Origin of the sequence: uncultured Streptococcus sp. (assembly GCF_901875575.1) — a bacterium.
Taxonomy (GTDB): domain Bacteria; phylum Bacillota; class Bacilli; order Lactobacillales; family Streptococcaceae; genus Streptococcus.
The window spans coordinates 1-57,671 of sequence record NZ_CABFMF010000001.1; the positions used below are offsets into that span (position 1 = coordinate 1).

General features: G+C 39.4%; 45 protein-coding genes and 3 tRNA genes (1 of these 48 running past the window's edge). 42 read left to right on the top strand and 6 right to left on the bottom strand.

Translation table 11 applies throughout. The features are described from left to right. Positions 1-372: 372 nt before the first annotated feature. Together deoD and QZ114_RS00010 are read left to right on the top strand one after the other, a co-directional pair. Complete coding sequence (gene deoD, locus QZ114_RS00005; RefSeq protein WP_295498082.1) at positions 373-1,083, top strand: purine-nucleoside phosphorylase; 711 nt, start codon at positions 373-375, stop codon at positions 1,081-1,083. Between the two features lie 155 nt (positions 1,084-1,238). Next, positions 1,239-1,970, top strand: coding sequence for an NAD-dependent protein deacylase (locus QZ114_RS00010; RefSeq protein ID WP_295498085.1), 732 nt, complete (start codon positions 1,239-1,241; stop codon positions 1,968-1,970). Positions 1,971-2,197: 227 nt separating this feature from the next. Here the strand turns inward: QZ114_RS00010 and QZ114_RS00015 are convergent, their stop codons facing one another. The 3 genes from QZ114_RS00015 to coaA all read right to left on the bottom strand — a co-directional run bounded on the left by QZ114_RS00015 (position 2,198) and on the right by coaA (position 3,987). Next, the gene (locus tag QZ114_RS00015; RefSeq protein ID WP_295498089.1) at positions 2,198-2,710 is read right to left on the bottom strand and encodes a DNA topology modulation protein; all 513 of its coding nucleotides are present in this window, start codon (positions 2,708-2,710) and stop codon (positions 2,198-2,200) included. 52 nt (positions 2,711-2,762) lie between these two features. Beyond that, positions 2,763-2,999, bottom strand: coding sequence for a 30S ribosomal protein S20 (rpsT, locus tag QZ114_RS00020; RefSeq protein ID WP_001274000.1), 237 nt, complete (start codon positions 2,997-2,999; stop codon positions 2,763-2,765). Positions 3,000-3,066: 67 nt separating this feature from the next. Further along, positions 3,067-3,987, bottom strand: a complete 921-nt coding sequence (coaA, locus tag QZ114_RS00025) for a type I pantothenate kinase (protein WP_295498092.1) — start codon at positions 3,985-3,987, stop codon at positions 3,067-3,069. Positions 3,988-4,158: 171 nt separating this feature from the next. Here coaA and QZ114_RS00030 point away from each other — a divergent pair, with 171 nt between their 5' ends. The 8 genes from QZ114_RS00030 (at position 4,159) to QZ114_RS00065 (ending at position 11,912) form a co-directional block, all read left to right on the top strand. Then, positions 4,159-4,749, top strand: a complete 591-nt coding sequence (locus QZ114_RS00030; RefSeq protein ID WP_295498095.1) for a class I SAM-dependent methyltransferase — start codon at positions 4,159-4,161, stop codon at positions 4,747-4,749. Then, complete coding sequence (locus QZ114_RS00035) at positions 4,746-6,023, top strand: pyrimidine-nucleoside phosphorylase (protein ID WP_295498098.1); 1,278 nt, start codon at positions 4,746-4,748, stop codon at positions 6,021-6,023. The genes QZ114_RS00030 and QZ114_RS00035 overlap by 4 nt, the downstream gene beginning before the upstream one ends. A gap of 19 nt (positions 6,024-6,042) precedes the next feature. Next, complete coding sequence (gene deoC / locus QZ114_RS00040) at positions 6,043-6,705, top strand: deoxyribose-phosphate aldolase (RefSeq protein ID WP_295498103.1); 663 nt, start codon at positions 6,043-6,045, stop codon at positions 6,703-6,705. Next, the gene (locus QZ114_RS00045; RefSeq protein WP_261031454.1) at positions 6,692-7,081 is read left to right on the top strand and encodes a cytidine deaminase; all 390 of its coding nucleotides are present in this window, start codon (positions 6,692-6,694) and stop codon (positions 7,079-7,081) included. Before deoC ends, QZ114_RS00045 begins: the two co-directional genes overlap by 14 nt. 89 nt (positions 7,082-7,170) lie before the next feature. Then, a complete protein-coding gene (locus tag QZ114_RS00050) occupies positions 7,171-8,223 on the top strand; it encodes a BMP family protein (protein WP_295498110.1) in 1,053 nt (350 codons plus the stop codon). Positions 8,224-8,366: 143 nt separating this feature from the next. Then, positions 8,367-9,902, top strand: coding sequence for an ABC transporter ATP-binding protein (locus QZ114_RS00055; RefSeq protein WP_295498112.1), 1,536 nt, complete (start codon positions 8,367-8,369; stop codon positions 9,900-9,902). After that, positions 9,895-10,953, top strand: a complete 1,059-nt coding sequence (locus tag QZ114_RS00060; protein WP_023942990.1) for an ABC transporter permease — start codon at positions 9,895-9,897, stop codon at positions 10,951-10,953. The genes QZ114_RS00055 and QZ114_RS00060 overlap by 8 nt, the downstream gene beginning before the upstream one ends. 2 nt (positions 10,954-10,955) lie before the next feature. After that, a complete protein-coding gene (locus tag QZ114_RS00065; protein WP_295498118.1) occupies positions 10,956-11,912 on the top strand; it encodes an ABC transporter permease in 957 nt (318 codons plus the stop codon). Between the two features lie 37 nt (positions 11,913-11,949). On the opposite strand, the gene plsY is transcribed toward QZ114_RS00065, so the two are convergent. Further along, entirely contained in the window at positions 11,950-12,591 is a 642-nt protein-coding gene (gene plsY, locus QZ114_RS00070; RefSeq protein ID WP_295498121.1) for a glycerol-3-phosphate 1-O-acyltransferase PlsY, read from the bottom strand. Between the two features lie 135 nt (positions 12,592-12,726). Between plsY and parE the strand changes: the two genes are divergently transcribed. The 21 genes from parE (at position 12,727) to sufB (ending at position 34,353) form a co-directional block, all read left to right on the top strand. Beyond that, positions 12,727-14,670, top strand: a complete 1,944-nt coding sequence (parE, locus tag QZ114_RS00075) for a DNA topoisomerase IV subunit B (RefSeq protein ID WP_295498124.1) — start codon at positions 12,727-12,729, stop codon at positions 14,668-14,670. Between the two features lie 24 nt (positions 14,671-14,694). Continuing rightward, positions 14,695-15,936: an AAA family ATPase gene (locus QZ114_RS00080; protein ID WP_295498126.1), complete on the top strand. Its 1,242-nt coding sequence runs from the start codon at positions 14,695-14,697 to the stop codon at positions 15,934-15,936. After that, positions 15,933-16,628 (top strand): hypothetical protein, encoded by a 696-nt coding sequence (locus QZ114_RS00085; RefSeq protein ID WP_295498129.1) that lies wholly within the window; start codon positions 15,933-15,935, stop codon positions 16,626-16,628. The genes QZ114_RS00080 and QZ114_RS00085 overlap by 4 nt, the downstream gene beginning before the upstream one ends. Positions 16,629-16,892: 264 nt before the next feature. Next, positions 16,893-17,405 carry a hypothetical protein gene (locus tag QZ114_RS00090; RefSeq protein WP_295498204.1) on the top strand — a complete coding sequence of 171 codons (513 nt, stop codon included), beginning with the start codon at positions 16,893-16,895 and terminating at the stop codon, positions 17,403-17,405. Further along, positions 17,395-18,264 carry an aminoglycoside 6-adenylyltransferase gene (locus tag QZ114_RS00095; protein ID WP_295498132.1) on the top strand — a complete coding sequence of 290 codons (870 nt, stop codon included), beginning with the start codon at positions 17,395-17,397 and terminating at the stop codon, positions 18,262-18,264. The genes QZ114_RS00090 and QZ114_RS00095 overlap by 11 nt, the downstream gene beginning before the upstream one ends. Continuing rightward, a complete protein-coding gene (locus tag QZ114_RS00100; RefSeq protein WP_295498135.1) occupies positions 18,245-18,979 on the top strand; it encodes a CPBP family intramembrane glutamic endopeptidase in 735 nt (244 codons plus the stop codon). The genes QZ114_RS00095 and QZ114_RS00100 overlap by 20 nt, the downstream gene beginning before the upstream one ends. Positions 18,980-19,031: 52 nt before the next feature. After that, positions 19,032-21,503 (top strand): DNA topoisomerase IV subunit A, encoded by a 2,472-nt coding sequence (gene parC / locus QZ114_RS00105; RefSeq protein WP_295498138.1) that lies wholly within the window; start codon positions 19,032-19,034, stop codon positions 21,501-21,503. Between the two features lie 138 nt (positions 21,504-21,641). Continuing rightward, positions 21,642-22,664, top strand: coding sequence for a branched-chain amino acid aminotransferase (locus QZ114_RS00110; RefSeq protein WP_295498141.1), 1,023 nt, complete (start codon positions 21,642-21,644; stop codon positions 22,662-22,664). A 19-nt stretch (positions 22,665-22,683) separates the two neighbouring features. Continuing rightward, positions 22,684-24,651 carry a peptide ABC transporter substrate-binding protein gene (locus QZ114_RS00115; protein ID WP_295498144.1) on the top strand — a complete coding sequence of 656 codons (1,968 nt, stop codon included), beginning with the start codon at positions 22,684-22,686 and terminating at the stop codon, positions 24,649-24,651. Between the two features lie 98 nt (positions 24,652-24,749). Then, the gene (locus QZ114_RS00120) at positions 24,750-24,980 is read left to right on the top strand and encodes a DUF2969 domain-containing protein (RefSeq protein WP_295498147.1); all 231 of its coding nucleotides are present in this window, start codon (positions 24,750-24,752) and stop codon (positions 24,978-24,980) included. A gap of 49 nt (positions 24,981-25,029) precedes the next feature. Then, positions 25,030-25,110, top strand: a tRNA-Tyr gene (locus QZ114_RS00125). An 8-nt stretch (positions 25,111-25,118) separates the two neighbouring features. Further along, positions 25,119-25,190: transfer RNA gene (locus QZ114_RS00130), tRNA-Gln, on the top strand. Between the two features lie 160 nt (positions 25,191-25,350). Then, on the top strand, positions 25,351-26,553 hold the full coding sequence (rpsA, locus tag QZ114_RS00135; protein WP_295498150.1) for a 30S ribosomal protein S1: 1,203 nt from the start codon (positions 25,351-25,353) through the stop codon (positions 26,551-26,553). 84 nt (positions 26,554-26,637) lie between these two features. After that, the gene (locus QZ114_RS00140) at positions 26,638-27,135 is read left to right on the top strand and encodes a GAF domain-containing protein (protein ID WP_295498153.1); all 498 of its coding nucleotides are present in this window, start codon (positions 26,638-26,640) and stop codon (positions 27,133-27,135) included. Then, positions 27,135-28,790 carry a DNA polymerase III subunit gamma/tau gene (gene dnaX, locus QZ114_RS00145; RefSeq protein ID WP_295498156.1) on the top strand — a complete coding sequence of 552 codons (1,656 nt, stop codon included), beginning with the start codon at positions 27,135-27,137 and terminating at the stop codon, positions 28,788-28,790. The genes QZ114_RS00140 and dnaX overlap by 1 nt, the downstream gene beginning before the upstream one ends. 27 nt (positions 28,791-28,817) lie before the next feature. Continuing rightward, positions 28,818-29,012, top strand: a complete 195-nt coding sequence (locus tag QZ114_RS00150; protein ID WP_295498158.1) for a DUF3272 domain-containing protein — start codon at positions 28,818-28,820, stop codon at positions 29,010-29,012. A gap of 146 nt (positions 29,013-29,158) precedes the next feature. Further along, on the top strand, positions 29,159-29,929 hold the full coding sequence (gene sufC, locus QZ114_RS00155) for a Fe-S cluster assembly ATPase SufC (protein WP_000114488.1): 771 nt from the start codon (positions 29,159-29,161) through the stop codon (positions 29,927-29,929). A 27-nt stretch (positions 29,930-29,956) separates the two neighbouring features. After that, positions 29,957-31,219: a Fe-S cluster assembly protein SufD gene (gene sufD, locus QZ114_RS00160; RefSeq protein ID WP_295498162.1), complete on the top strand. Its 1,263-nt coding sequence runs from the start codon at positions 29,957-29,959 to the stop codon at positions 31,217-31,219. A gap of 10 nt (positions 31,220-31,229) precedes the next feature. Continuing rightward, entirely contained in the window at positions 31,230-32,456 is a 1,227-nt protein-coding gene (locus QZ114_RS00165; RefSeq protein ID WP_295498165.1) for a cysteine desulfurase, read from the top strand. Beyond that, positions 32,443-32,883 carry a Fe-S cluster assembly sulfur transfer protein SufU gene (gene sufU / locus QZ114_RS00170; protein ID WP_295498168.1) on the top strand — a complete coding sequence of 147 codons (441 nt, stop codon included), beginning with the start codon at positions 32,443-32,445 and terminating at the stop codon, positions 32,881-32,883. The genes QZ114_RS00165 and sufU overlap by 14 nt, the downstream gene beginning before the upstream one ends. Positions 32,884-32,940: 57 nt before the next feature. Next, complete coding sequence (gene sufB / locus QZ114_RS00175; protein ID WP_295498171.1) at positions 32,941-34,353, top strand: Fe-S cluster assembly protein SufB; 1,413 nt, start codon at positions 32,941-32,943, stop codon at positions 34,351-34,353. A 59-nt stretch (positions 34,354-34,412) separates the two neighbouring features. Here the strand turns inward: sufB and pbp3 are convergent, their stop codons facing one another. Beyond that, positions 34,413-35,654 (bottom strand): D-alanyl-D-alanine carboxypeptidase PBP3, encoded by a 1,242-nt coding sequence (gene pbp3 / locus QZ114_RS00180; protein WP_295498174.1) that lies wholly within the window; start codon positions 35,652-35,654, stop codon positions 34,413-34,415. 102 nt (positions 35,655-35,756) lie between these two features. Between pbp3 and QZ114_RS00185 the strand changes: the two genes are divergently transcribed. The 5 genes from QZ114_RS00185 (at position 35,757) to ffh (ending at position 40,553) form a co-directional block, all read left to right on the top strand. Continuing rightward, positions 35,757-36,866 carry an AI-2E family transporter gene (locus tag QZ114_RS00185; RefSeq protein ID WP_295498177.1) on the top strand — a complete coding sequence of 370 codons (1,110 nt, stop codon included), beginning with the start codon at positions 35,757-35,759 and terminating at the stop codon, positions 36,864-36,866. A 204-nt stretch (positions 36,867-37,070) separates the two neighbouring features. After that, complete coding sequence (gene tuf / locus QZ114_RS00190) at positions 37,071-38,267, top strand: elongation factor Tu (protein WP_295498180.1); 1,197 nt, start codon at positions 37,071-37,073, stop codon at positions 38,265-38,267. 144 nt (positions 38,268-38,411) lie between these two features. After that, positions 38,412-38,744: a putative DNA-binding protein gene (locus QZ114_RS00195; RefSeq protein ID WP_218757937.1), complete on the top strand. Its 333-nt coding sequence runs from the start codon at positions 38,412-38,414 to the stop codon at positions 38,742-38,744. Positions 38,745-38,746: 2 nt separating this feature from the next. After that, entirely contained in the window at positions 38,747-38,962 is a 216-nt protein-coding gene (locus QZ114_RS09805) for a 2-oxoglutarate:acceptor oxidoreductase (RefSeq protein ID WP_366926331.1), read from the top strand. Between the two features lie 19 nt (positions 38,963-38,981). After that, positions 38,982-40,553, top strand: coding sequence for a signal recognition particle protein (gene ffh, locus QZ114_RS00200; protein ID WP_295498186.1), 1,572 nt, complete (start codon positions 38,982-38,984; stop codon positions 40,551-40,553). Between the two features lie 208 nt (positions 40,554-40,761). Here the strand turns inward: ffh and QZ114_RS00205 are convergent. Continuing rightward, positions 40,762-40,849: transfer RNA gene (locus QZ114_RS00205), tRNA-Ser, on the bottom strand. Between the two features lie 161 nt (positions 40,850-41,010). On the opposite strand from QZ114_RS00205, the gene QZ114_RS00210 reads away from it, so the two are divergent. The 6 genes from QZ114_RS00210 to QZ114_RS00235 form a co-directional block, all read left to right on the top strand. Then, a complete protein-coding gene (locus QZ114_RS00210) occupies positions 41,011-41,751 on the top strand; it encodes a DeoR/GlpR family DNA-binding transcription regulator (RefSeq protein ID WP_295498189.1) in 741 nt (246 codons plus the stop codon). Continuing rightward, the gene (pfkB, locus tag QZ114_RS00215) at positions 41,748-42,659 is read left to right on the top strand and encodes a 1-phosphofructokinase (protein WP_295498192.1); all 912 of its coding nucleotides are present in this window, start codon (positions 41,748-41,750) and stop codon (positions 42,657-42,659) included. The genes QZ114_RS00210 and pfkB overlap by 4 nt, the downstream gene beginning before the upstream one ends. After that, the gene (locus QZ114_RS00220) at positions 42,656-44,608 is read left to right on the top strand and encodes a fructose-specific PTS transporter subunit EIIC (RefSeq protein ID WP_295498195.1); all 1,953 of its coding nucleotides are present in this window, start codon (positions 42,656-42,658) and stop codon (positions 44,606-44,608) included. The genes pfkB and QZ114_RS00220 overlap by 4 nt, the downstream gene beginning before the upstream one ends. Before the next feature lie 139 nt (positions 44,609-44,747). After that, positions 44,748-47,000, top strand: a complete 2,253-nt coding sequence (locus QZ114_RS00225; RefSeq protein ID WP_295498207.1) for a DNA translocase FtsK — start codon at positions 44,748-44,750, stop codon at positions 46,998-47,000. Between the two features lie 323 nt (positions 47,001-47,323). After that, entirely contained in the window at positions 47,324-53,632 is a 6,309-nt protein-coding gene (locus QZ114_RS00230; RefSeq protein WP_295498198.1) for a SpGH101 family endo-alpha-N-acetylgalactosaminidase, read from the top strand. A 146-nt stretch (positions 53,633-53,778) separates the two neighbouring features. Further along, on the top strand, positions 53,779-57,671 hold the start of the coding sequence (locus QZ114_RS00235; RefSeq protein WP_295498201.1) for an SIALI-17 repeat-containing surface protein. Its footprint extends 4,135 nt past the window's final position; 3,893 of the gene's 8,028 nt are visible here — the first part of the coding sequence; it begins with the start codon at positions 53,779-53,781; its stop codon lies beyond the right edge, outside the window.

Here is a 57,671-nt window from a genome sequence, read left to right on the forward strand (position 1 = left end):
CGGAAAATAGATAATCTGACTGAGAAATCAGGATTTCTCGTCAGATTCCTAATTTTCAGTCGTTTTCTTGTCGCTCTCTAATCTTCATAAAATAAAGAAAGGATGGGTTAACTGTATTCATTGAACTGAATACGGGCGGAGAACTGTGTAAAAAAGATAAACTGTCTAGCATCATCGATGCTACGTCAGTTTCCTATTTTTACTTTGTTCTCTGTCGCTATCCTGAATATAAAAACAGAAAGGTAGAGCGTGTGTTCTAATTTGAACACGAGCGGAAAACTCGGAAAATAGATAATCTGACTGAGAAATCAGGATTTCTCGTCAGATTCCTAATTTTCAGTCGTTTTCTTGTCGCTCTTTGTATCATAAATTATGTCTATCCATATTGCTGCTCAGCAGGGTGAAATTGCTGATAAAATTCTTCTTCCTGGGGATCCTCTTCGTGCTAAGTTTATTGCTGAGAATTTCCTAGAAGATGCTGTTTGTTTTAATGAAGTGCGTAACATGTTTGGTTACACTGGTACTTACAAGGGGCACCGTGTTTCTGTCATGGGGACTGGGATGGGGATGCCATCTATTTCGATTTATGCGCGTGAGTTAATTGTTGATTACGGTGTTAAGAAATTGATTCGTGTGGGAACTGCTGGTTCCTTAAACGAAGATGTCCATGTCCGTGAATTGGTTTTGGCTCAAGCAGCAGCTACTAATTCAAATATTATCCGCAATGACTGGCCACTCTATGATTTCCCACAAATTGCAAGTTTTGACTTGCTGGACAAGGCTTACCACATTGCAAAAGAATTTGGAATGACTACCCACGTTGGAAATGTCTTGTCATCAGATGTCTTTTACTCGAACTACTTTGAAAAAAATATCGAACTGGGTAAATGGGGGGTCAAGGCTGTGGAAATGGAAGCAGCAGCACTCTATTATTTGGCAGCTCAACATCAGGTTGATGCTCTTGCCATCATGACTATTTCTGACAGTTTGGTCAATCCAGATGAAGACACGACTGCAGAAGAACGTCAAAATACCTTTACCGATATGATGAAGGTTGGATTAGAGACCTTGATTGCTGACTAATTGTCGGATTAATTTAAAATAGGGTCATTTCTAAGTTTGATTCAAATGATTTAATCACAAATATTTAAGGAACAATAAAGATCAAGTTGAAAATCAGTCTCCTAGGAGCGATTGGTTTTCAACTTTTTTAGAAGATGAGATACAAGGAGAAGAGGATGGATAAAATAGAACAATTACAAGACCTAATTGATAGGAGTCAAAAAATTGTCTTTTTCGGAGGAGCAGGTGTCTCCACCGAGTCAAATATCCCTGATTTTCGTAGTTCAGATGGTGTTTATAATCTTAAATTGAAGCGCCATTTTACAGCAGAGCAGCTTGTATCTAGAACTATGTTTGAGCGTTATCCTGAAGAATTTTTTGATTTCTACAAGAAACATCTGATTTATCCAGAAGCAAGACCCAATGCAGCCCATATTTATCTTGCAGCTTTAGAAAAAATGGGTAAGCTGCGGGCTATTGTGACACAAAATATCGATAGTCTTCACGAAATGGCTGGTGCTAAAAAAGTTTTTAAACTGCATGGGAGTGCGGACCGAAATTACTGTCTTGGTTGTCATCGTTTTTATGATTTGGCTGCTTTTTTGGCTTTGAAGGGTTCAGTTCCGCATTGTTTGGACTGTGGTAAGGTGGTTAAGCCCGATGTAACACTCTATGAGGAATCACTTGATATGGCTGTTTTTAGCCACGCAGCTCGAGCCATTGAGCAAGCAGATTTGTTGATCATTGGTGGAACTTCCTTAGTTGTTTACCCTGCAGCTAGCCTAATCAATTATTTTTCAGGGTCAAATCTTGTCGTTATCAACAAGTCCAGCACTCCTCAAGACAGCCAAGCTGATTTAGTTATAGAAGGTAAGATTGGAGAAGTTTTTTCTAAATTGAGACAATAAAAAACTGAAAGAAGTAGGACTATACTTCCTTCAGTTTTTTTGTATCACGAACTCAGAAACTATGAACAAGATTCTCTTCATTTCTAGGGGAATTTTATTGTTGATTTATAAATTGCTCGAGTTATTTTTAATTGTTGAATAAAAGGAAAAAGGAAGACTTTCTGGATGAAAAACTTCCTTTTAGTCAATCAGTGCATGCTGATTTTAATGAAATGCTACTATATTGTTTACTTTTTTAAAGATAGCAAAAAACAATCAATCTCTGCTTGAGAATGGAGAATATGCATCTTTTCTGGATAAGTATTGTTTAAGTATTGGTATCTATCCTTAGCATTTTTTGTTCGACCATCCCAGAGAATCCATCTGATAAATTCCCAATTAAATTGTTCTTGACAACCAGCTGCCATACTTTCCCTGACCTTGCCTCGGTATGTGAGGTACCGTTTAAAGGCTCGAAAGAGACAGGTTAATGGCGAAAAATTGAGAAAGATGATTTGGTCAGCTTCCTGCATTCTTTCCTCGTAATAGCACCAAGAATAATTACCATCGATGACCCAAGCTTCATGCTTGGTGAGAAAGTTTTTCATCTCGGTCAACATCCATTCGCGGTCACTGTCTTGCCAACCAGGTTGAAATTGGAGTGTATCCATGTGAAGTTTTGGGATGGAGTAGTAGAGAGATAACTTTTCAGCTAGCGTTGACTTACCAGCACCAGAATATCCGATAATTGCGATTTTCATTTTCTACTCTTTCCTATTTGGAGATAAAAAAACAGCCTCTATGGACTGTTTCTTATTTAGCAAGTTTAGCTGAAAGACGAGCTTTATCGCGGCTTGCTTTGTTTTTGTGAATCAAACCTTTAGTTTCTGCTTTATCGATAGCTGAGCTAGCAGCACGGAAAAGTTCTTCAGATGGGTTTGCTTCGAAAGCTTTGATAGCAGTACGCATAGCTGATTTTTGAGCTGAGTTCTTTTCGTTTTGTTTAACGTTCAATTCAGCGCGTTTGATAGCTGATTTAATGTTTGCCAATGTTCTTACCTCCATATTTACTAACTATACTATTATATCTGAAAACTTAGGTTTTGACAAGGGGAAATTATTTTTTTAAGTAAATTTCATCGATTTCATGATTCTTTGTTTTATGAAGAATCACTTCAGCTCGATTTCTGGTTGGTTCAATATAATCTTGTAGATTAACAAGGTTGATGCTAGACCAGACTTGGTGGGCAAAGGATTCCACTTCCCCAATCGGCATTTGAGTAAAACGATAGTAGTAGCTATCGGGGTCGTTTTGGGCTAGGCTCAGCATTTTTAAGAAACGGTCAAGATACCAACTCTCAATATCATCAACTGCAGCATCAACATAGATGGAAAAGTCAAAGAAGTCAGTGATATAGAGACGTTCGTTTTGTGGATTTTGAAAGACATTAATCCCTTCAACAATGACAAAATCAGCAGCTTTGACATTTTGTTTTTCCTCAGGGACGATGTCGTAGACTTCATGAGAATAGACAGGAATATCCACATCTTGGCCATTTTTAATGCGATCCAAGAAGTTAAGGAGAGCTTCCATATCATAGCTTTCGGGAAATCCCTTGCGGTTTAGAATCCCTTGGTTAATCAAGATTTGGTTAGGATAGAGAAATCCGTCCGTAGTGACTAATTCAACTTTTGCATCAGTTAGTGTACGTGACAACAGAATTTGAAGCAGGCGGCTGGTTGTTGATTTTCCAACGGCAACACTACCTGAAACACCGATGATAAAAGGTTGGGATTTGCTTTCACGTTGCAGGAATATTCCTTTTGAAAAGGCTAAATCTTCCTTGGTACGCTTATAGATGTGGATGAGATGGACTAGGGGGAGATAGACATCGATAACATCTTGTAGACTAATCTGGTCATTAAAGCTTTTGATGGATTCTAATTCCTCTTCTGTCAAAGGAGGTGTTGTTTTTCGATGTAAAGATTGCCAAGTCTGGCGGCTGATTTTTTCAAAATGTAAAAATTCGTTGGTCATGTGTTTTTCTTTCGTGTTTGATATCTTAGTATAGCATATTTTGGACCTAAAAACATCCCCAATCTGTATGAAGAAGTCTCTTTCCTTGAAATCTTTTAGACAAACTCTATAGTAGTGTTGAATTACTTCAGAACGATTTAATAATTCGTAAAATTATGGTAAAATAGTTTCATGAGTAAAATGTATTATGCAGAAAATCCTGACGCTGCTCACGACATTCATGAGTTGAGAGTGGACTTGTTGGGAGAGAAAATGACCTTTTTGACGGATGCGGGTGTTTTTAGCAAGAAGATGGTTGACTTTGGAAGTCAACTCTTGCTCAAGTGTCTTGAGGTCAACCAAGGAGAAACTGTCCTAGATGTAGGCTGTGGTTACGGACCTTTGGGTTTGTCCTTAGCTAAGGCTTACGGAGTTCAGGCGACCATGGTCGATATTAATAATCGTGCCTTGGACTTGGCTAGGAAAAATGCTGAACGAAACAAGGTAGAAGCGACGATTTTTCAATCCAATATTTATGAACAAGTTAAAGGAAAATTTGACCATGTCATTTCCAATCCTCCTATTCGTGCAGGTAAGCAAGTGGTTCATGAAATCATTGAAAAAAGTAAAGACTTCTTAGGAATTGGTGGAGATTTGACAATTGTTATCCAGAAAAAACAAGGAGCTCCAAGTGCTAAGTCCAAGATGGAAGATGTGTTTGGCAATTGTGAAATCGTAAAAAAAGATAAGGGATACTATATCCTTAGAAGTGTGAACCAATGAGAGCAGTTGATTTAATTCAAAAGAAACGTGATGGTCAAGAACTGACTTCGGGTGAAATTGAATGGCTGGTAGAAGGCTATGTGTCAGGAACTGTTCCTGATTATCAGATGTCTGCCTTTGCTATGGCTGTTTATTTCAAAGGAATGACGACTCGAGAAATCTCTGACCTAACTATGAAGATGGTCAAGACAGGTCAAGAGTTTGATTTATCTGCTATTGATGGGGTTAAGGTTGACAAGCATTCTACCGGTGGTGTTGGTGATAAGGTAACCTTGATTTTGGCTCCTCTTGTTGCTAGCTTTGGTGTGCCTGTAGCCAAAATGAGTGGTCGTGGTCTCGGCCATACGGGTGGAACAATTGATAAGTTGGAGTCCGTTAAGGGCTATCAAGTAGAACGTAGTCAAGAAGATTTTATTCGTCAGGTTCAGGATATTGGAGTATCTGTCATTGGGCAATCAGATCAGCTTGTCAAAGCGGATAAGCTTCTCTACGCTCTCCGTGATGTAACCGCAACTGTTGACACGATTCCTTTGATTGCGAGTTCGGTGATGAGTAAGAAAATCGCGGCAGGGGCGGATGCTATCTTGCTAGATGTGACTGTTGGAGAGGGTGCCTTCATGAAGACGGTTGCTGAGGCGCGTGAATTGGCACAAACCATGGTAAATCTTGGGAAGGCAGTTGGTCGAAAGACGGTAGCAGTGATTACGGATATGAGCCAGCCCTTGGGACGAGCTATTGGAAATCGTCTGGAAATTCTTGAAGCACTGGAGATTTTACAAGGTCAAGGTCGTCAGGATATTACCCATTTTATCTGCGAATTGGCACAAATCATGCTTGGTTTGGCTAATGTGGACAAGACAGTGGAGGAAGTTCGCCAACATCTTGAAAATGGGCAAGCACTGGTTAAGTTTGAGGAGATGGTGAAAGCTCAAGGTGGAGACTTGGAAGATCTCTATCGGCCTGTCAATGTTGCCCATGTAGTGGATATTCCTGCCCAGGAAACGGGTGTTGTTTCAGCTCTTCCAGCTATGGAATTTGGCTTGTTTGCTATGAGATTGGGTGCAGGTCGAGCTGTTAAATCAGATGACTTGGATTATGAAACAGGAATTGTTTTTGAAAAGAAAGTTGGAGATTCCGTTCAAAAGGGAGAAATTGTTGCAAAAGTATACACAAATGGAAAAATTTCTCCTCAGCTAGTTACAGATTTTCAAAAATATGTTAAAATAAATGATAGCGTGCAAAGTTTAAGAGAAATTATAGAAATAATCTCATAAACCGCAGGAGAATCCGAATATGAAATTAAATAAATATATTGATCATACGCTTTTAAAACAAGATGCAACAGAAGAACAAATTGATTGTTTGTTGTCTGAGGCTAAAGCTTATGATTTTGCCAGTGTCTGCGTCAATCCGACCTGGGTTGAACATGCTAAAAAAGGTCTTGAAGGCACTGATGTTAAGGTCTGCACTGTGGTAGGTTTCCCTTTGGGAGCAACAACTTCAGCAGTGAAAGCTTTTGAAACAAAAGAAGCTATCCAAAATGGGGCTGATGAGATTGATATGGTGATCAATGTTGGAGCCCTCAAATCGGGTAATCTTGATTTGGTTGAATCTGATATTCGCGCAGTAGTGGAAGCAAGTGGTGACAAGTTAGTGAAAGTCATTATTGAAGCTTGCCTGCTGACCGAGCAAGAAAAAGTTGTGGCTTGCCAATTGGTCCAAAAAGCGGGAGCTGACTTCGTAAAAACTTCAACTGGCTTTTCAACTGGTGGTGCTACGATAGAAGATGTTCAATTAATGCGTGAAACAGTTGGACCTGATATGGGTGTCAAGGCTGCTGGTGGAGCTCGTTCTTATGCAGATGCTCTTGCCTTTGTGGAAGCAGGGGCGACACGTATCGGAACGTCAGCTGGGGTAGCAATTCTAAAAGGAGAATTGGCAAATGGCGACTACTGAGTTAATTGAACTAGCAATTGAAACCAGCAAGAAAGCCTATGTACCCTATTCTCATTTTCCAGTCGGAGCTGTTTTAGTTGCGAAAGATGGTAGTATTTATACTGGTGTCAATATCGAGAATGCTAGTTATTCTTTGACCAACTGTGGAGAACGTACAGCGATTTTTAAAGCAGTTTCTGAAGGTCAAAGAGAATTTTCAGAATTGATTGTCTATGGACAGACTGAAAAACCAATTTCACCATGTGGTGCTTGTCGCCAAGTGATGGCTGAATTTTTTGAACAAGATCTAAAAGTGACTTTAGTCGCAAAAGATAAATCGACGGTCGAGATGACGGTCGGGGAGTTACTTCCATACTCTTTTACAGACTTAAATTAGTCTGAGTCGCTCTCTGAGTGGCACGGTCCTTGTGGCCAATCAATCCATACTTGCAACATCGTTGCACATCTTATTTAGGAGGTTCAGTAATGAACAAGAAACAATGGCTAGGCCTTGGTCTAGTTGCAGTGGCAGCAGTTGGACTTGCTGCATGTGGTAACCGCTCTTCTCGTAACGCAGCTTCATCTTCTGACGTGAAGACAAAAGCAGCAATCGTCACTGATACTGGTGGTGTTGATGACAAATCATTCAACCAATCAGCTTGGGAAGGTTTGCAAGACTGGGGTAAAGAACACAATCTTTCAAAAGATAAAGGTTTTACTTACTTCCAATCAACAAGTGAGGCTGACTATGCTAACAACTTGCAACAAGCGGCTGGAAGTTACAACCTAATCTTCGGTGTTGGTTTTGCCCTTCACAATGCGGTTGAAGAAGCAGCAAAAGACCACTCTGACTTGAACTATGTCTTGATTGATGATGTGATCAAAGATAAAAAGAATGTTGCTAGCGTAACATTTGCTGATAACGAAGCTGCTTACCTTGCGGGTGTTGCAGCAGCTAAAACAACTAAATCAAAACAAGTTGGTTTTGTCGGTGGTATTGAATCTGAAGTTATCTCACGTTTTGCAGCTGGATTTAAAGCTGGTGTTGAGTCAGTAGATCCATCTATCAAAGTACAAGTTGATTACGCTGGTTCATTTGGTGATGCGGCTAAAGGTAAAACAATTGCAGCAGCACAATACGCAGCTGGTGCAGACGTTGTTTACCAAGCAGCAGGTGGAACAGGTGCTGGTGTCCTTGCAGAAGCAAAATCACTCAACGAAAGCCGTCCTGAAAATGAAAAAGTTTGGGTTATCGGTGTTGACCGTGACCAAGTAGCAGAAGGTAAATACACTTCTAAAGATGGAAAAGAATCAAACTTTGTTCTTGTATCTACTTTGAAACAAGTTGGTACAACTGTAAAAGATATCTCTAACAAGGCAGAAAAAGGTGAATTCCCTGGCGGTCAAGTGATCGTTTACTCATTGAAAGATAAAGGGGTTGACTTGGCAGTGACAAACCTTTCAGAAGAAGGTAAAAAAGCTGTTGAAGCTGCAAAAGCTAAAATCCTTGATGGAAGCGTAAAAGTTCCTGAAAAATAATGGATGGAAGTCATTTCTTAGGAAGCGGCCCTCGGCCGCTTTTTTAAGAGTTGAGACAAAGTCATTTTGTCTCAGTAAAGCTTGCTACTAGAAAAATTAGTAAGTTTTATTGAAATAAAATAAGACTCTGAAAGGAAGAGCACATGGCACACGAAAATGTCATTGAGATGCGTGATATTACCAAGGTGTTTGGTGAATTTGTTGCCAACGACAACATCAACCTGCACCTACGAAAAGGTGAAATTCATGCACTTTTAGGAGAAAATGGGGCTGGAAAGTCCACGCTCATGAACATGTTAGCAGGGCTTCTTGAACCAACTAGTGGTGAAATTGTGGTCAACGGTCAAGTTGTCAACCTAGACTCCCCATCTAAAGCAGCTAGCTTAGGAATTGGAATGGTTCACCAGCACTTTATGTTGGTAGAAGCCTTCACAGTAGCTGAAAACATCATTTTAGGTAGTGAATTGACTAAAAATGGTGTATTAGATATCGCTGGTGCTAGCAAAGAAATCAAGGCTCTTTCTGAACGTTATGGCTTAGCTGTGGATCCTTCTGCCAAGGTGGCAGATATCTCAGTTGGAGCCCAACAACGTGTAGAAATTTTAAAAACCCTCTATCGGGGAGCTGATATCCTGATTTTTGACGAACCAACGGCTGTTTTGACTCCATCAGAAATTGAGGAGTTGATGGCTATTATGAAAAATCTTGTCAAAGAAGGAAAATCAATTATCTTGATCACCCACAAGTTGGACGAGATTCGCGCAGTTTCTGACCGCGTTACAGTTATCCGTCGTGGGAAATCAATTGAAACCGTCAAAATTGCAGGGGCTACTAATGCTGATTTGGCAGAAATGATGGTAGGACGTTCTGTTTCCTTTAAAACAGAGAAACAAGCCTCTCAACCAAAAGAAGTGGTCTTGTCAATCAAAGATTTGGTGGTCAATGAAAACCGTGGTGTTCCAGCTGTGAAAAATCTGTCCTTGGATGTTCGTGCTGGAGAGATTGTTGGTATTGCGGGGATTGATGGGAATGGTCAGTCTGAACTGATTCAAGCCATCACAGGTCTTCGCAAGGTTGAATCTGGAAGCATTGAGCTAAAAGGAGATTCAATTGTAGGCTTGCACCCACGTCAGATTACAGAGTTGAGTGTTGGGCACGTTCCAGAAGATCGTCACCGTGATGGTTTGATTTTGGAAATGATGATTTCTGAAAATATTGCCCTTCAAACCTACTACAAAGAACCACATAGTAAAAATGGAATTTTGAACTATTCAAATATTACTTCTTATGCTAAAAAGCTAATGGAAGAGTTTGATGTTCGTGCTGCCAGTGAATTTGTTCCTGCAGCTGCACTCTCAGGAGGAAATCAACAAAAAGCAATTATTGCTCGTGAAATTGATCGTGATCCTGATCTCCTTATCGTCAGCCAGCCAACTCGTGGTTTGGATGTCGGTGCCATTGAATATATCCACAAGCGCTTGATTGAAGAGCGTGATAATGGCAAGGCTGTCCTTGTTGTCAGCTTTGAATTAGATGAGATTTTAAATGTCTCAGACCGTATTGCCGTTATCCACGATGGTAAGATTCAAGGTATTGTATCACCAGAAACAACCAATAAACAAGAACTTGGTGTCTTGATGGCTGGTGGAAACTTGGGAAAGGAGAAGAGTGATGTCTAAAAAATTACAACAAATTTCGGTTCCCTTGATTTCTGTATTCCTAGGAATTTTACTTGGAGCCATTGTCATGTGGATCTTTGGTTATGATGCTATTTGGGGCTACGAAGAATTGTTCTATACAGCCTTTGGTAGTCTACGTGGGATTGGAGAAATCTTCCGTGCTATGGGTCCTCTAGTCTTAATTGGTCTTGGTTTTGCCGTTGCCAGTCGTGCAGGTTTCTTTAACGTAGGGCTTCCTGGTCAGGCTTTGGCTGGTTGGATTCTCAGTGGTTGGTTTGCCTTGTCGCATCCAGATATGCCCCGTCCCTTGATGATTCTAGCAACTATCGTGATTGCCTTGATTGCTGGTGGAATTGTCGGCGCGATTCCAGGTATTCTGAGAGCCTATCTGGGGACGTCAGAGGTTATCGTAACCATTATGATGAACTACATTGTCTTGTATGTAGGAAATGCCTTTATCCATGCTTTCCCTAAAGACTTCATGCAAAGTACAGATTCGACCATTCGTGTTGGGGCTAATGCAACCTATCAGACCCCTTGGTTGGCTGAGTTGACTGGTAACTCACGGATGAATATTGGTATTTTCTTTGCCATTATTGCTGTTGCAGTTATTTGGTTCATGCTCAAGAAAACGACTCTTGGTTTTGAAATCCGTGCGGTTGGTCTTAATCCACATGCTTCAGAATATGCTGGTATTTCTGCAAAAAGAACGATTATCCTCTCAATGATTATCTCAGGTGCCTTGGCTGGTCTTGGTGGAGCTGTTGAAGGTCTGGGAACCTTCCAGAACGTCTATGTTCAAGGGGCGTCTTTAGCTGTTGGATTTAACGGGATGGCAGTTAGTCTGCTTGCGGCCAACTCACCAATTGGTATTCTCTTTGCAGCCTTCCTGTTTGGTGTTCTCCAAGTTGGAGCCCCAGGTATGAATGCGGCGCAGGTACCGTCTGAGCTTGTTAGCATTGTAACAGCGTCTATTATCTTCTTTGTCAGTGTTCATTACCTTATCGAACGCTTTGTCAAACCGAAAAAACAAGTTAAAGGAGGTAAGTAAAGATGTCTATTACAACCTTGCTCACCCTCTTGGTGTCTTCTATGCTGATTTACTCAGCACCCCTCATCTTTACAAGTATCGGTGGTGTTTTCTCTGAACGTGGTGGTGTGGTAAACGTCGGCCTTGAAGGAATTATGGTTATGGGTGCCTTTTCTGGAGTTGTCTTTAACCTTGAATTTGCAGAACAATTTGGAGCAGCAACTCCATGGTTATCTTTGTTAGTTGCAGGATTGGTAGGGGGAATCTTTTCTATCATCCACGCAGCAGCGACGGTTCATTTCCGTGCAGACCATGTTGTCAGCGGTACGGTTTTGAACTTGATGGCGCCTGCCTTGGCTGTTTTCTTAGTGAAAGTTCTTTATAACAAAGGACAAACCGACAATCTAAGTCAGACTTTTGGACGCTTTGATTTCCCAGTCTTGGCAAATATCCCAGTGATCGGCGATATCTTCTTCAAGTCAACAAGTCTGCTAGGTTATATCGCGATTGCCTTCTCATTCTTTGCTTGGTTTATCCTCTTCAAGACTCGCTTTGGTCTTCGTCTCCGCTCTGTCGGTGAACACCCTCAAGCAGCGGATACCTTGGGAATCAATGTCTACAAAATGAGATATTTAGGGGTTATCATTTCAGGTTTCCTAGGTGGAATTGGTGGAGCGATTTATGCTCAATCAATCTCAGTTAACTTCTCAGTAACAACTATTGTTGGACCTGGATTTATCGCTCTTGCTGCAATGATCTTTGGAAAATGGAATCCAATCGGAGCCATGCTATCTAGTCTCTTCTTTGGACTTTCACAAAGTTTGGCTGTTATCGGATCTCAATTGCCGTTCCTGCAAGGAGTGCCTACGGTTTACCTTCAAATCGCACCTTATGTCTTGACAATTCTTGTCTTGGCAGCATTCTTTGGAAAAGCGGTCGCACCAAAAGCAGATGGTATCAACTATATCAAATCAAAATAAGCATATAAAAAACGTCAGTACAGAACGAACTGGCGTTTTATTTTTTAGGATGTTGATGGGTTAAGTTTAATCCCCAAGGGACCAAATTTTCAGTTTTATTTTTGATACGTGCGATATTATCCTTATGACGAATGATAATCAAACCAGCAAGAGCTAGAATGATTGCAATAAAGATAGGATCATGATGAGTCAAAATAAATCCAAAAAGTGGGAAAAGTAGAACTCCGACGACAGCTGCGATAGATGCAGTGACACTAGATAGTGAAATCATACTACCAAGATAGAGGGTTCCAAAGAAAACAACTGCTAGGTAGAGACAGAAGACAGGCGCAAATCCAAAAATCACACCTGCACTGGTTGCGACAGCCTTACCACCCTTAAATCCTGCAAAGATAGGGAAGGTATGGCCAATAACAGCCAAAAGTCCAAAGACAAGAGGCGAAAAGCCTTGCAGATGAAAGATAATCGGAAGAAGGGTTGCTAGGGTTCCTTTGAAAAAGTCAATGACAAAGGTCGCCATACCAGCTTTCTTGCCTAAAATGCGGAAGGTATTGGTCGTTCCAGTGTTACCAGAACCATGCTCGCGCAGATTGATTTGAAAAAATACTTGTCCAATCCAGAGACCAGACGGAATCGAACCCAGCAGATAGGCTAGGATTAATAAAACTATTGTAATCATACTCCTATTATATCATGAAAAGGAGAAGAAAGGCAGAGAATCTCTTCTGAAATTGTCACAGCGGAGAAAGAAAAATTTTGCAAAATCCTTGGAAAACCTGTAGAATAGTAAAGATGAACGAATAGGAGGTTCCTTGTGTCAAAAAAGGAAATCAATATTAACAATTATAATGATGATGCCATTCAGGTGCTAGAAGGGTTGGATGCGGTCCGAAAACGTCCAGGGATGTATATCGGATCGACTGATGGTGCGGGCCTCCATCACCTAGTCTGGGAAATCGTCGATAATGCGGTCGATGAAGCCTTGTCTGGGTTTGGTGATCGTATCGATGTGACTATAAACAAAGACGGCAGTTTGACGGTGCAAGACCACGGTCGTGGAATGCCGACTGGAATGCACGCCATGGGGATCCCAACAGTTGAGGTTATCTTTACCATTCTCCACGCAGGAGGAAAATTTGGTCAAGGAGGCTACAAGACATCAGGAGGTCTCCACGGGGTTGGATCTTCCGTTGTAAACGCCCTATCAAGCTGGTTGGAAGTTGAAATTACCCGTGACGGAACGGTTTATAAACAACGATTTGAAAATGGGGGCAAGCCTGTTACAACTCTTGAAAAGGTTGGTACAGCACCCAAGTCTAAGACAGGTACTAAGGTTACTTTTATGCCTGACGCGACGATTTTTTCGACGACAGACTTTAAATACAATACCATCTCAGAGCGCCTTAATGAATCAGCCTTTCTCTTGAAAAATGTTACCTTGTCTTTAACGGATAAGCGAACAGATGAAGCGATTGAATTCCACTATGAGAATGGGGTACAAGACTTTGTTTCTTATCTCAACGAAGACAAGGAAACCTTGACGCCAGTTCTTTACTTTGAAGGTGAGGATAATGGCTTTCAAGTGGAAGTAGCCCTCCAGTACAATGATGGATTTTCAGATAATATTTTGTCCTTTGTCAATAACGTTCGTACCAAGGACGGCGGAACGCATGAAACAGGACTCAAGTCTGCTATTACTAAGGTCATGAATGATTACGCTCGTAAGACGGGGCTTCTCAAGGAAAAAGATAAAAACCTTGAAGGTTCAGACTACCGTGAGGGACTTGCTGCCGTTCTTTCTATCTTGGTGCCTGAAGAACACCTCCAGTTTGAGGGCCAGACTAAGGACAAACTGGGAAGCCCTCTTGCTCGTCCCGTTGTGGATGGCATTGTGGCGGATAAGTTGACCTTCTTCCTCATGGAAAATGGAGAACTAGCTTCTAACCTTATCCGCAAGGCTATTAAGGCCCGTGATGCTCGCGAAGCGGCACGTAAGGCGCGTGATGAGAGCCGAAATGGTAAGAAGAATAAGAAAGACAAGGGCTTGTTGTCTGGGAAATTAACACCAGCCCAGTCTAAGAATCCTGCTAAGAACGAGCTTTATTTAGTCGAGGGGGATTCTGCCGGTGGCTCTGCCAAACAAGGTCGTGACCGTAAATTCCAGGCTATCCTACCTCTTCGTGGTAAGGTTATCAATACAGCCAAGGCCAAGATGGCGGATATCCTCAAAAATGAGGAAATCAACACTATGATTTATACCATCGGTGCGGGTGTTGGAGCAGACTTCTCTCTTGAAGATGCCAACTATGATAAGATTATTATCATGACCGATGCGGATACCGACGGTGCCCACATCCAGACCTTGCTCTTGACATTTTTCTACCGCTACATGCGTCCGCTTGTTGAGGCGGGACATGTCTATATTGCCCTTCCACCTCTTTACAAGATGTCCAAAGGAAAAGGAAAGAAAGAAGAAGTGGCCTATGCTTGGACGGACGGTGAACTAGAAGAACTCCGCAAGCAGTTCGGTAAAGGCGCTACCCTCCAACGATACAAAGGACTTGGTGAGATGAATGCGGATCAACTCTGGGAAACAACTATGAATCCAGAAACCCGTACACTCATCCGTGTCACCATTGAAGACCTAGCTCGCGCCGAACGCCGCGTCAATGTCCTCATGGGAGATAAAGTCGAACCACGCCGTAAGTGGATTGAAGATAACGTTAAGTTTACGCTGGAAGAAGCGACAGTGTTTTAAGGATGATGAAAGGATTTAAATATTTTGAAATTAGAATTTTCATTTAAAGATGTTCCACAGGATGTAATGAATGAACATCGAAATATAGATTTATCTAAAAATACTGTTATTTATGGAAATAATGGTCGAGGAAAGACCAGAATATTAACTGCGATTGATAATTTGCATAAGATTGCAAGTATTGAATTCCAAAGTAAGATTTTTAATTTAGTAGAAGAATTGAATTTATCGACTTTAAAAATTGATGGAAAAGATTTTACAGAATTGTCTTTACTCAAGAATAAAAAATTAGAGAGTAGTTATTTAACCAAATATGTCAAATCTATAGAATTTGCGCTAAATGATTTATATTTAGTACTTAGAGAATTGAGTGGAATTTCATTTGTTTTTCAAGAACTGTTGAGCCGACATTTAGATGAATTGAGATTATTGTTACAAATCGCAGAAAGTGGGAGAGGAAACCGTAGGCAAATAAACAATTTAATAAAGGTGGATCGGATATTCAGGACGTGCAGTTTAACTTTAAAGAAACTAAGGAATGATATTCCACATGGTTTCTATTCTACTACTAATGGGCTCGCAGATGAAAGAGATGTTTTTTTGTATATTCGAGAGTCTTTGACTATTAATGAATATTTATTGAGAACTTTGGAGGATGCTCATTATAGAGAATTAGAAGAAAATAATGAGAAAGTAAAATCTATTAAGGTATTTCAAAAAGAACTTGAAAATTCATTAAATCGCAATGATACTTGTTATATATCACCCGATACTAATTTAGATGTTATAATGAATAAAATTGATGAAAACATCAAAAAAAACATAGAGAAGTATGGTTTTACTTTCTTTGAAAAGGAAGATATAGTTAAAATAACTCGTGAAAGTATAACCAATAAAATAAAAGAAATTCAAGATAATATTATTATTGCCAATAAATTATTGTCAACCGGATATGGAGGATTAGAGATTTTAATTCAATCTGGTAGAATTAAAGTCAAAAAGAATTCGGGAGTTATAGATTGTGAGAAACTCTCTTCAGGAGAAAAGAGGATAATAAAATTATTTCTATCAGTTTTATTCGAGAAAGCAAATATCTATCTAATTGATGAGCCCGAAGTATCTTTATCATTAAACTTTCAATCAAAACTTATTAATGACTTAGTATATTTGTGCGAAAGAAAAGGTAGTAGAATTATTTTAGCAACTCATGCACCATACGTTTTTAAAGACTGTATTGCTAATGATTTTGAAAGGTTAGAGCTATGACAGAGATATCGCTTTCTAATTTAAATATTGTGGAATTAAATCACTTAGCTGAAGAAATGTTGCCTTCCTCTGATAAGAAAATATTCTTTGAAGGAGAAATAAATAAAAAATATTATCAAAATATAGCATTATTTAGAAGGTATACATTGGAAAATGGTGGTCCTTGTTCAAATATTAAAAGGAAAGTGTCCCAAAACAGCGCTTTTTACGGAGTAATAGATGGTGATTTTTTAAAAGAAGATCTGGAAAGAATTTATCAGATAGATTTTTATAGTATAGAAAATATTATCCTGATTTATCATGATGATTTAGCTTCATATCTAACAATTCTTAAAAGAATTTTAAAAAATCATTTTAGAAGTGAAAAAACTATTAGACATAGGCTAATACAAAATACAGACTGTAAAGACCGTTTCGCTTTAAAAAAAGATTTGAAAATTAGTCCGCAGTTTTATGATTATATTGACGAAAAAATTATTGATGAACTTACTTTTCTTAAGTATATGGATTTAAAAAAAATTCTAGACTCTTATATGAGTTTTTTGAAGCAAGATCCGAGAATTCCTAAAGAATGCAAAAAAATAATAAAGAAGTATATTCCAACTTGTTATGTGATTACGATTGACGAACTCTTTTCGGATACTGAGTTACTTAGAGTTCAGCGAGAACTAACAAAAGAGGATTATTTATAAAGATATTCATATCCTTAAAAGGAATATTTTATACTAGTCGTAAAACAAAAATTCTCAGTACATCAGATTTTCTGACAAGCTCACTAGGGCTAAAGTGAGGTCACCAGATTTTCTGACGGAGCGTTTTGGAGCAAATTCTGTTTGGCAGAAAATCGAGCGAGAGTTTTTTGAACAAAAGATGAACGATTGTTTTTCTGATGAGCAGTTTCAAAGCTGTACATAATCGCTAAAACCACTGGAGGCGTAGCATTGATTACATTATTAATAATACCTTTTTTCCTTGTTCTCTTGGCCGTTTTTGGAATTATATATGACTTAATGACCGATAAAGGTAGAAAAGAGTGTGCTCGCACAGTATCCTTATTTATATTGAATATCCTCACTATTGGTATCTGGCTATTAGATCTACCAATGGAAAGTAAACCATACTCAGGAATAAGGTTTATCTTATTTTATGCACTTGCGTTCACCCCTTTGATGATTGTTTTTTCACTATATACTCTCTATCGGATTGGAAAACATTATAGGTATTTTAAGAGTAAGTTTGCTATAACACTCCTATTCAATGCTATTTTACTTTTCCTTCTTTCATTAGTAAATACTTTTGTATTATGGAGAAGTTTTCAAATATATCATAGAAACGATATGAATTTGTTTTATTTTATTTTAATCGTTTTAGGGATTTGCTCAACTATCCAATTCATTGTAGGCGAACTTGAGATGAAAAGAATACGAGGCATCCAAAAACAAGAGGAGCAAGACGGCAATGAAAAATAATTCTATAAAAGATATGTGCAGACAACATAGAAGTGAAGCGCAAATGTTTGATCTAATTTTACAAACCGCAAAAAGTCTAAAAGTCGAGGCTGTCGCTTTATCTGGTTCACGAACGGATACAAAAGCTTCAAAAGATGAGTTTCAGGACTACGATGTGGTCTATGTCGTGGACGATTTAGATAATCTGATGAGGGATCTTTCTTGGTTGGACCAGTTTGGCAAACGCATTATTGAGCAAGAGGTTGCTCTTGACCATCGTCGTCTAAATCTTATGCTTTTTGAAGACGGTAACCGTATCGATTTGACTCTTTGCCCAAAAGAGCACATCAAAGAGTGGGTGGATAGTGAGGCAGGATTCACTGTTTTAGAAGATCCAGAACATTTATTTGAACCCTATTCTCAAAATCTAGAGCGCTACTGGACGAATCCAGCTAGTCAGACAGATTTTAAAAAAGTCTGCAATGAATTTTGGTGGGTATCAGCTTACGTGGTCAAAGGAATCTGTCGTAAGCAAGTTATTTATGCGACCGATCATCTCTATGGCATTTGTCAACAAGAACTCCTGAAAATTTTAGCTTGGCTGGTTGCAAGTGATAGGGGGAAAGTCGATATCGGCAAGAACTATAAGTACCTTTTTAACTATTTGCCTGCTGAGAAAGAGAAAGAATTTACAGCCTTGCTTGACTTTTTTGACCAGAAAAGCCTCACCAAGTCTCTTTTGGCTACCATGAACTTTTTCCATAAAGAAGCGCAGGTCTTCTCTCTCAAAAACGGCTTCCACTATGACAAAGTAACTGCAGAGAAGATGATTGAGTATGCTAAGGAGAGACTCGAAACAAATGAAACATCTACAAAATAATAAGATAACAAAATTTTTACTGATTAGTTTTCTCATTTCTTGGGGATTTGGTTGGGGATTGCTCGCTTTTCTGACGCAAATGAGCCTCTTAAGTCTAACAAGTCCACTAGGAGTTTTTCTCCATTTACTAGGAGGTTTCGGTCCAACCATTGCAGCCATTTCTTGTTTGCCTCAAAAATCCATTAAAAGCATAGTCTCTTTTATCTTAGGGGACTCAAAGAAATATATTTTGTTATTTCTTTTACTAAGTTTCGTGCAGACAGGTGTCATTGCTTTTTCATCTAATGAGCTTAATCCGGCTTTTCCACTAGGAAATTTGTTAGTTGTTTTTTTGAGTGCAGTCTGTGTTTATGGTGGCGAAGAAGAATTGGGATGGCGAGGCATCTTGCAACCAACTTTGGAAACTAGATTCTCCTTTTGGATTTCCGGTTTGATAACAGGTTGTATTTGGGCAATATGGCATGTACCTTTATGGTTTGTGATTGGAAGTTCCCAAAGTGGGATGCCTTTTATATTATTCAGTCTATTTGCAATTTATCTCAGTATTCTTCTAGCAGCTGTTTTCAAAAAGACAAAGTCGGTCCTTTTTTGCGCCATTTTTCACGGTCTAATTAATACCCTACTTAGCTTATTTGTTATTAAAATTAATCTTTTATTCATTCTAGGATTAGTAGGATTGCTCTTCTTTTCTCACTACCTACAAAGAAACAGTTAAATTTATAAAATATAGATTTACTTTACAATAAAACACTAAAAAGAGAATTATTATGTCTAACATTCAAAATATGTCCCTAGAGGACATCATGGGAGAGCGTTTTGGTCGCTACTCCAAATACATTATTCAAGACCGGGCCTTGCCAGATATTCGTGACGGTTTGAAGCCGGTTCAGCGTCGTATTCTTTATTCGATGAATAAGGATGGCAATACCTTCGACAAGAGCTACCGCAAGTCGGCCAAGTCTGTCGGTAATATCATGGGGAATTTCCACCCACACGGGGACAGTTCTATCTATGATGCCATGGTTCGTATGTCACAGGACTGGAAAAATCGTGAGATTTTGGTTGAAATGCACGGTAATAACGGTTCTATGGACGGAGATCCGCCTGCGGCTATGCGTTATACCGAGGCGCGTTTGTCTGAAATTGCTGGCTACCTTCTTCAAGATATCGATAAAAAGACCGTTCCTTTTGCTTGGAACTTTGACGATACCGAGAAAGAGCCAACTGTCTTACCAGCAGCCTTTCCAAACCTTTTAGTCAATGGTTCGACTGGGATTTCGGCTGGTTATGCCACGGATATTCCACCGCATAATTTGGCTGAGGTCATCGATGCCGCTGTTTACATGATTGATCACCCAACTGCCAAGGTAGATAAACTAATGGAATTCTTGCCTGGACCAGACTTCCCGACAGGAGGTATTATTCAGGGGCGTGATGAAATTAAGAAAGCCTACGAAACTGGGAAAGGGCGCGTGGTTGTTCGTTCCAAGACTGAGATTGAAAAGCTAAAAGGTGGTAAGGAACAAATCGTTATCACTGAGATTCCTTATGAAATCAACAAGGCCAATCTAGTCAAGAAAATCGATGATGTTCGTGTCAATAATAAGGTGGCTGGTATTGCTGAGGTTCGCGATGAGTCTGACCGTGATGGTCTACGTATCGCTATCGAACTGAAGAAAGATGCCAATACGGAGCTTGTTCTCAATTATCTCTTCAAATACACAGACCTTCAAATCAACTACAACTTTAACATGGTGGCGATTGACAATTTCACGCCTCGTCAGGTTGGGATCGTTCCAATCTTGTCTAGTTACATCGCCCACCGTCGTGAAGTGATTTTAGCGCGTTCACGCTATGACAAGGAAAAGGCTGAGAAACGTCTCCATATCGTCGAAGGTTTGATTCGAGTGATTTCGATTTTGGATGAAGTCATTGCTCTTATCCGTGCTTCTGAGAATAAGGCTGATGCTAAGGAAAATCTTAAGGTCAGCTATGATTTCACAGAGGAGCAAGCAGAGGCTATCGTCACTTTGCAGCTCTATCGTTTGACCAATACAGACGTGGTTGTTTTGCAGGAAGAAGAAGCAGAACTTCGTGAAAAGATTGCCATGCTTGCTGCTATCATTGGAGATGAACGGACCATGTACAATCTCATGAAGAAAGAACTTCGTGAGGTTAAGAAGAAATTTGCGACTCCGCGTTTGAGTAGCTTAGAAGACACTGCGAAAGCAATTGAGATTGATACAGCTAGTCTGATCGCCGAGGAAGATACCTATGTCAGCGTTACCAAGGCAGGTTATATCAAGCGTACCAGTCCACGTTCTTTTGCAGCTTCAACGCTGGAGGAAATTGGCAAACGTGATGATGACCGTTTGATCTTTGTTCAATCTGCCAAGACAACCCAGCATCTTTTGATGTTCACGACTCTTGGAAATGTCATCTATCGACCAATTCATGAATTAGCAGATATTCGCTGGAAGGATATCGGAGAGCATCTGAGTCAGACCATTACAAACTTCGAAACTAATGAAGAAATCCTCTATGTGGAAGTCGTAGATCAGTTTGATGATGCGACAACCTACTTTACTGCAACTCGTCTCGGTCAAATCAAACGCGTAGAACGCAAAGAATTCTCTCCATGGCGAACCTACAAGTCTAAGTCTGTCAAGTATGCTAAGCTCAAAGACGATACAGACCAGATTGTAGCAGTGGCTCCGATTAAACTAGATGATGTTCTTTTGATTAGTCAAAATGGTTATGCCCTTCGTTTCAATATCGAAGAGGTTCCTGTTGTCGGTGCCAAGGCTGCAGGTGTCAAAGCTATGAACTTGAAAGCAGATGATGCGCTTCAGGCAGCCTTTATCTGTAACACCTCATCTTTCTACCTCTTGACTCAACGTGGTAGTTTAAAACGTGTCTCTATTGAGGAAATTCCAGCAACCAGCCGTGCCAAGCGTGGTCTTCAAGTCCTTAGAGAATTGAAGAACAAACCACATCGTGTCTTCTTAGCAGGAGCAGTTGTAGAACAAGGATTCATCGGTGATCTCTTCAGCACAGAAGTGGAAGAGAACGACCAAACTCTGCTTGTTCAATCCAACAAAGGAACAATCTATGAAAGCCGATTGCAAGACTTGAATCTGTCAGAAAGAACTAGCAACGGAAGCTTCATTTCTGATACTATTTCAGATGAAGAAGTTTTTGATGCTTATCTAAAAGAAATTTTTAAAGAAGATAAATAAAACGAACAATGAGGACCAGTTCAAAGAGCTGGTTCTGTTTTTATTGAAGAAATTTTCTGAAAATTACAAAATATACTTGCTATTTTAGAAAAAAAGTGTAGAATAAAAGAAATAACTTTTTAGAATAAGGAGTTGTATATGACCGTAACAATTGATTGGGAAAACCTTGGTTTTTCCTATATGAAATTACCTTATCGCTATATTGCTCATTTTAAAAATGGAAAATGGAATAAAGGAGAATTAACAGAGGATTCGACTCTTCATATTTCTGAATCATCTCCAAGTCTTCACTATGGCCAACAAGCATTTGAAGGTTTGAAAGCCTATCGTACCAAAGATGGCAGTTTGCAACTTTTTCGACCAGATGAAAATGCTAAGCGTTTACAACGGACTTGTGACCGCCTCTTGATGCCACAAGTTCCAACAGAAATGTTTGTAGAAGCTTGTAAAGCAGTTGTCCGTGCGAATGAAGAATATGTACCACCCTATGGAACAGGTGGAACCCTTTATCTTCGTCCTCTCTTGATTGGTGTTGGAGACATTATAGGGGTAAAACCAGCAGAAGAGTATATCTTTACTATCTTTGCCATGCCGGTGGGTAATTACTTTAAAGGTGGTTTGGTTCCAACAAACTTCTTGATACAAGACGAATATGACCGTGCGGCTCCAAATGGTACAGGTGCAGCTAAGGTTGGTGGGAACTATGCTGCAAGTCTCTTGCCAGGGAAATTGGCTAAGTCACGTCATTTCTCAGATGTTATCTATCTAGACCCTTCAACTCATACCAAAATTGAAGAAGTAGGTTCTGCAAACTTCTTTGGGATTACAGCAGACAATGAATTTGTGACACCCTTAAGTCCATCTATCTTGCCATCAATTACCAAGTATTCGTTACTTTATTTGGCAGAACATCGCTTGGGCTTGACTCCGATTGAAGGAGATGTACCAATTGATAATCTTGATCGTTTTATAGAGGCAGGTGCCTGCGGTACAGCAGCAGTTATCTCACCTATTGGAGGAATTCAACATGGTGAAGATTTCCATGTCTTTTATAGCGAAACAGAAGTTGGCCCTGTTACCCGTAAATTGTATGACGAATTGACAGGTATTCAGTTTGGGGATATTGAGGCCCCAGAAGGTTGGATTGTAAAAGTAGATTAATTTAATAAAGGAGATTTTTATGAAATCTAAAAAATGGCTCTTAACAGCAGGAGTTTTCCTGAGTACAGCAGTTCTCCTAACAGCTTGTGGGAAAGCTAATAAAGAGGCAGATGCCCCAACAACATTTTCTTATGTCTATGCAGTGGATCCAGCATCCTTGGACTACAGTATAGCTACCCGCACATCAACTACAGATATTATCGGGAATGTTATTGACGGATTGATGGAAAATGACCAATACGGAAATGTAGTTCCTTCCTTGGCTGAGGATTGGTCAGTATCAAAAGATGGTTTGACTTATACCTATAAACTACGTAAAGGAGTCAAATGGTATACTTCTGAAGGTGAAGAATATGCTGAAGTGACTGCCCATGACTTTGTAACTGGGTTAAAACACGTAGCAGACGGTAAATCAGATGGTGTTTCTCTTATCCAAAATTCAATTAAGGGATTGGATGCCTACATGACTGGGGAAACAAATGATTTCTCAACAGTTGGTGTTAAAGCCTTGGATGATTACACAGTAGAATATACTCTAAATAAACCAGAAAGTTTCTGGAATTCAAAAGTGACAACTTCTACCATGTTGCCTGTTAATGAAGAATTTCTAAAGGCATCAGGTAAAGACTATGGGGCAGTTACCCCTGCTGGTATTCTCTATAATGGACCTTATTTCTTAAAGACTTTGACTTCAAAATCTTTGATTGAATATGAGAAAAATCCAAATTATTGGGATAAAGAAAATGTAAAAATTGAGAAAATCAAATTGACCTACTATGATGGATCAGATCAAGAATCTTTGATACGTAGTTTTTCATCAGGTGCTTATACAACTGCCCGTCTCTTCCCAAGTAGTTCCAATTTTGCCTCTACTCTAGAACAATATGCAGATAAAATAACCTATAGTCCGCAAGATTCAACAAGTTATTACTTCACATTTAATGTAAATCGCCAGTCATATAATAAAACTGCCAAAACAAGTGAAGAACAAAAGTCATCTACTAAAGAGGCTATGCTGAATAAGGACTTCCGTCAAGCGATTAACTTTGCCTTTAATCGTCATTCATATGCTGCACAGTTAAATGGTGAGGATGGAGCAGATAAGATTATTCGTAACAGTCTTGTTCCAGACAATTTTGTTCAGTCAGCAGGCAAGAGTTTTGGTCAAATTGCTCAACAAGAATTGGTAAATTATGGAGACCAATGGAAGGAAGTTGAATTAGTTGACGGGAAAAATGCTATTTATAATCCTGATAAGGCTAAAGCAGCATTTGCAAAAGCTAAGAAAGATTTAGAATCAAAAGGTGTAACTTTCCCAATTCATTTAGATGTTCCGGTTGAACAGACAGATACAATTGCAGTTCAACAAAGTAATTCTTTAAAACAATCTATTGAATCTACCCTTGGCGCAGAAAATGTTGTGGTTGACGTTCTTCAAATGACAGATAATGAGAAGGAAACAATCACTTCTCAAGCACGAGTTCCTGCTCAAAAAGATTATGATTTGAACAGCACAGGATGGTCTCCTAGCTATCAAGACCCAGCATCTTACTTGAACATCATGGACCCTAAAACAGGATCAGCTATGAAACACCTTGGTATTACTAAAGGAAAAGATCAAGAAGTAGTAGCTAAGGTTGGTTTGGATCAATATAAGAAATTATTAGACGAAGCTGATTCAGAATCAAGCAGTCTTGAAGAGCGTTATGAAAAATATGCTAAAGCACAGGCTTGGTTGACTGATAGTTCTCTCTTGATGCCTACAGCATCATCTGGTGGTTCACCAGTCGTAAGTAATGTAGTACCGTTCTCTAAACCTTATTCTCAAGTCGGAATTAAAGGAGATCCATATATCTTTAAAGGCATGAGATTGCAAAAAGATATTGTCACTTCAAAAGAATATGAAGAAGCTCTTAAGAAATGGCAAAAAGAAAAATTAGAATCAAATGGTAAATACCAAAAAGAACTAGAAAAACATATTAAATAAGTCTAAAAAACTCTATATCACTATGAGCCGATATAGAGTTTTTTCTTGCTAGTTTTTCTATTTTCTTGTAAAATAGAACAAGTGAAGTGAGGTAGGAAATGAGTAAGAAAGACAAAAAAATTGAAATTCAGTTAGCGGATTCGAAAGTAACGGTGGGAAAAGATAGTTATGAAGGCTATATTTTAACCATTGGTAAAAAATCTATTGGAGAAATTGCCGAATTAGATGGTCAATTTGCTATCATAAAGAATGGAAATGTCGATAGTTTTTATAAAAAACTTGAAAAAGCTGTGGAAATTTTAATTGAAAATTATAATTTAATAAAATAAGTCTTGTTTTTTTGAAATTTTCATGATATAATAATCCATGTTGATTCTAGGAGAGATAGCGAAGAGGCTAAACGCGGCGGACTGTAAATCCGCTCCTTCGGGTTCGGGGGTTCGAATCCCTCTCTCTCCATATCACATTGGGGTATAGCCAAGCGGTAAGGCAAGGGACTTTGACTCCCTCATGCGTTGGTTCGAATCCAGCTACCCCAGTTCTTAGGTAATAATCAAAATGAAAAGAAAATATCGTAGGGATATTTTATTTTTATAATTGAAAGACGTGAACGATATAAACATGTCCTTGCGGGTGCTTAGGAAAAAAATTATAAGTATGTCAAGCTCAGAATAGCTTGATTGTTGGAGGATTTTTTAGATGAACGAATTTGAAGATTTGCTAAATAGCGTTAGCCAAGTTGAGACTGGTGATGTTGTTAGTGCTGAAGTATTGACAGTTGATGCGACTCAAGCTAACGTTGCAATCTCTGGAACTGGTGTTGAAGGTGTCTTGACTCTTCGCGAATTGACAAACGAACGCGATGCAGATATCAATGACTTTGTTAAAGTAGGAGAAGTATTGGATGTTCTTGTACTTCGTCAAGTAGTTGGTAAAGATACTGATACAGTTACATACCTTGTATCTAAAAAACGTCTTGAAGCTCGCAAAGCATGGGACAAACTTGTAGGTCGTGAAGAAGAAGTTGTTACTGTTAAAGGAACTCGTGCAGTTAAAGGTGGACTTTCTGTAGAATTTGAAGGTGTACGTGGATTTATCCCAGCTTCAATGTTGGATACTCGTTTCGTACGTAACACTGAGCGTTTTGTAGGTCAAGAATTTGATGCTAAAATCAAAGAAGTTGACGCTAAAGAAAACCGCTTTATCCTTTCACGTCGCGAAGTTGTTGAAGAAGCTACAGCAGCAGCTCGTGCTGAAGTATTTGGTAAATTGGCTGTTGGTGATGTTGTAACTGGTAAAGTTGCACGTATCACAAGCTTTGGTGCTTTTATCGACCTTGGTGGTGTTGATGGTTTGGTTCACTTGACTGAATTGTCACACGAACGCAATGTATCACCAAAATCAGTAGTAACTGTTGGTGAAGAAATTGAAGTTAAGATTCTTGACCTTAACGAAGAGGAAGGCCGTGTATCACTTTCACTTAAAGCAACAACTCCTGGACCATGGGATGGTGTGGAGCAAAAATTGGTTAAAGGTGATGTAGTAGAAGGAACAGTTAAACGTTTGACTGATTTCGGTGCTTTTGTTGAAGTATTGCCAGGTATCGATGGACTTGTTCACGTGTCACAAATTTCACACAAACGTATTGAAAATCCAAAAGAAGCTCTTAAAGTTGGTCAAGAAGTTCAAGTTAAAGTTCTTGAAGTTAACGCTGATGCAGAACGTGTATCACTTTCTATCAAGGCACTTGAAGAACGTCCAGCACAAGAAGAAGGACAAAAAGAGGAAAAACGTGCACCACGTCCACGTCGTCCAAAACGTCAAGAAAAACGTGATTTTGAACTTCCAGAAACACAAACAGGATTCTCAATGGCTGACTTGTTCGGTGATATCGAACTTTAATCAAATTGAAAATTCACAAATCCTTTGTTTTTAAAACAAAGGATTTTTCTTTTTTCTACAATCCTTTTTTGATATAATAGTTTTATGTTAGAATCAGAAAAAGAAACACTTTATCAAATGATAAATCAAGAACTCTCTTTTTTGTTAGAAGGAGAAACGAATGTCCTTGCTAATCTTTCCAATGCTAGTGCTCTTTTAAAGTCTCGCTTACCAAATACTGTTTTTGCAGGTTTTTACTTGTTTGATGGCTCAGAATTGATTTTAGGTCCATTTCAAGGTGGAGTATCTTGTATTCGTATCTCTCTAGGGAAGGGTGTTTGTGGTGAGGCAGCTCACTTTCAGGAAACTGTTCTGGTTGGTGATGTAACAACTTATCCCAACTATATTTCTTGTGATAGTCAAGCCAAAAGTGAGATTGTTGTTCCCATGCTCAAAAAAGGTCGTTTGTTAGGAGTATTAGATTTAGATTCTTGTCTTCTATATGACTATGGTACCATTGACCGGGATTATTTAGAACAATTTGTCGAAATTTTACTTGAAAAGACAGAATGGGATTTTAGTATGTTTGAGGAGAAAAGTTGATGTATCAAGCACTTTATCGAAAATATAGGAGTCAAACTTTTTCTCAACTTGTAGGTCAAGATGTTGTGGCTAAGACTCTTAAACAAGCAGTAGAACAAGAAAAGATTAGTCATGCTTATCTCTTCTCAGGTCCTCGTGGGACAGGAAAAACTAGTGTCGCTAAGATCTTTGCAAAGGCTATGAATTGTCCCAATCAAGTGGACGGCGAACCGTGTAATAACTGCTACATTTGTCAAGCAGTTACAGATGGAAGTCTTGAAGATGTTATCGAGATGGATGCAGCTTCAAATAACGGTGTGGACGAAATTCGTGAGATTCGAGATAAATCGACTTACGCACCCAGTTTAGCACGCTACAAAGTCTATATTATAGACGAGGTACACATGTTGTCTACAGGTGCTTTTAACGCCCTCTTAAAGACCCTTGAAGAACCTACCCAAAATGTAGTTTTTATCCTAGCAACAACTGAATTACACAAGATTCCAGCAACTATCTTATCTCGTGTACAGCGGTTTGAGTTTAAGTCTATTAAAACAAAAGATATCAAGGAGCATATCCACTATATCCTAGATAAAGAAAATATTAGCTCTGAGCCTGAAGCAGTAGAAATTATTGCAAGACGGGCAGAAGGGGGGATGAGGGATGCCTTGTCTATTTTGGATCAAGCTCTGAGTTTAACGCAAGGTAATTGTTTGACAACTGCTATATCTGAAGAAATTACAGGAACCATCAGTTTAAGGGCTTTGGATAACTATGTAGTGGCTCTATCCCAGCAGGATATTTCAAAAGCCTTAGAATGTTTAAATTTCCTGTTTGAAAATGGGAAGAGTATGACAAGGTTTGTGACTGATCTCCTTCAATATCTGCGTGATTTACTTATTGTGCAAACTGGGGGAGAAAACACTCATCATAGTGCAATTTTTGAGGAAAATTTATCAATTTCTCAGGATAGTCTATTTGAGATGATTGCTCTTGCAACCAAGTCCTTAGCTGATATGAAGGCGAGTTTACAACCGAAGATATACGCTGAGATGATGACCATTCGCTTAGGGGAAATCAAGTCTGAACCTGTTCTTCCAATTGCAATTGAGGGTGAAATTGCTGCCCTTAAACAAGAAGTTGCTTGTCTCAAACAAGAACTGGCCAATATAGGAGCAGGTAGCCAGCAAATTAGTTCAGTTCCTAGTCGACCGACAGCAACCAAGTCAGTTTATAGAGTAGATCGAAATAAGGTTCAAGCAATTTTACAAGAAGCTGTTGACAATCCTGATTTGGCGAGACAAAATCTGATACGCTTACAGAATGCTTGGAAAGAGATTATTGAAAGTTTAGCTGGTCCAGACAAGGCTCTTCTCGTTGGTTCCCAACCAGTGGCGGCTAATGAAAATCATGCCATTCTAGCCTTTGAATCTAACTTTAATGCTGGTCAAACAATGAAGAGAGATAACCTCAATACTATGTTTGGAAATATTTTGAGTCAAGCAGCTGGATTTTCACCTGAAATTTTAGCTATTTCTATGGATGAATGGAAAGAAGTTCGGGCATCCTTTTCAGCAAAATCTAAATCTTCTCATCCAGAAAAAGAATCAGAGAACAGTTTAATTCCCAAAGGATTTGAATTTTTGGCTGATAAAATGAAGGTAGAGGAAGACTAAAGAAAGATTTCATGGTACAATAATTCTATGAATAAAAAACAATTTATGATTATTGCTCTTTTTACAGCTGCTGAGACCTATTTTTTTAATGAATCATGGATGACTGGACGTTATGTGATGGCAGCTTTTTGGGGAATTTTACTTTTTAGAAATTTCCGTGTGAGTTATGTTATGGGGAAGATTATTGATATTATTGATCAACATCTGAAAGAAAAAGACTAGCATACAGGTTCTAAACAAAATCAAAGCCTTTTAGGCTTTTTTTTGTTATACTAGTAAAGAATATTTATGGGGCTTTAAACATATTTTTTAAGAATGGAAACGTATTTTTGAAAATGATAAAGACCTTAAAAAAGAAAGGAACTATCATGTCAGTATTAGAGATCAAAGATCTTCACGTTGAGATTGAAGGGAAAGAAATTTTAAAAGGGGTCAATTTGACTCTGAAAACAGGAGAGATTGCAGCCATCATGGGACCAAACGGTACTGGTAAATCAACTCTTTCTGCAGCCATCATGGGTAACCCGAACTATGAAGTAACAAAGGGTGAAGTCTTGTTTGATGGCGTTAACATTCTTGAGTTGGAAGTAGATGAGCGTGCACGTATGGGACTTTTCCTTGCTATGCAATATCCATCTGAAATTCCTGGTATTACAAATGCTGAATTTCTTCGTGCAGCCATGAATGCTGGCAAAGAAGACGATGAGAAGATTTCAGTTCGTGAGTTTATTACTAAACTAGACGAGAAAATGGAATTGCTCAACATGAAAGAAGAAATGGCTGAGCGTTACCTTAACGAAGGCTTCTCTGGTGGTGAGAAAAAACGTAATGAAATTCTTCAACTCTTGATGTTAGAACCTACTTTTGCTCTTCTTGATGAAATTGACTCTGGTCTTGATATTGACGCTCTTAAAGTCGTATCTAAAGGCGTAAATGCTATGCGTGGTGAAGGGTTTGGTGCCATGATTATCACTCACTACCAACGCCTTCTCAACTATATCACGCCTGATGTGGTCCATGTTATGATGGAAGGCCGTGTTGTGCTTTCAGGTGGTCCAGAATTGGCAGCACGTTTGGAACGTGAAGGATACGCAAAACTTGCTGATGAGCTTGGTTACGACTACAAGGAAGAATTGTAATTCCCTCGTATCTTTTAGGAGAAGTAAATGACTAAAGAAAACATTAAACTTTTTTCAAAAATGCATGCTGAACCAAGCTGGCTATTTGACTTCCGTCAACAAGCTTTCGATAAAATTGAAAGTTTGGAATTACCAGTAATCGAACGTGTGAAATTTCACCGTTGGAATTTAGGTGATGGAACCATCACTGAAAGTGAGCCAACAGCAAATGTTCCAGATTTCACTGCACTAGATAATCACTTGAAGTTGGTGCAAGTGGGAACTCAAACAGTTTTTGAACAAATTCCAGTTGATTTGGCTGAACAAGGTGTTGTCTTTACAGACTTTCACTCAGCTTTAGAAGAAATTCCAGAGCTGATTGAGGAATTCTTCATGTCATCTGTTAAGTATGACGATGATAAGTTGGCGGCCTACCACACTGCTTATTTCAATAGTGGTGCTGTTCTTTATATTCCAGATAATGTTGAGATTAAAGAGCCAATCGAAGGCATTTTCTACCAAGATAGTGATAGTGATGTTCCGTTTAACAAGCATATCATGATTATAGCCGGTAAAAACTCAAAAATTAGTTACTTGGAACGTTTGGAATCACGTGGTGAAGGTAGTGCTCAAGCGACTGCGAACATTACTGTTGAAGTTATCGCTCGTTCTGGCGCTCAAGTGAAATTTGCAGCTATTGACCGTCTAGGTGAAAATGTAACAGCCTACATCAGCCGTCGTGGTAAATTAGGAAACGATGCTAGTATTGACTGGGCTATCGGTGTCATGAACGAAGGAAACATCGTTGCAGATTTTGATAGTGACTTGATTGGAAATGGTAGCCATGCTGACCTTAAAGTTGTAGCTCTATCAAGTGGTCGTCAGGTACAAGGAATTGACACTCGTGTGACTAACTATGGATGCAATTCAATCGGTAATATTCTCCAGCATGGGGTTATCCTTGAAAAAGCTACCTTAACCTTCAACGGTATTGGACATATTATCAAGGGTGCTAAAGGTGCAGATGCCCAGCAGGAGAGCCGTGTATTAATGCTATCAGACCAAGCGCGTTCAGATGCCAACCCAATACTCTTGATTGATGAAAATGATGTCACAGCTGGTCACGCAGCATCGATCGGTCAGGTCGATCCAGAAGATATGTACTATCTCATGAGTCGTGGCTTAGACAAGGCAACTGCAGAACGCTTGGTTGTTCGTGGTTTCCTAGGATCTGTTATCGTTGAGATTCCAGTCAAGGAAGTTCGCGAAGAAATGATTGCAACCATCGAAGAAAAATTGTCAAAACGCTAAGAGGTAACTCATGCTAGATGTAGAAGCGATTCGCAAGGATTTTCCAATTTTAGACCAGTTTGTAAATGATGAGCCCCTGGTCTATCTGGATAATGCTGCAACAACACAAAAACCGAAGTCGGTTCTTGAAACAATCGATTATTATTATGAACATGACAATGCTAATGTCCACCGTGGTGTTTATACCTTGGCAGAACGTGCTACAGCCTCCTATGAAGCTGCCCGTGAAACCATTCGTAAGTTTATTAATGCAGGTTCTACAAAGGAAGTTCTCTTTACAAGAGGAACGACAACCAGTCTTAACTGGGTAGCGCGTTATGCAGAGGAAGTCTTGACTGAGGGAGACCAAGTTTTGATTTCTGTCATGGAACACCATTCCAATATCATTCCTTGGCAAGAAGCTTGTCGCAAGACAGGAGCTGAATTGCTTTATGTTTATCTAAAGGATGGAGCCTTGGACATGGATGATTTGAGGTCTAAATTGACTGATAAAGTCAAGTTTGTCTCACTGGCTCATGCTTCTAATGTTCTAGGAGTGGTCAATCCTATCAAAGAAATTGCTCAAATGGTACATAAGGTCGGGGCAATTATGGTTGTTGATGGTGCCCAATCAACTCCTCATATGAAGATAGATGTTCAGGACTTGGATGTGGACTTCTTTGCCTTTTCAGGGCACAAGATGGCTGGTCCGACTGGTATCGGTGTTCTTTATGGGAAAGAAAAATATCTAAAACAAATGTCGCCAGTCGAGTTTGGTGGGGAAATGATTGATTTCGTTTATGAGCAAAGTGCCAGCTGGAAGGAGTTGCCTTGGAAATTTGAGGCTGGAACTCCTAATATGGCTGGAGCAATTGGACTGGCAGCGGCTGTCGATTATTTAGAAAAAATTGGTATGGATGCCATTGAAATCCATGAGCAAGAATTGATAGCCTACGTTTTTCCGAAATTACAAGCAATTGAAGGATTGACTATTTATGGTTCGCAGGACTTAGCTCAACGCTCGGGTGTTATTGCCTTTAACCTAGGCAGTCTTCATCCTCACGACCTTGCGACTGCTTTGGATTATGAAGGCGTGGCTGTTCGTGCAGGTCACCACTGTGCCCAACCCTTGCTTCAGTATTTAGATGTCCCAGCAACAGCCCGCGCTAGTTTTTATATCTACAATACCAAGGCAGACTGCGACAAGTTAGTCGATGCCTTACAAAAGACAAAGGAGTTTTTCAATGGCACTTTCTAAACTAGATAGCCTTTATATGGCAGTGGTAGCGGACCATTCGAAAAATCCACATCACCAAGGGAAGTTAGAAGATGCTGAACAAATCAGTCTCAACAATCCGACCTGTGGAGATGTCATCAATCTCTCTGTCAAGTTTGATGCAGAAGACCGATTGGAGGATATCGCTTTTCTAAACTCGGGTTGTACTATTTCAACTGCCTCTGCTAGCATGATGACAGATGCTGTTTTGGGCAAGACCAAACAAGAAATTTTAGAACTTGCGACTATTTTTTCTGAAATGGTTCAAGGTCAAAAAGATGACAGACAAGACCAATTAGGAGATGCAGCCTTCTTATCAGGCGTTGCCAAATTCCCTCAACGAATCAAGTGTGCAACCCTAGCTTGGAATGCCCTCAAGAAAACAATTGAAAATCAAGAAAACAAGTAAGGCAAGTTTCTTTTGTCTTATGAATCAGTAGAAATGAAGAATGAAAGAAAGGATATTATGGCTGAAGAAAGAGTAGAACCAAAACCAATTGACCTTGGTGAATATAAATTTGGTTTCCATGATGATGTAGAGCCTGTCCTATCGACAGGAAAAGGATTAAATGAAGGTGTTATTCGTGAACTATCAGCTGCAAAGGGAGAACCTGAGTGGATGTTAGAATTCCGTTTGAAGTCTTATGAAACCTTCAAAAAAATGCCCATGCAGACTTGGGGAGCAGACTTGTCAGAGATTGACTTTGATGACTTGATCTACTACCAAAAACCATCTGACAAACCAGCTCGTTCCTGGGATGACGTTCCTGAAAAAATTAAAGAGACCTTTGAACGAATCGGGATTCCAGAAGCTGAGCGTGCTTATCTAGCAGGAGCTTCTGCCCAGTATGAGTCAGAAGTGGTTTACCACAATATGAAGGAAGAGTTCCAGAAATTGGGAATTATCTTTACAGATACGGATTCTGCCCTTAAGGAATACCCAGACTTGTTTAAACAATACTTTGCTAAGTTGGTACCGCCAACAGATAATAAGTTGGCTGCCCTCAACTCGGCTGTATGGTCTGGCGGAACCTTTATCTATGTACCAAAAGGGGTTAAGGTTGATATCCCGCTGCAAACTTACTTCCGTATCAATAATGAAAATACAGGGCAATTTGAACGTACCTTGATTATCGTTGATGAAGGGGCAAGTGTTCATTACGTAGAAGGATGTACAGCACCAACTTATTCAAGTAACAGTTTGCATGCAGCCATCGTAGAAATTTTTTCCTTGGATGGAGCTTATATGCGTTATACAACCATCCAAAACTGGTCTGACAACGTTTACAACTTGGTTACTAAGCGTGCTAAAGCCCAAAAAAATGCCACTGTTGAGTGGATTGATGGAAACTTGGGTGCTAAAACTACCATGAAATATCCATCTGTTTATCTTGATGGAGAAGGTGCGCGTGGTACCATGCTTTCTATTGCCTTTGCCAATGCAGGACAACACCAAGACACGGGTGCTAAGATGATCCACAATGCTCCACATACCAGCTCGTCTATCGTGTCTAAATCCATCGCTAAAGGTGGAGGAAAGGTTGACTATCGTGGACAAGTAACCTTTAACAAGAACTCTAAGAAATCTGTTTCTCACATCGAGTGTGATACCATTATCATGGATGACTTGTCAGCATCAGATACTATTCCATTTAATGAAATCCACAACTCACAAGTAGCTTTGGAGCACGAAGCCAAGGTATCTAAGATTTCAGAAGAACAACTCTATTACCTTATGAGTCGTGGCTTGTCAGAGACTGAAGCAACTGAGATGATTGTCATGGGATTTGTAGAGCCCTTCACCAAAGAACTTCCAATGGAATACGCTGTCGAGCTTAACCGCTTGATTAGCTATGAGATGGAAGGGTCTGTTGGATAAGGTTGTATACTAGTAGAACTAAGAAATAGTAAAAAAATCGCGAATAAATCGCGATTTTTTTACAGTTTTTCATTAATAAAACGGATAAATTGATTCCACCAGATTTTTAAGAAAAAGCCTTTTTCCACTTTTTTTTCAGAAACTAATTCGAAACTTGGACGTTCAGTAGTAATATAACCTTGTCCAATTAAATCATTATCTTCATAAGTTAGGTTACCAACAACTGTACCAGCTTCAAGTGGAGCCGTAAGTGACTTGGAAGAAGGAGTAAATTGAATGGATGGTTTAGCTTTTGTTCCTAAGCGTTCAACAAGAGAAATATCTTCTTGGGCAACTGCAGCAACAGTGTTTTCTTTTCCATCTTGAACAGGAGATTTACTATCTTTATATGTATCACCTTTTTGTACGATTTTTCGAAGTGCAAAATTGGAGGAAATATAATCCATTAGTGCAGAAGTGGCATTAAAACGAACATAGGGATTACTATCATGGTGTTCTGCATTGAGAATAACAGTGATGACTCTCATCCCTTTTTCAACAGTTGTGCCGACAAAAGATTCTCCTGCTTTTTCAGTTGTACCTGTTTTGAGTCCATCGAAACCGCCACGATAAGCTGGCATTCCTTCTAACATGTAGTTTGTAGATGTTATAGTCATTCCTCCAAAAGTAGAAGAAGGTTTTTTGGTAATATCTAATACTTGAGGGTATTTTCTAATTAAATTCCGAGCAACAATAGAAACATCGTAAGCACTTAGTTTATTTTCTTCATCTTTTTTAGAACCTGGGTAAATGTTATCACCAAGTATTTCATTATTGAGACCAGTGGAGTTGACGATAGTAGCATCTTTGATGCCCCATTCTAAGAGTTTAGCACGCATCTTGTCTACGAAGTCTTTTTCAGAACCAGCAATTTTTTCGGCTAAAGCAATAGCTGAACTATTTGCACTAGGGACTAAGGTAGCTTCTAGTAATTCCTCAACAGTATATTTCCGAGCTTCCATTGGGAGATTACTAGCCTTGGGATTGGTTGTTAATTTATAAGGGTAGTCTGAAATCTCAACTGGAGTGGCGAGGGTGATACTACCATCTTCTATGGCTTCATAAACTAGATAAACAGTGAGTAATTTTGTAATTGAAGCTATCTCAACAGGTTGAGTAGCATCCTTTTCATACAAAATTTTACCTGTGTTGGCTTCAACGGCAATGATATGCTTGGCTGGAATATTTAAATCTTGAGCCATAACAGTAGAAGAAGAACTAATTAAAGTTAGAGTTAATAGTGTCAAAATTATTTTTTTCATAGTAAGAATATTCTATCATAAAGAAAAAAATATTCCTAGTTTCATGATATAAGAAAGAAGCTTTTTTAAAAGTATGGTAAAATAGATAGATGGAGGTAACTCATGTTTCGTAAAAATAAATTATTTTTTTGGACGAGTGAGATTTTACTATTAACAATTATCTTTTATTTATGGAGAGAGATGGGGGCAATCATCACGCCATTTGTAACAGTTGCAAATACAATTATGATTCCTTTTCTGCTAGGTGGTTTTTTATTTTATTTAACCAATCCGATTGTTAATTTTTTACAGAAATATCTCAAAATTAATCGTTTAATTGGTATTCTACTGACACTGTGTGCCTTGGTTTGGGGTCTAGTTATTGGGGTAGTCTATCTCTTACCGATTTTGATTAATCAGTTGACTAGTTTGATTGCAACAAGCCAAACTATTTACAGCCGAATACAAGATTTAATTATTGATTTATCGACCTATCCAGCTTTTCAAAATTTGGATATTCAGGCAAGTATTCAACAACTAAATCTCTCTTATGTAGATATTTTGCAAAACATCCTTAATAGTGTAACCAACAGTGTAGGCAGTATCTTATCAGCTCTCTTTAGCACAGTTTTGATCATCGTTATGACTCCTGTCTTTCTAATCTATTTTTTACTAGATGGTAACAAATTTTTACCTATGCTTGAAAGAACAATTTTAAAGCATGATAGACTACGTATTGCTGGATTATTAAAAAATTTAAATGCTACAATTGCTCGATATATTAGTGGTGTTGCGATTGATGCTTTTATCATTGGATGTTTAGCTTATATAGGTTACAGTGTAATTGGTTTAAAATATGCTTTGGTATTTGCTATTTTTTCTGGTTTAGCCAATTTAATTCCTTATGTAGGACCAAGTATAGGTTTGATACCAATGATTATTTCTAATATATTTACAGATCCACATAGAATGCTCATAGCTATTATTTATATGCTTATCATTCAGCAAGTAGATGGGAATATCTTATATCCTCGTATCGTTGGTAGTGTGATGAAAGTTCACCCTATAACAATTTTGGTTTTACTTCTATTATCAAGTAATATCTATGGTGTAATTGGTATGATAGTTGCTGTTCCTACCTATTCAATCTTAAAAGAAATCTCAAAATTTTTAGCTCGTTTATATGAAAATCATAAAATAATGCAAGAGCGAGAAAGAGAATTAACAAAGTAAAAGTCAGGGAATCCTGATTTTTATTTTTTAAAAGCTAATAAATAGAATGTCCTCATTATAAAGAGTGTTAGAATAAGAATAATTCACAAAAACTTTGTAAAACACTTGCAATTTAGCTGAAATTTGATAAAATAGTAAGGAAAGTTAGACTGTATTGCCTACTGTCTATCTATAAAATATATTTTATTGGAGGCTTTTACTCAAATGGCAAAAGAAAAATACGATCGTAGTAAACCACACGTTAACATTGGTACAATCGGACACGTTGACCACGGTAAAACTACCCTAACTGCAGCTATCACAACTGTTTTGGCACGTCGCTTGCCTTCATCAGTTAACCAACCTAAAGACTATGCGTCTATCGATGCTGCTCCAGAAGAACGCGAACGCGGTATCACAATCAATACTGCGCACGTTGAGTATGAAACTGAAAAACGTCACTACGCTCACATCGACGCTCCAGGACACGCGGACTACGTTAAAAACATGATCACTGGTGCTGCTCAAATGGACGGAGCTATCCTTGTAGTAGCTTCAACTGACGGACCAATGCCACAAACTCGTGAGCACATCCTTCTTTCACGTCAGGTTGGTGTTAAACACCTTATCGTCTTCATGAACAAAGTTGACTTGGTTGACGACGAAGAATTGCTTGAATTGGTTGAAATGGAAATCCGTGACCTATTGTCAGAATACGACTTCCCAGGTGACGATCTTCCAGTTATCCAAGGTTCAGCTCTTAAAGCCCTTGAAGGTGACTCTAAATACGAAGACATCGTTATGGAATTGATGAACACAGTTGATGAGTACATCCCAGAACCAGAACGTGACACTGACAAACCATTGCTTCTTCCAGTCGAAGACGTATTCTCAATCACTGGACGTGGTACAGTTGCTTCAGGACGTATCGACCGTGGTGTTGTTAAAGTCAACGACGAAATCGAAATCGTTGGTCTTAAAGAAGAAACTCATAAAGCAGTTGTAACTGGTGTTGAAATGTTCCGTAAACAACTTGACGAAGGTCTTGCAGGAGATAACGTAGGTGTCCTTCTTCGTGGTGTTCAACGTGATGAAATCGAACGTGGACAAGTTATCGCTAAACCAGGTTCAATCAACCCACACACTAAATTCAAAGGTGAAGTTTATATCCTTACTAAAGAAGAAGGTGGACGTCACACTCCATTCTTCAACAACTACCGTCCACAATTCTACTTCCGTACAACTGACGTTACAGGTTCAATCGAACTTCCTTCAGGTACTGAAATGGTAATGCCTGGTGATAACGTGACTATCGACGTTGAGTTGATCCACCCAATCGCCGTAGAACAAGGTACTACATTCTCTATCCGTGAGGGTGGACGTACTGTTGGTTCAGGTATGGTTACAGAAATCGAAGCTTAATTCGATTTAGTTCCCAGAAGAACAATTATTTAAGTCAGACACTAAAAGAATCTTGCTATGCAAGGTTCTTTTTTATATTTTTTGATAAGATTTGATCTTCTTATACTGTGGCAGTAAATTAGTTTTTTTGGTATAATAAAGGTTATGGAAATTGAAAAAACCAATCGTATGAATGCGCTTTTTGAATTTTATGCTGCGCTTTTGACTGATAAGCAAATGAATTATATTGAACTCTATTATGCAGATGATTATAGTCTAGCTGAGATAGCTGAAGAGTTTGGTGTCAGTCGTCAAGCTGTTTATGATAATATCAAGCGAACAGAAAAGATTCTGGAAGATTATGAGATGAAATTGCACATGTACTCGGACTACATTGTCCGCAGTCAAATTTTTGATCAGATTTTGGAGCGCTATCCCAAGGATGACTTTCTGCAGGAGCAAGTCGAAATTTTAACAAGTATTGATAATAGGGAGTAATCATGGGGAGTCTTGTCTTTTATAAAGGAATAGCGTGTGAGCTATTGTCTGCTGAGGAACCTTTCCCGATTAGATTACAAATTCTCTCGCGTGACGATCTCTCTAGAGCTTTGCAGATAGGCTTTAGCTGTTGGGGATATCCAACTGAAATCATGAAAGAAGTCACACCTGAAGAATTTGAGTGTTTGCAGCATTTCAGTCGATTTCCGCTGAATTGATTAAATAGAGGAGTAAAACATGGCATTTGAAAGTTTAACAGAACGTTTGCAGAACGTCTTTAAAAATCTACGTAAAAAAGGAAAAATCTCTGAGGCTGATGTCCAAGAAGCAACAAAAGAGATTCGCTTGGCCTTGTTGGAAGCCGATGTTGCTTTACCAGTTGTGAAGGACTTTATCAAGAAAGTTCGTGAGCGTGCAGTCGGCCATGAGGTCATTGATACACTTAATCCTGCGCAACAGATTATTAAAATCGTTGATGAGGAACTGACAACCGTTTTAGGTTCTGATACGGCAGAAATTATCAAGTCACCTAAGATTCCTACAATCATTATGATGGTTGGTTTGCAGGGAGCTGGTAAAACAACTTTTGCTGGTAAATTGGCCAACAAACTCAAGAAAGAAGAAAATGCTCGTCCTTTGATGATTGCGGCGGATATTTATCGTCCAGCTGCCATTGATCAGCTGAAGACACTGGGACAACAAATTGATGTGCCTGTCTTCGCACTTGGAACAGAGGTTCCAGCTGTTGAGATTGTCCGTCAAGGTTTGGAACAAGCCCAAGCAAATCACAATGATTATGTCTTGATTGATACGGCAGGGCGTTTGCAGATTGATGAGCTTTTGATGAATGAGCTTCGAGATGTCAAAGCGCTGGCTCAACCAAATGAAATATTGCTTGTAATTGATGCTATGATTGGTCAGGAAGCGGCCAATGTTGCGCGTGAGTTTAATGCTCAGTTAGAGGTGACTGGGGTTATCCTTACTAAGATTGATGGCGATACTCGTGGTGGTGCAGCTCTGTCTGTTCGTCATATAACTGGAAAACCTATCAAGTTCACTGGTACGGGTGAAAAGATTACGGACATTGAAACTTTCCACCCAGATCGTATGTCAAGCCGTATTCTTGGCATGGGGGATATGTTGACATTGATTGAGAAAGCTTCTCAAGAATATGATCAACAAAAAGCCCTTGAAATGGCTGAGAAGATGCGGGAAAACACCTTTGATTTCAATGATTTCATTGATCAGTTAGATCAGGTGCAAAACATGGGACCAATGGAAGACTTGCTCAAGATGATTCCGGGTATGGCTAACAATCCAGCCCTTCAAAATATGAAGGTGGATGAGCGCCAGATTGCTCGCAAACGCGCCATTGTATCTTCTATGACACCTGAAGAACGTGAAAATCCAGATTTGTTAAATCCAAGCCGTCGCCGTCGTATCGCTGCAGGTTCTGGAAATACATTTGTCGAAGTCAATAAATTCATCAAGGACTTTAACCAGGCTAAACAACTCATGCAAGGTGTTATGTCTGGAGATATGAACAAGATGATGAAGCAGATGGGAATCAATCCAAACAACCTTCCTAAAAATATGCCAAATATGGGAGGCATGGATATGTCTGCCCTTGAAGGAATGATGGGACAAGGTGGTATGCCTGACCTGTCAGCTCTTGGAGGAGCAGGAATGCCAGATATGAGCCAGATGTTTGGTGGAGGTCTCAAAGGTAAAATCGGTGAATTTGCCATGAAACAGTCCATGAAACGAATGGCAAACAAAATGAAAAAAGCGAAGAAGAAACGTAAGTAAAATTTAATAAAAAATGACCTGTATCTAAAAGTTAGATAAATTCCTAATTTTTAGATACAGGTTATTTATTTACAGGTAAAAAATTTTACCTTTTAATGACTTAGTCTTTCAATTATTTCAATAAGGACATTTTTGATAGTTTATGGATAGAGGAACTACTAAAGAAAGGTATAAAAAAACTGCACCAAGATGCAGTTTGAATCATTTACGGAAGACATGGGATTCGAACCCACGCACGCTGTTACACGCCTACCGCGTTTCCAACACGGCCTCTTAAGCCTCTTGAGTAATCTTCCAATACTTACTAAAATAGTCTACCATAAAGGTTCTTATCTTGCAATAAAAATTCTGGAAATAAGAAAAATGATAGATTTTGAAAGAAAATGATAAAAAATGCTTGACTTTGAAAAATAGTATGATAGAATGAATAGTGTAAACGATATCAGGAGGTGGTTTGGTGTTAAAAACAGAGCGTAAACAACTGATTTTAGAGGAGTTAAATCAACATCATGTAGTTTCACTAGAAAAATTAGTTAGTTTGCTAGAAACGTCAGAATCAACGGTTCGAAGAGACTTGGATGAGTTGGAAGCAGAAAACAAGCTTCGTCGTGTACATGGTGGAGCAGAATTGCCCCATTCTTTGCAGGAAGAAGAAACCATTCAAGAAAAATCTGTCAAAAACCTTCAAGAAAAGAAGTTGCTGGCTCAGAAAGCAGCCTCTCTCATCAAGGAACAAGATGTCATCTTTATCGATGCAGGAACAACAACTGCTTTTTTGATTCATGAATTGGTTAATAAGAATGTTACAGTTGTGACCAACTCTATTCACCATGCCGCTCAGTTGGTTGAAAAGCAGATTCCAACTGTCATGGTTGGAGGAAGTGTCAAGATGGCGACAGATTCTAGCATCGGGGGCGTTGCTCTTAACCAGATTAACCAATTGCACTTTGATCGTGCCTTTATCGGGATGAATGGTGTGGACGATGGCTATTATACGACTCCTGATATGGAGGAGGGGGCTGTGAAGCGTGCTATTTTAGAGAATGCCAAACAGACCTATGTCTTGGTCGATTCGTCAAAAATTGGACAAACTTGCTTTGCCAAGGTAGCACCACTCAAACGAGCTATTGTTATCACAAGTCAAGGGCATGAGCTCTTGCAGGCTATTAAGGAGAAAACGGAGGTAATAGAAGTATGATTTATACAGTCACACTCAATCCATCCATTGACTATATCGTTCGTTTGGAACAAGTCCAAGTCGGTAGTGTCAATCGTATGGACAGTGATGATAAGTTTGCTGGTGGGAAAGGAATTAATGTCAGTCGTGTCTTGAAGCGCTTAGATATTCCAAATACAGCGACTGGATTTATCGGAGGTTTTACTGGTAAATTTATCACAGATACTTTGGCTGATGAAGCAATCGAGACACGTTTTGTCCAAGTGGCAGAAGATACTCGTATCAATGTTAAAATCAAAGCAGACCAAGAGACAGAAATCAACGGAACGGGTCCAAATGTCGAACCAGCCCAGTTAGAAGAATTGAAAGCTATTTTGTCTAGTTTGACTGCAGAAGACACGGTTGTATTTGCGGGTTCAAGTGCTAAAAATCTAGGCAATGTCATCTACAAGGATTTGATTGCCTTGACACGTCAGACGGGTGCGCAAGTGGTTTGTGACTTTGAAGGACAGACCTTGATTGATAGTTTAGACTACCAGCCACTTTTGGTCAAACCAAACAATCATGAACTTGGAGCGATTTTTGGGGTTAAACTCGAAAGTTTAGATGAAATTGAGAAATATGCTCGTGAGTTACTGGCTAACGGTGCTCAAAATGTTATTATCTCTATGGCTGGGGACGGTGCCCTTCTTGTCACATCTGAGGGAGCTTACTTCGCTAAACCAATCAAAGGAACAGTGAAAAATTCAGTTGGAGCTGGTGATTCTATGGTTGCAGGATTCACAGGCGAGTTTGTCAAATCAAAAGACGCAGTAGAAGCCTTCAAATGGGGAGTAGCTTGTGGAACAGCAACTACTTTCTCGGATGACTTGGCAACAGCAGAATTCATTAAAGAAACATATGAAAAAGTTGAGGTAGAAAAAAGATGAAAATTCAAGACTTATTGAGAAAAGATGTCATGTTGCTGGATTTACAGGCAACTGAAAAAGCAGCTGTCATTGAAGAGATGATTAAAAGTTTGACAGACCACGGTTATGTGACTGATTTTGAAACCTTTAAAGAAGGCATTTTGGCGCGTGAAGCTTTGACTTCTACTGGTTTAGGAGACGGTATCGCCATGCCTCACAGCAAAAACGCTGCTGTCAAAGAAGCGACAGTTCTCTTTGCAAAGTCTAATAAGGGTGTTGACTATGAGAGCTTGGATGGACAAGCAACTGACCTCTTCTTTATGATTGCGGCTCCAGAAGGTGCTAATGACACTCACTTGGCAGCCTTGGCAGAATTGTCTCAATACTTGATGAAAGACGGTTTTGCTGACAAACTTCGTCAAGCAACATCAGCTGACCAAGTTATCGAACTTTTTGACCAAGCTTCAGAAAAAACTGAGGAATCTATTCAAGTACCTGCCAATGACTCTGGTGATTTTATCGTGGCTGTTACAGCTTGTACGACAGGTATTGCCCACACTTACATGGCCCAAGAAACTCTTCAAAAAGTAGCAGCTGAAATGGGAGTTGGTATTAAGGTCGAAACCAACGGTGCTAGCGGTGTTGGAAATCAACTAACTGCAGAAGATATCCGCAAGGCTAAAGCTGTTATCATCGCAGCAGATAAGGCAGTTGAGATGGACCGTTTCGATGGCAAACCATTGATCAATCGTCCAGTTGCAGACGGTATCCGTAAGACCGAAGAATTGATTAACTTGGCTCTTTCAGGAGATGCTGAAGTCTACCGTGCCGCTAATGGTGCAAAAGCTACAACAGCCTCTAACGAAAAACAAAGCTTTGGTGGTGCCTTCTACAAACACTTGATGAGTGGTGTATCTCAAATGTTGCCATTTGTAATCGGTGGTGGGATTATGATTGCCCTTGCCTTCTTGATTGATGGTGCCTTGGGTGTTCCAAATGAAAACCTTGGTAATCTTGGTTCCTACCATGAACTAGCTTCTATGTTCATGAAAATAGGTGGAGCTGCCTTTGGTTTGATGCTTCCAGTCTTTGCAGGTTATGTTGCCTACTCTATTGCTGAAAAACCAGGTTTGGTTGCAGGTTTCGTGGCTGGTGCTATCGCAAAAGAAGGTTTTGCTTTTGGAAAAATCCCTTATGCAGCTGGTGGTGAAGCAACTGCAACTCTTGCAGGTGTCTCATCTGGTTTTCTAGGTGCCCTTGTTGGTGGATTTATCGCAGGTGCCTTGGTTCTTGCTATCAAGAAATATGTGAAAGTTCCTCGTTCACTTGAAGGTGCTAAATCAATTCTTCTCTTGCCACTTTTTGGAACAATCTTGACTGGATTTGTCATGTTAGCTGTTAACATCCCAATGGCGGCAATTAACACTGCTATGAATGATTTCCTAGGCGGTCTTGGAGGAGGCTCAGCTGTCCTTCTTGGTATCGTTCTTGGAGGAATGATGGCTGTGGATATGGGTGGTCCAGTTAACAAAGCTGCCTATGTCTTTGGTACTGGTACGCTTGCAGCAACTGTCTCTACTGGTGGTTCAGTAGCTATGGCAGCAGTAATGGCTGGAGGAATGGTTCCACCGCTTGCCATCTTTGTCGCAACTCTTCTTTTCAAAGATAAATTTACTAAAGAAGAACGCAACTCAGGTTTGACAAACATCGTTATGGGCTTATCGTTTATTACTGAAGGTGCTATTCCATTTGGGGCTGCTGACCCAGCTCGTGCGATTCCAAGTTTCATCCTTGGTTCAGCAGTAGCAGGAGGTTTAGTTGGTCTCGCAGGTATCAAACTAATGGCCCCACACGGAGGAATATTCGTCATTGCCCTTACTTCAAATGCTCTTTTATACCTTGTCTTTGTCTTGGTAGGAGCTCTTGTAAGTGGTGTGGTCTATGGTTACCTTCGTAAACCTCAAGCATAAACGAAAGAATGAATTCGAAAGATTGTATCTCTTAGATGCAATCTTTTTCTCTTTTCGAAATAGGTGTGAAATATGGTATAATAGAAGAATGGCAAACAAGAATACAACTAAAACAAGACGGAGACCGTCTAAAGCAGAACTGGAAAGAAAGCAGGCTATCCAAAGGATGTTGATTTCCTTAGGGATTGCCTTCTTGTTAATTCTTGCAGCATTAAAACTTGGTGCTGCAGGCATAACCCTTTACAATCTTATCCGACTTTTGGTTGGAAGTCTGGCTTATCTGGCAATTTTTGCTCTCTTTATCTATTTGTTTTTATTTAAATGGTTAAGAAAGCATGAAGGGATTCTGTCTGGATTTTTTACTATATTTGCAGGTTTACTTCTGATTTTTGAAGCCTACCTAGTTTGGCAGTATGGTATAGAGCAGTCTGTTTTCAAAGGAACTATGGCTCAGATTGTAACTGATATAACAGGCTTTCGAACGAGCAGTTTTGCTGGAGGAGGTTTGATTGGTGTTGGGCTTTATCTTCCAATAGCTTTTCTTTTCTCAAATATCGGGACATTTTTTGTTGGAGCTTTATTTATTTTAACTGGAGCTCTTTTAATGAGTCCTTGGTCTGTTTATGATATCGCTGAATTTATCAGTAGAGGATTTGCTAGATGGTTGGAAGGTCACGAAAGACGTAAACAAGAGCGTTTTGTTCTGCAAGAAGAAAAAACTCGCTTAAAGGCTGAAGAGGAAGCAAGACTAGAAAAAGAAGAGGCGGAACAATCCTTGCTCACTATGCCTCCTGTAGATATGGAAACGGGAGAAATCTTATCAGAAAATTCGATGGATGATGTCCCACCAATTCCTGAAGAAGAATGGATTGAACCTGAGATTATCCTTCCTCAACCCGAATTTGAAATTCCAGATGTGGAAGAAGAATTTGAGGATCAAGATCTACAGGTTGATTTTTCTGCAAAGGAAGCTATCGAATACAAACTTCCAAGTTTACAACTCTTTGCACCTGACAAACCCAAAGATCAGTCCAAGGAAAAGAAAATCGTTCGTGAAAATATTAAAATCCTCGAAGAAACCTTTGCAAGTTTTGGGATTAAGGTGACAGTTGAGCGGGCTGAAATTGGACCATCTGTTACTAAGTATGAAATTAAACCGGCTGTAGGTGTGCGAGTTAACCGTATTTCTAACTTGGCTGATGATTTAGCTCTTGCATTGGCAGCAAAGGATGTCCGGATTGAAGCACCTATTCCAGGAAAATCCCTAGTTGGTATCGAGGTTCCTAACTCTGAGATTGCAACTGTCTCTTTCCGTGAGCTCTGGGAACAATCGCAAACGAAAGCAGAAAATCTCTTAGAGATCCCTCTTGGAAAAGCAGTTAACGGGACTGCTAGAGCTTTTGATCTATCGAAAATGCCTCATTTGCTCGTTGCAGGTTCGACTGGTTCTGGTAAGTCGGTCGCAGTTAACGGTATTATCGCAAGTATTCTTATGAAGGCACGTCCTGATCAAGTCAAATTTATGATGGTTGATCCGAAAATGGTTGAATTGTCCGTCTACAATGATATTCCTCACCTCTTAATTCCTGTTGTTACCAACCCTCGTAAGGCCAGTAAGGCACTCCAAAAGGTGGTGGATGAGATGGAAAACAGATATGAGCTTTTTGCAAAGGTAGGTGTGCGTAATATCGCAGGCTTCAATGCTAGGGTTGAGGAATTCAACGCCCAGTCAGAATACAAACAAATTCCTTTGCCACTCATTGTCGTGATTGTGGATGAGTTGGCTGATCTTATGATGGTAGCGAGTAAGGAAGTGGAAGATGCCATCATCCGTCTCGGACAAAAGGCGCGTGCAGCAGGGATTCACATGATTCTTGCCACCCAACGACCATCAGTCGATGTTATTTCTGGTTTGATTAAGGCCAATGTCCCATCTCGTGTGGCGTTTGCTGTATCATCAGGTACAGACTCGCGCACCATCTTGGACGAAAATGGAGCTGAGAAACTGCTTGGCCGAGGAGATATGCTCTTTAAACCAATCGATGAAAACCATCCAGTCCGACTGCAAGGTTCCTTTATCTCAGATGATGATGTTGAACGCATCGTCAACTTTATCAAGGAACAGGCTGATGCAGACTATGATGATAGTTTTGACCCGGGAGAAGTTTCAGAAAATGATGGAGAATTTTCTGATGGCGAATCTGGAGGAGATCCCCTCTTCGAGGAAGCAAAGGCTTTGGTTATCGAAACCCAGAAAGCTAGTGCATCTATGATTCAACGTCGTTTATCAGTTGGGTTTAACCGTGCAACTCGCCTCATGGAAGAACTTGAAATAGCAGGAGTCATCGGTCCAGCTGAAGGCACTAAACCACGTAAAGTATTACAAGAATAAAAGTAAAAAATTAGAACGAAATTTATTGAATTACCCATGACCATTTAGGTGCTTAATCCTAATGTCTCTGTGGTAATTCTTTTTTCTATAGTATTTTTAATATAAAATCGATTTTGAAAGTAATTTTAGCTAAAGCTACTAAAGAGATTATCCTTTTACTAAATTTACCTATTAAACTATTGATTTTTCAAAGCATTTTTGTTATATTACATTTAAATAAAAAAATAATATGTTTATTCAGAAGTGGTTAAAATATAGGGAGGTTATTTTTTAAAGAAACATGGAAACGCTTACTGTATAAACTGAAAGGAACGATTCAACAGATGGATAAAAGATTGTTTGAAAAACGTTGCAAGTATAGCATTCGCAAATTTGCACTAGGTGCTGCTTCAGTTATGATTGGTGCTAGTTTTTTTGCTACTGCTCCAGTAATGGCTGACACACCAACAGTTGGTTCAACAGATAATTTGCCAAGTGAGTTGGCTAATTTGGATAAAAAAGCGAGCGATAATGGACGAGAGTTTGATAAAGACGCTGCAGTAGCAAATCCAGGTTCTGCTGAAACAACGGATGGTCCAAAAACTGAGGAAGAGTTGCTTGCTCTTGAAAAGGAAAAGAAAGAAAACACAAATGCATCACCTAAAGATGGAGCTGGCAAATTAGATCATGCAACTGATAATGGCAAAGAAGTTAACAAGGATCAATTGGCTAAAGATACAGATAGTCTGGTACCTGATGATGTAGCTAAAAGCAAAAATGGTGAATTGAACTATGGTGCTACTGTTAAAATTAAAACTCCATCTGGAGAAGGTAGTGGTATTGTGGTTGGTAAGGACCTTGTTTTGACTGTATCCCATAATTTTATTAAGGATGTTCCAGATGGAAACAACCGTAAGGTTGTGGATAATGATGCAGGGGATGGGGATATTTTCAGCATATCCTATCAAGGTCTAGAAGATGTGAACTTCAGTAAGAAAGATGTTATTCATTGGGATCGTGATGGATATCTAAAAGGCTATAAAAACGATTTAGCTCTAGTTAGATTACGTACAGTACTTGAAAATGCGCCAGTTGAAGTGACTGAAAAACCAATAGTTAAAAAAGTTGGAGATAAGGTTAATATGTTCGGCTACCCTGCCGGTAAGTTAGCACCAGTTATTAATGCTACTGTAGATTTTGCTGAACCTTATGGTGAAGGAGTTCAAGGTGTTGGTTATCAAGGTGGGAAACCAGGAGCAAGTGGTGGTGGTATCTTTGATACTAATGGAAAATTAATTGGAGTACATCAAAATGGTGTAGAAGGTGTACGTAGTGGTGGAATTCTTTTCTCTCCAGCCCAGTTAAAATGGATACAAGACCATATCAATGGAATTAATAGTTCAAAACCTGCGAATTTAGAAGAAACTGAAAAACCAGTTGAAGAAAAGCCAAAAGCAGATAAGCCGAAAGAAGAAAAACCAGCTACAGCTAAGCCAGAGACATCGAAGGAGATTACTCCTGAGTGGCAAACTGTTGCAACAAAGGATCAACAGGGAACAGTTAGCATTCGTGAAGAGAATGGTGTTCGCTATAATCGACTAGAATCTACTTCTCAAAATGACAATGCTAAAAAACCAGCATTGTTTGAAAAGAAAGGTTTGGCAGTTGATGCTAATGGAAATGCAACGGTTGATTTTACATTTAAAGAAGAGTCTGAAACAGGCAAATCACGTTTTGGTGTCTTTATGAAATATAAGGATACTGAAAACAATGTTTTTGTAGGTTATGATCAAGGTGGTTGGTTCTGGGAATATAAAACACCTGGAAATAGCACATGGTATCAAGGTGGACGTGTAGCTGCTCCAGTAAACGGATCAGTCAATCATTTGAATATTAGCTTGAAATCAGACGGTCAGCTTAATGCTACAAATAATGATGTGAAGCTTTTTGACACTGTAACCTTACCAGCTGCTGTAAATGAAAATCTCAAGAATGAAAAGAAAATCTTAATTAAAGCTGGTACTTACAATGGTAGTGAAAGAACTATTATAAACGTTAAAACAGATAACCAAGAAGGCGTTAAAAAGAATCAGGAACCTGTTGAAAAAGAAAAAGGTGAAGTGGTTGATGACAGTAACGTTAAGTACGATACTATTGAGTCAAAAGTACTAAAAGCAGTAATTGACCAAGCCTTTCCACGTGTCAAGGAATACACGCTGAATGGTCATACTTTACCTGGGCAAGTTCAACAACTTAAGAAAATCTTGGTAAACAATCACGAAATTACACCTGAAGTCACCTATAAGAAGATCAATGATACTACTGCAGAGTACTTGATGAAGCTTCGTGATGAGAAGAATTTCATCAATGCAGATATGACCGTACGTTTGCAAGTTGTGGACAATCAATTGCACTTTGATGTGACCAAGATTGTAAACCACAATCAAGTCACTCCAGGTCAGAAGATTGATGATGAAAGAAAACTTCTCTCCTCAATCAATTTCTTAGGGAACTCACTTGTGTCGGTTTCAAGCGACCAAGCTGGGGCTAAGTTTGATGGGGCAACCATGTCAAACAACACTCATATCAGTGGAGATGATCATATTGCTGTAACCAATCCAATGAAAGATTTGGCTAAGGGTTACATGTATGGTTTTGTTTCTACAGATAAGCTTGCTGCAGGTGTCTGGAGCAATTCTCAAAACAGCTACGGTGGTGGTTCGAATGACTGGACTCGTTTGACAGCATTCAAACAAACCGTTGGAAATACAAACTATGTGGGAATTCAAAGCTCTGAATGGCAATGGGAAAAAGCGTATAAGGGCATTGTCTTCCCAGAATATACTAAGGAACTTCCAAGTGCTAAAGTTGTTATCACTGAAGATGCCAATGCGGATAAGAAAGTGGACTGGCAAGATGGTGCCATTGCTTATCGTAGCATTATGAACAACCCTCAAGGTTGGGAAAAAGTCAAGGATATCACAGCATATCGTATCGCGATGAACTTTGGCTCTCAAGCTCAGAACCCATTCCTTATGACTTTGGATGGTATCAAGAAGATTAATCTTCATACAGATGGGCTTGGACAAGGTGTCCTCTTAAAAGGATATGGTAGCGAAGGTCATGACTCTGGTCACTTGAACTATGCTGATATTGGTAAACGTATTGGTGGTGTAGAAGACTTCAAGGCCTTGATTGAAAAAGCGAAGAAATATGGAGCTCATCTTGGTATCCACGTTAATGCTTCAGAAACTTATCCTGAGTCTAAATACTTTAACGAAAATATTCTTCGCAAGAATGCTGATGGCAGCTTCAGTTATGGATGGAACTGGCTAGACCAAGGTATTAATATTGATGCCGCATATGACCTAGCACATGGCCGTTTGGCTCGTTGGGAAGAATTGAAAAACAAACTTGGTGAAGGCCTTGACTTTATCTATGTCGATGTATGGGGGAATGGTCAATCAGGTGACAACGGTGCTTGGGCTACCCACGTTCTTGCTAAAGAAATTAATAAACAGGGTTGGCGCTTTGCTATTGAGTGGGGTCATGGTGGTGAATATGATTCAACCTTCCAACACTGGGCAGCAGACTTGACTTATGGTGGCTACACTAATAAAGGTATCAACAGTGCTATTACTCGCTTTATCCGTAACCACCAAAAAGACTCTTGGGTTGGTGATTACAGAAGCTATGGTGGTGCCGCTGACTATCCTCTTCTAGGTGGATATAGTATGAAGGACTTTGAAGGTTGGCAAGGACGAAGCGACTACAATGGCTATGTAACTAACTTGTTTGCTCATGATGTCATGACCAAGTACTTCCAACACTTCACTGTAAGCAAATGGGAAAATGGAATACCTGTTACAATGTCAGACAATGGTAGTACATATAAATGGACTCCAGAAATGAAAGTTGAGTTAGTAGATGCTGATAACAATAAGGTAGTTGTGACTCGTAAGTCAAATGATATCAATAGCCCGCAATACCGTGAACGTACAGTAACACTTAATGGACGTGTTATCCAAGATGGTTCAGCTTACTTGACTCCATGGAACTGGGATGCAAATGGGAAAAAACTTGCTAGTGACAAGGAAAAAATGTACTACTTCAATACGCAAGCTGGTGCAACAACTTGGACGCTTCCTAGCAACTGGGCGAATAGTAAGGTTTACCTTTATAAACTAACTGACCAAGGTAAGACTGAAGAACAGGAAGTAGCTGTGAAAGATGGTAAGATTACCCTTGATCTTACTGCAAATCAACCTTATGTACTCTATCGCTCTAAACAAACGAATCCTGAAATGTCATGGAGTGAAGGTATGCATATCTATGACCAAGGATTTAACAGTGGAAGCTTGAAACATTGGACCATTTTAGGTGATGCTTCTAAAGCAGAAATCGTGAAATCTCAAGGCGCAAATGAAATGCTTCGAATTCAAGGTAATCAGAGCACGGTCAGCCTCACTCAGAAATTAACTGGTTTGAAACCAAATACCAAGTATGCAGTTTATGTCGGGGTTGATAACCGTAGTAATGCTAAGGCAAGTATCACAGTAAATACAGGTGAAAAAGAAGTGACAAGTTATACTAACAAGTCATTAGCTCTTAACTATGTGAAAGCCTATGCTCATAATACACGTCGTGATAATGCTACTGTAGATGATACAAGTTACTTCCAAAACATGTATGCCTTCTTCACAACAGGTTCTGATGTATCAAATGTTACTTTAACCTTGAGCCGGGAAGCAGGAGCGGAAGCAACTTACTTTGATGAAATTCGTACTTTTGAAAATAATTCAAGCATGTACGGAGATAATCACGATACTGGAAAAGGAACCTTTAAACAAGACTTTGAAAATGTTGCACAAGGTATTTTCCCATTTGTAATCGGTGGTATTGAAAATGTTGAAGACAACCGTACCCACTTATCTGAAAAACATGATCCATATACACAGCGTGGATGGAACGGTAAGAAAGTTGATGATGTTATTGAAGGAGATTGGTCACTTAAGACAAATGGTCTTGTTAGCCGTCGTAACTTGGTTTACCAAACAATTCCGCAAAACTTCCGTTTTGAAGCTGGTAAGACTTATCGTGTAACTTTTGAATACGAAGCAGGCTCTGACAATACCTATGCATTTGTAGTTGGTAAAGGTGAATTCCAAACTGGACGCCGTGGTAATCAAGCGAGCAACTTAGAAATGCATGAATTACCAAATACTTGGACAGATTCTAATAAAGCCAAAAAAGTAACCTTCCTTGTAACAGGTGCAGAAACAGGCGATACTTGGATTGGTATCTACTCAACTGGTAATCCAAGCAATACACGTGGTGACTCTGGTGGAAATGCAAACTTCCGCGGTTATAACGACTTCATCATGGATAAACTTCAAATTGAGGAAATTACATTAACAGGTAAGATGTTAACCGATAATGCCTTGAAGAACTACTTGCCAACTGTTGCTATGACCAGCTATACTAAGGAGTCTATGGATGCATTGAAAGAGGCTGTCTATAACCTCAGCCAAGCAGATGATGACATTAGTGTAGAAGAAGCGCGTGCCGAGATTGCTAAGATTGAAACTCTTAAGAATGCTTTGGTACAGAAGAAAACATCCTTGGTAGCGGAAGACTTTGAAACACTGAATGCTCCAGCTCAAGCGGGAGAAGATTTAGCAAATGCCTTTGATGGGAACTTGTCAAGTCTATGGCATACATCTTGGAATGGTGGAGATGTGGGCAAACCTGCAACTATGGTATTGAAAGAAGCGACAGAAATCACTGGATTCCGTTATGTGCCACGTGGATCAGGATCAAATGGTAACTTGCGAGATGTGAAACTGGTTGTGACAGATGAGTCTGGTAAAGAACATACTTTCACTGCAACTGATTGGCCAGATAACAATAAACCAAAAGATATTGATTTTGGTAAGACAATCAAGGCTAAGAAAATTGTTTTGACAGGTACTAAGACTTATGGAGACGGTGGTGATAAATATCAAGCTGCTGCTGAACTCATCTTTATTCGACCTCAAGTAGCTGAAACACCTCTTGATTTGTCAGCTTATGAAAAAGCTTTAGCAAAAGCACAAAAATTGACAAGTAAAGAAAATAAAGAAGAGGTAGCAAGTGTAGCTAATAGTATGAAATACGCAACTGACAATCATCTCTTGACAAACAGACTAGTTGAATTCCTTGCTGATTATCTCAACCAATTAAAAGAGCAAGCAGTTCAACTTGAAACTCCTTCAAGCAGTAAGGGGGATGAAGCTACACCAACTTTTGAGGTTCCTGAGTACAAAGGAATACTTGCTACAGTAGGTGACGAACCGGCTCCTACACTAGAAGTACAACCAGAATATACTGGTGGAGTAAATGCGGTAGAAGCTTTGGTAAATCAAAAACCAGCTTATACTAGCAATCCAGCTACCGTAACTAATCAAGCCAATCTAATGCTTGAAAAGGAACCTTATCGTATCAGTCAAATGAGCCAAGGCAATCTTGAAGAATCTAAAGTTTCGCCATCAAGAACAGAACAAAAGGCTTTACCAGAAACAGGTGAAAGCAAGTCTGAAACAGCTATCTTCTTAGCTAGTGTTAGTCTCGCTTTATCTGCTGCTGTCCTTGCCACAAAACGTAAAGAAGAATAAATATCTTAGGATTTTAGACTAAATAGTACTAGAATTCATATAAACATTCATTAGCTGGAGAGGACCTCTAGGTTCTCTCCGTTTTTAAATAGAAAATGAGACCGCTTACTTTGATAAAATAAGTGGATGAAAGGAATAGGAGAAAGATGGATAGACATTTTTTTGAAAGACGCTGTCATTTTAGTATTCGAAAATATGCAATTGGTGTAGCGTCGGTGATGATTGGGGCCAGTATCTTTGGTGCGAATGTAGTACAAGCGGCGGAAACAAATGGAACACCCAAGAAAGAAGGTACTGTCACACAAGCCCAGCCTTTAGACAAGTTACCAGACGATTTAGCACCTCTCTTAAAGAACGCTGAATTAGAAGCAACGGCAGATACAAGTCATGGTGAAAATCATGGAGGTGAAGAAACAACCAAACCTACAGCGCCTGCAACAGAAAAACCAGCAACAAGTCCTGTAGCTCCAAAACCAACTGAAACTTCAAAACCTGCTGATAATCAAACGTCAGAAAACAAACCGGCTACTACAATACCTGTAGAAAAGGAAATCGAAGATAGGGAAGACCGTAACCATTTAGAAGGTATTACCGTTCAAGCAAACGACTCAGAAACTGGAACTCCTTTTACTGCTGACAAGGCAGTAGATGGGGACCCTGATACTCGTTGGGCAACTAATCAAAATATTGAAAAGCCAACCTTTGAATTAACGCTGCCAAAAACAACACTAATTAGACATGTGGAAATTGATTGGGATCGTCGCGTTCGTAATGGTAAAAATGATCCAAATATCAAATCTTGGAGCCTCTACTATGCAGGTCAAGATGATGTAAATGCTAGTGGAGAAAAACAATGGAAGCTAGCTCATACCAAGACTGGAGAACCTGTTTTAGATGAGAAAGTTGACTTAGCTAATAGTATTCAAGCTAAATATCTCAAGTTAGAAATCAATGACTATCAAGCGGGTACAATGGGCTGGAGAAACGCTGGGATTCAAGAAATTCGGGCTTATTCGAATATTCCTGATACAAGTAAGGTAACGGATATCCGTCAGGTTACAGAATTGACTGTTGCTAAAGATGGACAGTCTCTTGTTTTGCCAACTCTACCAGGAAAAGTCAGTCTCATCGGAAGTAATAAGCAAGGTGTCATTGATCTTCACAATCATATCTATAAACCTTTGACTGATCAACGAGTAAAAGTTATGGTGGAGCAAGTCCAAGATTCACATACCTTTACTAAAGAATTTGAAGTAGTCATCAAGGGGCTACATCAGGATGAAGGTGTGGGTGTCAAACCCAAAGTAGCACCAGCTGTTCAACAATGGTATGGAAAAGAAGGTCAATCTTCTATCACTTCAGATACAGTTCTTGCGACAGGAGATTCTGGTTTTGATCAGGCAGCAACTTTCTATCAATCAGATTTGGCTAGTCGAGGTTTAGAACTTACAACAGGTGATAAACAAGCTCAGAAAAGAATCGAATTTAAGAAGGTTGAAAACAAAGGGTATGGTAAGGAAGGTTATGGCATAGCTATCCAAGATGGTGTCATTACGATCGAAGCTGCAACGAACACAGGAGCCTTCTACGCCACTCGTACTCTTCTTCAAATGGGGGAAAGTAATCTCCAAAATGGAGAAATTCGTGATTTCCCAAGCTTCAGTCACCGTGGCTTTATGCTAGATACAGGTCGTAAATTTATTCCTTATGATGCCCTTGTAGATATCATGCTTAACATGGCTTACTACAAGATGAACGACTTGCAGTTGCACCTCAACGATAACTATATCTTCCTAAAGGAACACTTGGCAGGTAAGAACTTAACACAAGAAGAAGAGCTTAAATATGTTCTAGAACATGCTAAGACAGGTTTCCGTGTAGAGACAGATATTGTCGGTAAGAATGGTCAAAAATTAACATCAGATGAGCACTATACTAAAGAAGAGATGCAAAATCTGATTAAACTTGCTAAGGCCTTGCATATCAATCTAGTACCTGAAATTGACACACCAGGTCATGCTCTGTCATTTGTCAAAGTTCGTCCAGACCTCATGTATCAAGGTAGTCTGAGCGATTACAGAGGTAAACATAACGTAGAGCGCGTTGCCATGCTCGACTTAGATAACAAATATGATGAAACGCTGGCTTTTGTCAAATCAGTTTATGACAAACTCCTAGATGGACCAGATGCACCGCTTCATGGCGTATCTACCGTTCATATTGGTACGGACGAATATTATGGTAGTAGAGAAAGCTATCGTCGTTATGTCAATGACCTTATTAAATACATTAAAGGAAAAGGATATACACCTCGTATTTGGGGATCGCTCAGTGCGAAACGAGGTAAAACAGCGGTTGATTGGAAAGATGTAGAAGTTGATATCTGGAGTATTGGCTGGCAGCAACCAAAAGAAGCTATTGCTCAGGGAGCTAAGATTATCAACATAACAGATATTCCAACCTATAGTGTACCTAATGGTGATAATCGTCAAGCAGCTTATGGTGATTATGCTAACTATGAAACTCAATATAATGGTTGGACACCAAACGATTTCAGAACAGGTCATGGTCCACTTCTAGAGGCATCAAATCCAAATGTAATTGGTGGTGGCCACGCAGTTTGGAATGATAATATTGATCTTCATGAGACAGGTTTGACATCCTATGATATCTTCAAACGCTTCTTCAAGAGCATGCAAACAACTGCAGAACGTACTTGGGGTTCTGACAGAGCTGCAGCAACCTTTAAAGAACGTACTTTGCCAACCAGCCCTTATGCACCACAGTCAAATCCTGAAAAAGAGATTAATCAAAGTGATTTATTTACTATCAATCCTGAAACAGTGAAAAACTATGCAAGTAAGAAAGTAAAAGCAACTGATCAAGGTTTAGCATTTGATAAAGACAGCAGTATTGAAGGACTAGCTGGTGACGTTGGTCCAAGTCATGTCTTGAAGTTTGATGTAACTGTCACTGGAGACGGTGAACAAACCTTCTCAACAAGTGGAGACAACCGTATCTATCTAGCTGATAAAGACGGCTATCTTGCTTATCAATTTGAACAGTTCCATATCCAATTCAAGAAAAAACTTGAAAAGAACAAACGTTATCAAATCTCTATTGTGAGCAAACCACAATCAACGGAATTCTATGTGGATGGTGAGAAGATTGAACGTATCGCAAATCCAGCTCACCCTCGCTTTGCCCACAATAGCTTGGTTCTACCGCTTGAAAGCATCGGTGGGTTCAAAGGAATTTTACATAGTGCAGAGTTGTCAGATAAACCATTTGTAAATCCTCGTTTGATTCCAACAGATCATTTCACAGTTTCTGCAACTAGTCAAGAAACACCAGGAACAGCGACTGAAGGCACTGTTGAAAAAGCCTTTGACAATGATCCAAACACATTCTGGCATACTAAATGGACTGGTGATGCTGCACCATACACGCTTTCGATGACTTTGAAAGAGGCGGAAAAAGTTAATGGTTTATCTTATTTACCGCGTCCGAATGGTGGAAATGGTATTGTCACTCGTTACGAAATCTTTGCTCAAAAAGATGGTCAAATGGTTAAGGTTTCAGAAGGTAAATGGGAAAATAATACCCAAGAAAAAACTGTTAACTTTGCCCCTGTTCATACAAACAAGATTGATTTGAAAGTATTGGAAGGTGTAGGTGGTTTTGCAAGTGCTGCGGAAGTTCATTTGTTAAAACCTGTCAAAGAAGGACAAGAAACTTCTGAACCAACGAAACCTGAGACACCGATTACTCCTGAAAAACCAAAAGTAGAAGAAATTGGTGATGGAACAGTTGAATTAGCAGATCAGTTCACAGCAAGTAAACCAGCTAGTGAAGAAAGCATTGTTGCAGCAAGTAAGAGTGACGACTATCTTAAGAAAGAGTATAAGATCTTCCCAACTCCACAAAAAGTAACTTATGAAGAAGGTGTTACAGCTCTTCGTAAGACAGTCAACCTTGTAATGGGCGATCAACTTGATGTTTATACACGTAATCGTTTGAAGAGCGTTTTGCAGGACAA

Bases quoted from the DNA above. Each gene is read 5' to 3' on its own strand.
- deoD (WP_295498082.1), top strand. From the start codon at position 373: ATGTCTATCCATATTGCTGCTCAGCAGGGTGAAATTGCTGATAAAATT.
- QZ114_RS00010 (WP_295498085.1), top strand. From the start codon at position 1,239: ATGGATAAAATAGAACAATTACAAGACCTAATTGATAGGAGTCAAAAA.
- QZ114_RS00015 (WP_295498089.1), bottom strand. From the start codon at position 2,710: ATGAAAATCGCAATTATCGGATATTCTGGTGCTGGTAAGTCAACGCTA.
- coaA (WP_295498092.1), bottom strand. From the start codon at position 3,987: ATGACCAACGAATTTTTACATTTTGAAAAAATCAGCCGCCAGACTTGG.
- QZ114_RS00030 (WP_295498095.1), top strand. From the start codon at position 4,159: ATGAGTAAAATGTATTATGCAGAAAATCCTGACGCTGCTCACGACATT.
- QZ114_RS00035 (WP_295498098.1), top strand. From the start codon at position 4,746: ATGAGAGCAGTTGATTTAATTCAAAAGAAACGTGATGGTCAAGAACTG.
- deoC (WP_295498103.1), top strand. From the start codon at position 6,043: ATGAAATTAAATAAATATATTGATCATACGCTTTTAAAACAAGATGCA.
- QZ114_RS00045 (WP_261031454.1), top strand. From the start codon at position 6,692: ATGGCGACTACTGAGTTAATTGAACTAGCAATTGAAACCAGCAAGAAA.
- QZ114_RS00050 (WP_295498110.1), top strand. From the start codon at position 7,171: ATGAACAAGAAACAATGGCTAGGCCTTGGTCTAGTTGCAGTGGCAGCA.
- QZ114_RS00055 (WP_295498112.1), top strand. From the start codon at position 8,367: ATGGCACACGAAAATGTCATTGAGATGCGTGATATTACCAAGGTGTTT.
- QZ114_RS00060 (WP_023942990.1), top strand. From the start codon at position 9,895: ATGTCTAAAAAATTACAACAAATTTCGGTTCCCTTGATTTCTGTATTC.
- QZ114_RS00065 (WP_295498118.1), top strand. From the start codon at position 10,956: ATGTCTATTACAACCTTGCTCACCCTCTTGGTGTCTTCTATGCTGATT.
- plsY (WP_295498121.1), bottom strand. From the start codon at position 12,591: ATGATTACAATAGTTTTATTAATCCTAGCCTATCTGCTGGGTTCGATT.
- QZ114_RS00085 (WP_295498129.1), top strand. From the start codon at position 15,933: ATGACAGAGATATCGCTTTCTAATTTAAATATTGTGGAATTAAATCAC.
- QZ114_RS00095 (WP_295498132.1), top strand. From the start codon at position 17,395: ATGAAAAATAATTCTATAAAAGATATGTGCAGACAACATAGAAGTGAA.
- QZ114_RS00100 (WP_295498135.1), top strand. From the start codon at position 18,245: ATGAAACATCTACAAAATAATAAGATAACAAAATTTTTACTGATTAGT.
- parC (WP_295498138.1), top strand. From the start codon at position 19,032: ATGTCTAACATTCAAAATATGTCCCTAGAGGACATCATGGGAGAGCGT.
- QZ114_RS00110 (WP_295498141.1), top strand. From the start codon at position 21,642: ATGACCGTAACAATTGATTGGGAAAACCTTGGTTTTTCCTATATGAAA.
- QZ114_RS00115 (WP_295498144.1), top strand. From the start codon at position 22,684: ATGAAATCTAAAAAATGGCTCTTAACAGCAGGAGTTTTCCTGAGTACA.
- QZ114_RS00120 (WP_295498147.1), top strand. From the start codon at position 24,750: ATGAGTAAGAAAGACAAAAAAATTGAAATTCAGTTAGCGGATTCGAAA.
- rpsA (WP_295498150.1), top strand. From the start codon at position 25,351: ATGAACGAATTTGAAGATTTGCTAAATAGCGTTAGCCAAGTTGAGACT.
- QZ114_RS00140 (WP_295498153.1), top strand. From the start codon at position 26,638: ATGTTAGAATCAGAAAAAGAAACACTTTATCAAATGATAAATCAAGAA.
- dnaX (WP_295498156.1), top strand. From the start codon at position 27,135: ATGTATCAAGCACTTTATCGAAAATATAGGAGTCAAACTTTTTCTCAA.
- QZ114_RS00150 (WP_295498158.1), top strand. From the start codon at position 28,818: ATGAATAAAAAACAATTTATGATTATTGCTCTTTTTACAGCTGCTGAG.
- sufC (WP_000114488.1), top strand. From the start codon at position 29,159: ATGTCAGTATTAGAGATCAAAGATCTTCACGTTGAGATTGAAGGGAAA.
- sufD (WP_295498162.1), top strand. From the start codon at position 29,957: ATGACTAAAGAAAACATTAAACTTTTTTCAAAAATGCATGCTGAACCA.
- QZ114_RS00165 (WP_295498165.1), top strand. From the start codon at position 31,230: ATGCTAGATGTAGAAGCGATTCGCAAGGATTTTCCAATTTTAGACCAG.
- sufU (WP_295498168.1), top strand. From the start codon at position 32,443: ATGGCACTTTCTAAACTAGATAGCCTTTATATGGCAGTGGTAGCGGAC.
- sufB (WP_295498171.1), top strand. From the start codon at position 32,941: ATGGCTGAAGAAAGAGTAGAACCAAAACCAATTGACCTTGGTGAATAT.
- pbp3 (WP_295498174.1), bottom strand. From the start codon at position 35,654: ATGAAAAAAATAATTTTGACACTATTAACTCTAACTTTAATTAGTTCT.
- QZ114_RS00185 (WP_295498177.1), top strand. From the start codon at position 35,757: ATGTTTCGTAAAAATAAATTATTTTTTTGGACGAGTGAGATTTTACTA.
- tuf (WP_295498180.1), top strand. From the start codon at position 37,071: ATGGCAAAAGAAAAATACGATCGTAGTAAACCACACGTTAACATTGGT.
- QZ114_RS00195 (WP_218757937.1), top strand. From the start codon at position 38,412: ATGGAAATTGAAAAAACCAATCGTATGAATGCGCTTTTTGAATTTTAT.
- QZ114_RS09805 (WP_366926331.1), top strand. From the start codon at position 38,747: ATGGGGAGTCTTGTCTTTTATAAAGGAATAGCGTGTGAGCTATTGTCT.
- ffh (WP_295498186.1), top strand. From the start codon at position 38,982: ATGGCATTTGAAAGTTTAACAGAACGTTTGCAGAACGTCTTTAAAAAT.
- pfkB (WP_295498192.1), top strand. From the start codon at position 41,748: ATGATTTATACAGTCACACTCAATCCATCCATTGACTATATCGTTCGT.
- QZ114_RS00220 (WP_295498195.1), top strand. From the start codon at position 42,656: ATGAAAATTCAAGACTTATTGAGAAAAGATGTCATGTTGCTGGATTTA.
- QZ114_RS00230 (WP_295498198.1), top strand. From the start codon at position 47,324: ATGGATAAAAGATTGTTTGAAAAACGTTGCAAGTATAGCATTCGCAAA.